Below are 56,753 nucleotides of genomic sequence, written 5' to 3'. Positions count from 1 at the left end.
CATGTTGACGACGGCCAGGCCCTTGTCGAACTCGTTGTAGCCGGCCTCGAAGATGCCGCTGACGGTGAACCGCTTGAGCTGCGGTACGGCGCCCAGTGGCGTGCTGCGGAAATCGCTGGTGGTCATCACCACGCTGTCGCCGATGCCGACGCCGAGCCACAGCGCCAGCTCCTTGCCCAGCACGATGTTGAAGCTTCCGCGCTGGAGCGAGTCGAGCTTGCCCTGCACCATCTTGTCGGCAAGCACCGACACGTTGCGCTCCTGATCGGGCAACACCGCCCGAATCATCGCGGGCTGGTTGCGCGCACCCGACAGCAGCGCCTCCTTCTCGATGTAGGGAGCGGCACCGGCCACGCGTGCGTCGGCCACGGCCGTCTTGACTGCCTGCTGCCAGTCGGTCAGCGGTTCGCCATAGGCACTGACCGTGGCGTGTGCGGCCATCTGCAGCATGCGGTCGCGGATCTCGCGCTGGAAGCCGCTCATCACCGCCAGGGTGGTGATCAGCGCCGTGACGCCCAACGCGATGCCGGCGATGGACGCCAGGGAAATGAAGGAGATGAAGCCGTTGCGGCGCTTGGCCCGGAGGTAGCGCAGGCCGATGGCCACTGGGATGGGTTTGAACATATCGGGCTATGGTGCCATCGAAGGCGGCGGAAGCGCAGCGGCTTTGACCGGAGCGGCCAGCCTGAGTTCACGGCGCGACCGGGCCGGGAGGGTGTCGGGCCACCAGGCAAGGCGGCACGGGCGGCCGGCGCTGTCCACAAATCGCATGAAAGCCAGGGGCCCGCGCCACTCGACGCTGAGGCCGGTGATCGCCTGACCGCCCAGCGTGGCCGCGCCGTCGGCGCCGATCAGCAACCATTGCCTTGGCCGCAGGCACTCGCGGCGGGCGAGCCGCAACCCCTCCCCGACCGCCAGCAAGGCCAGCGGCAGCGACAGCGGCAAGGGCATCTCGGACCCGATCAGGGCCAAAGCGGCCAGTACGCCCAACAATGCGAGCGCCGCGGCAAGCAGCCGCGACGGGCGCCACTCAAGGAGGCAAGGAGCGGATGCGCGCGACGAGCGCGGCGAGGTCGGCATCGGTCGGCGCGTCGTTGCCCATGAACCAGTGCCAGAGCTTATCGTCCTCGGTTTCCAGCAGCCGTAGGAAAACGACGCGCTCGTCCTCGTCGGCCTGGCGCCAAGCGCGATCGAGGTAGCGCTCGAACAGCTGATCGAGTTCGCGCATGCCGCGCCGGCAGCGCCAGCGCAGGCGGCGTAGTTCGCGTTCGTCGGCTTCGTTCATTGCTTTGGCTTCCTGCTGCCCTCACCCCAACCCCTCTCCCGCACGCGGGAGAGGGGCTAAGGACGAACGGACAGACCATCGGATCATGCCCTTCTCCCGCATGCGGGAGAAGGTGCCGGCAGGCGGATGAGGGCCGCCCGATTGCAGAAAAAAGGGCGCACCCGCGTGCGCCCTTCCATCTTCACCCACCCCGCGCGTCGTCAGACGCGACGGGCCAGCATCAGCTTCTTGATCTCGCCGATCGCCTGCGCCGGGTTCAAGCCCTTCGGGCAGGTGCGCGCGCAGTTCATGATGGTGTGGCAGCGGTACAGCTTGAACGGGTCTTCCAGATCGTCCAGGCGCGCACCGGTGTCCTCGTCACGCGAGTCGATGATCCAGCGGTAGGCCTGCAGCAGGATCGCCGGGCCCAGATAACGGTCGCCGTTCCACCAGTAGCTCGGGCAACTGGTCGAGCAGCACGCGCACAGGATGCACTCGTACAGGCCGTCGAGCTTCTTGCGGTCCTGCGGCGACTGCAGGCGCTCGCGGTCGGACGGTGCCGGACTCTGCGTGCGCAGCCACGGCTTGATCGAAGCGTACTGGGCGTAGAAGTGGGTCATGTCCGGGACCAGATCCTTCACCACCGGCATGTGCGGCAGCGGATAGATCGGCACCTCGGCCTTGCCGCAATCGCCGATCGCCTTGGTGCACGCCAGCGTGTTGGTGCCGTCGATGTTCATCGCGCACGAACCGCAGATGCCTTCGCGGCAGGACCGGCGGAAGGTCAGCGTCGGGTCGATCTCGTTCTTGATCTTGATCAGCGCGTCCAGAACCATCGGGCCGCACGTCGCCATGTCCACCTCATAGGTGTCCACGCGCGGGTTCATGCCGTCGTCGGGGTTCCAGCGGTAGACCTTGAAGGTGCGCGGCTGCCTGGCGCCCGGTGACGCCCAGTGGCGGCCCTTCTGGATCTGCGAGTTCTTGGGTAGTGAGAATTCAGCCACGTTGCTCGCTCCGGATCAGTAGACGCGCTTCTTCGGCGGAACCACGGTCACGTCGTCGCTCAACGTGTACATGTGCACCGGGCGATAGTCGATGGCGGTTTCGCCGCTCTCAGTGACCGAGCACAGGGTGTGCTTCTGCCAGTGGGCGTCGTCGCGGTCCGGGAAGTCCTCGCGGGCGTGGGCGCCGCGCGATTCCTTGCGGTTCTCGGCCGAGACAATTGTCACCAGCGCCTGGTCGAGCAGGTTCGACAGCTCGTAGGTCTCGATCAGGTCCGAGTTCCAGATCAGCGAACGGTCGGCCACCTTGACGTCGCTGAAGGACGCGTGGATGTCGCGCATCTTGCGCACGCCTTCCGACAGTGTCTCGCCGGTGCGGAACACCGCGGCGTCGGCCTGCATCGTGCGCTGCATCTTGTCGCGGATGACCGCCGTCGGCGAGCCGCCGTTGGCGTTGCGCAGCTTGTCGAGCCTGCTCAAGGCCGAGTCGCAGGCATCGCCGGCGAGGCGGGCCTGCTTGCCGTCGGCCTTGACCGTCTCGGCGGCGCGGTTGGCGACGGCGCGACCGAACACGACCAGGTCGAGCAGCGAGTTCGAGCCCAGGCGGTTGGCGCCGTGCACCGACACGCAGGCCGCTTCGCCGATCGCGTACAGGCCCGGGACGACTTCGTCAGGGTTGCCGTTGCGCAGCTGCACCACTTCGCCGTGGTAGTTGGTCGGAATGCCGCCCATGTTGTAGTGCACGGTCGGAATCACCGGGATCGGCTGCTTCTCGACGTCGACGTTGGCGAAGATGCGCGCCGACTCGGCGATGCCCGGCAGCTTCTCGTGGATCACTTCCGGGCCGAGGTGAGTCAGGTCGAGCAGGATGTGGTCCTTGTGCTCGCCGACGCCGCGGCCTTCGCGGATTTCCATCGTCATCGCACGGCTGACCATGTCGCGCGGGGCGAGGTCCTTCACGCTCGGCGCGTAGCGCTCCATGAAGCGCTCGCCGTTACTGTTGCGCAGGATGCCGCCTTCGCCGCGGACGCCCTCGGTGATCAGGCAGCCGGCGCCGTAGATGCCGGTCGGGTGGAACTGCACGAACTCCATGTCCTGCAGCGCCAGGCCCGCGCGCAGCGCCATGCCACCACCGTCGCCGGTGCAGGTATGGGCCGAGGTCGCCGAGAAGTAGGCGCGGCCGTAGCCGCCGGTGGCCAGCACCGTGCCCTGCGCCTTGAACAGGTGCAGCGTGCCTTCGGCCATGTCCAGCGCAAGCACGCCGCGGCAGGCGCCGTCGGCGTCCATGATCAGGTCCAGCGCGAAGTACTCGATGAAGAACTGCGCGTCATGCGCCAGCGACTGCTGGTACAGCGTGTGCAGGATGGCGTGGCCGGTGCGGTCGGCGGCGGCGCAGGTGCGCTGCGCCGGCGGGCCTTCGCCGTAACGGGTGGTCATGCCGCCGAACGGGCGCTGGTAGATCTTGCCGTCGTCGGTACGCGAGAACGGAACGCCGTAATGCTCCAGCTCGATGATCGCCGGGATGGCTTCCTTGCACATGTACTCGATCGCGTCCTGGTCGCCCAGCCAGTCCGAGCCCTTGACGGTATCGAAGAAGTGGTAACGCCAGTCGTCCTCGCCCATGTTGGCCAGCGCCGCGGCGACACCGCCCTGCGCGGCCACGGTGTGCGAACGGGTCGGGAAGACCTTGGTGATGCAGGCGGTCTTCAGGCCCTTCTGGGCCAGGCCGAAGGTCGCGCGCAGACCGGCGCCACCGGCGCCGACGACGACCATGTCGAAGGTGTGTTCGTGGATCTTGTAAGCGGCGGCCATGTATCAGGCTCCCAGCGCGATGCGGATGACGGCGAGCACGCTGGCCAATGCCGCGAGAACGCAAACGAAAACGACCGCGAGCTGCGATGCCATCGCCAGGCCCGGGGTATGGACGTAATCCTCGATGATCACCTGCATGCCGAGCTTGGCGTGCCAGAACGAGGCGATCAGGAACGCCGACAGCAGCACCGCGTTACACGGGTGGCCGACGGTGGCGCGGACGCTGGCGTAATCGCCGCCGATCAGCGACAGGATCAGGCCGATCACGTAGATCGACAGGAACACCAGGGCAATCGCGGTGACGCGCTGGACGACGAAATGATGGGTACCGTCCTTGGCCGAGCCCAGGCCGCGCGCGGTCTTGAGCGGATTGCGCAGGCGGTTGTTGTCGGTGCTCATGCGCCACCCCGCTGGGCCATCATCGCAAGCAGCCAGATGATCACCGTCAGCACCAGGCTGCCGAAGACCGAGATCCAGCTGCTGCGCACGAACGCTTCGATGCGGTAGCCGAAGCCGGCGTCCTGCACCAGGTGGCGGATGCCGTTGAGCAGGTGGTAGGCCAGCGACCAGCTCCAGCCGAACAGGACCAGGAAGCCCAGCGGCGACCGCGCGCAGGCGGTGAAGGTGCTCCAGGATTCGGGACCGGCAGCCAGTGCCACCAGCGCCCACACAACGAGCAGGCTGCCCAGGGTCAGGACGATGCCTGTGCCACGGTGCAGGATCGAGGTCACCATCTGCACCTGCCAGCTGTAAATCTGCATGTGCGGTGACAGGGGGCGTTCGCGGACGCGTTGATCGTTAGCCATGGGCTATGGCGTTCTCTCGGCTGGGCGGCAGGAGCCGCGTGGCGGGGAAGCGTGGTGACGCGTCAGAAATCGATGCAGCGGCCGTTCTTTTCCCAGTCGCCGTAGCGGGTCGGTTCGGGGCCTTCGCGCCCGCCGTGCTCCTTTGGCCTGTTGGGATCCGTCAATGGCGCGGGCTGCGGAGTCGAATCTGCCTCGGGCGCTTCAACGGGTGGGGTTTGGCCTATCATCACGGCGCTGAATGTTAATTCCCGCCCCCCATGCATGACAACCCGCAGGCCGCAGACGGCCTCGCCTTCGCCCTGCCCGACCATCGCCTGATCGCGCTCAGCGGGCGTGATGCGGCCGCTTTCGCGCAGGCGCAGTTCATGAACGACGTCGCCCTGCTGGAGGCGCGACGTTGGCAGTGGAATGGCTGGTTGACGCCAAAAGGGCGCGTGGTTGCGCTGTTTGCCTTGCTGAAACTGTCCGATGAGACGCTTTGGCTGCTGCTGCCCGATGCCGATCCCACCGAGCTCGCCGCCGCACTGCAGCGCTTCGTGTTTCGCAGCAAGGTGAAGATCGAAGTTCGCCAGGATCTGCACGTCAGCGGCTCCTTTGCGGCTATCGCCGGTGCCGCACAAGGCTCCGCCCTTGGCGGTGACGACGGGGTCGAGACGGTCGAAATGGACCTGGGCGGCGAGGCCGGGCCGCGCAGCCTGCGCATTTCGGTCGGCGCCAGCGCCGCAGCCGATCCGCAGGCGCTTGCGCGCTGGCAGGCGTTCGACCTCGAACACGGCCTGCCACGCCTGCCCGCCTCCCAGGCCGGTCACTGGACACCGCAGCAGCTGTCTTTGGAACGCCTGCAGGCCTTCAGCGTGAAGAAGGGGTGTTATCCGGGCCAGGAGATCGTTGCGCGTACGCATTTCCTCGGCCAGGCCAAGCGGGGGCTGGCGTTGCTTGCTGGCGATGCCCCGCTGCTTATCGGAGCGGATGTGATGGCCGGCCCCGTGACGCTGGGGAAGCTCGTTGCGGGTGCCGACAGCGACGGCCGGCACGTCGCGCTGGCGGTGCTGCCGCTGGAACGTGAGGCGCGGGAAATGAGCGCAGGGGATGCCGTCCTGCGCGAAGTACCGCTGCGCGGTGGGCTCGGGCGCTAACGGCGCTACCCGAAGTTCGCCTGCTCCGTCGTCCCGGCGAACGCAGGGACCCAGACCCACAGCATCTCAGCCCACTCACCGTCATCCCGGCGAAAGCCGGGATCCAGGCCCTCAGCGCGTCAGCCCACTCACCGTCGTCCCGGCGAATGCCGGGATCCAGGCCCTCGGCGCGTCAGCCCACTCACCGTCGTCCCGGCGAATGCCGGGACCCAGGCCCGCAGCACATCAGCCCCGTCAACGTCATCCCGGCGAAAGCCGGGATCCACGTTGACGTTGCACGTGCGCTGTGACGCAAAGGCAACAGCAAGATGGATCCCGGCTTTCGCCGGGATGACGGTGACTGGGTTTGACCGGATGGTCGAATTGAAAGGGTGACGGCCTGGATCCCGGCGTCCGCCGGGATGACGGTAACAGTGACGGTGACGATGCTCGTACTGGCGACGGAAAAGGCGCTTGCGAACCTACACCTCGCGCCGCTGCTCCCGCCAATGCTCATGCCACGCCTGGAACATCAGCACGTTCCACAGGTGCGTGTGCCACTTGCGCTCGCCGTCGAGGAACTTGCGCCAGATCCCATGCACCACTGCGGCATCGAAATAGCCTTCTTCGCGCAGGCGCTGCTCGTCCAGCAGCGCCGAGGCCCATTCGCGCAGGTCGCCGCGCAGCCAGTCGCTGACCGGCGCGCCAAACCCGCGCTTGCCGCGGTCGACCATCTCATCGGGCAAATATCGTCGCAGCACCTGCTTGAGCAGGTATTTGTTGCCCTTGGCGTGGCGCTTGAACGCCAGCGGCAGCGACCAGGCGAACTCCGCCACGTGCCAGTCCAGCAGCGGCGCCCTCGCCTCCAGGCTCACCGCCATGCTGGTGCGGTCGACCTTGCACAGCAGGTCTTCGGGCAGGTAGACGCTGAAATCGGCCAGCATCATCGCGTCGGCGGCAGTGCCGGCGCCGTGCAGCGGATCGGGCTGGTCGTACAGCGTCGCCGGCAGCTTCGCGCCCGGCACCGCGCAGGCCGGATCGCGCCAGCGGGCGATGCGCTGGCGGTAGACGTCACCGATGCCGCACGCGCCCATTTCGGCCGCAAGTGCGGCAAAACCACCGGTGCGCGAGGATTCGCCATGACCGGTCGCCCTGCGCGCCATCGCCTTGCGCAGCGGCGACGGCACGCGCCGCTGCCAGCGCCAGTTGCGCAGTGCGCGCTCGTAGCGTTTGTAGCCAAAGAACAGCTCGTCGCCTCCGTCACCCGACAGGGCCACGGTCACGGCACTGCGCGCCAGGCGAGCGACCAGTGCGGTCGGCACCTGCGAGGCGTCGGCGAACGGTTCGTCGAACATCGCCGGAAGAGTCGGCACCACCGCCAGCGCATCGCTGCCGCTGACGTACAACTCGGTATGCGCGGTGTGCAGGTGCTCGGCGACCTCGCGCGCGAGGTGCGCCTCGTCGTGGTGCGAGCGCTCGAAGCCGATGGTGAACGTGCGCACCGGATGCCGGCTCTGCGCCTGCATCAGCGCGGTGACGATCGAGGAATCGGTGCCGCCCGACAGGAACACACCGACGGGAACGTCGGCCACCATGCGCAGGCCGACGGCCTCGCGCAGCAGTTCGTCGAGGCGGTTTTCCGCTTCGCGCTCGTCGCCCTTGAACGGCGCCCGCAGCGCCGCTTCCATGCGTTCGCGCGGATCCCAGTAACGGCGCTGGTCGCGCTGCGGATCGTGCGCGTCGGCACCGCCCGCCACCGCCGCCGCGTCGATGCGCAGCAGCGTGCCCGGCAGCAGCTTGAAGGTGCCTTCATGGATCGCGTGCGGCGCCGGGATGTAGTCCAGGCGCAACAGCAGCGCCAGCGCATCGCGGCTGACGCCGTTGTCAAAATCCGGGTGGCGCCACAGCGCCTTGAGCTCAGAGCCGAACACGAACGTATCGCCGGCCCAGCCGTAGTAAAGCGGCTTCTTGCCGACGCGGTCGCGAGCCAGCCACAGGCAGCGCTCCTGACGATCCCACAAGGCGATCGCGAACATGCCGTTGCAGCGGGAGATCGCGTCTTCCACGCCCCACTCCACCACTGCGGCCAGCAGCACTTCGGTATCGGAATGGCCTCGGAAGGAATGACCGCGCGCGACCAGCACCTCGCGCAGCTCGGCGAAGTTGTAGACCTCGCCGTTGTAGGCAATGACGAAGCGGTGGTCGCTCGACGCCATCGGCTGGTGGCCCAGGGGCGACAGGTCGAGGATGCTCAGGCGACGGTGCGCCAGCGCGATGCCGGTCTCCGCTTCCGTCCAGACGCCGCGATCATCGGGGCCGCGATGGACCAGCGCATCGCCCATCGCGCCGGCGAGCGTTGTCAGCCGCTCATCACTGGCGTCGGGGGTGGCGCGCAACAGTCCGGCGAGGCCACACATTCAGGCGAGCCGATCCGCTGCCGCGACGATGTCGTCCTCGCCCGGGATCACCAGGAATGCGGCGCCTGCTAGTGGGGTGTAGGTGTCGACGCCGACGACGCGCTGGAAGGGTCGTGCCCCGTAGCCACCCTCCGCGATCGCCGTCAGCACGCCCTCGCCCACGCCGGCACTGTGGCGGCCTTCGTCGACGATCAGCAGGCGCTTGGCGCCGCGTGCCTGCTCGCGAATGAACTCCTCGTTGAGCGGCACCAGCCAGCGCAGGTCGACCACGCGCGTCTTCCAGCCATGCTTGGCTTCGATGGTGCGCGCCGCACGCAGGCTCATCGGCACGCCGTTGCCGTAGCTGAAGATCACAAGGTCGTCATTGCCTTCGCCGTAAATGCGGCCTTCGCCGAGCGTCATCGCCTCGTCGGGCTTTGGATAGCTCGTCAGCCAGGCGCCGTCGCCGGCTTCGTACAGGTCCTTGGTCATGTACAGCGCGATCGGCTCGAGGAACACGCTGACGCGTCCGTCGACCTTCGCCAGCGCCGTCAACGTGCGCAGCATCGTCGCCGCGTCGTCACCGCGCGACGGGCAACCCACCACCAGGCCCGGGATGTCGCGCAGCGCCGTGATCGAGTTGTCGTTGTGGAAGTGGCCGCCGAAGCCGCGCTGGTAGCCCAGGCCGGCAATGCGCACGACCATCGGGTTGGCGTACTGGTTGTTGCTGAAGAACTGCAGGCTCGCCGCCTCGCCGCGGATCTGGTCGCAGGCGTTGTGGAAGTACGCCAGGTACTGGATCTCCGGGATCGGCAGCATGCCGACGTTGGCGAAGCCCTGGGCCATGCCCAGGATCATCGTCTCGTCGAGCAGCGTGTTGAACACGCGGCGCGGGCCGAAGGCCTTCTGCAGGCCCTTGGTGACCGTATAGACGCCGCCCTTCTGCGCCACGTCCTCGCCGAACAGCAGCGTCTCGGGGTACTTGGCGAAGATGTCGTGCAGGGCGTTGTTGATCTGGATCGCCAGGTGCCGCGGCGGCTGGTTCTCCGGCAGCCTGGCCTCGCTGCCGAACACTTCCAGGCGGCGCGGGCCGTAATCGGCGCGCTTGGCTTCGACGGCGACCTTGGCCGGCGTATACGGCGCCAGCGGCGCGATCACTTCGGCCAGATTGTCGAGCTTGGGCCGACGGTCGGCCTCGTCGGCAGCGGCGAAGCACTTCTTGCGCGTCTGCTCGTACAGGTCGAGCACTTCGTCCTTCGACATCAGGCCGGACTCCAGCGCGATGGCGGCGGAGCGCAGCAGCGGATCGGTGGCCTCGACCGCACACAGCTCCTCGATCGAACGCCATTCGATCTCGAAGTCGGTGCCGGCGTGGCCCATGATGCGGGTCGTCTTCAGGTGCAGGAAGGTCGGACGGCGCGTGCTGCGGCAATGCTCGACGGCGCGCTGCACGTCGCCATAACCGGCGGCCAGGTCGAGGCCGTCGGCAGTGAAGTAGTCCAGCCCGTCCATGTTGCGGAAGCGGTTGCCGATCCAGCCACCCGGGGTCTTCACCGAGATGCCGATGCCGTTGTCCTCGCAGACGAACAGCACCGGCGCCGGCAGCTTCTGGTAGGCGGTCCAGGCGGCTGCGTTGAACGCGGTCTGCGCGGTGGCGTGATTGGCCGACGCGTCGCCGAAGGAGCAGATCGTGATGCTGTCGTCCGGAATCGGCAGCGCGTGACCCAGGCGCTTGCCGGCTTCGATCGCGACCGCCGTGCCCAGCGCCTTGGGCAAGTGCGAGGCGATGGTCGAGGTCTGCGGCAACACCCACAACGGCTTGCTGCCCCATACCTTGTGGCGGCCACCGCTGGCCGGATCGTCCTTGCTGGCGGCGAACGACAGCGCCGAATCCATCACCGGGTCCATGCCGGGCAGCTTGCGGAAGCGCTCGGCCATGAAGCCACCGGAGCGGTAATGCAGGAACGCCGGATCGGTATGGCGCGTCAGGCGCGCCACCATCGCATTGCCTTCGTGGCCGCTGGAACCGATCGTGTAGAAGACCTTGTTCTGCACGCGCAGCACGCGTGCCATCAGGTCGAGATGGCGACTGACCAGCTGCGACTCGAACAACTCGCGGAATCCGCGCGCGTCGAGCGCGCTGCCGTCGAGGATCGCCTCGCCCGCGGCCGGGCGGGCTTCGGCGTGGCCATTCCAGGCTTTGACGAACTCGCTGAAGTTGACGTCGCAGATCTCGGCCCGGTTCAGGCCTTTCATGCGTGCGGGGATCGGGTTGGGCTGTGCGGACATTTTTGCTGGTTCTCGGATGTCGTCCCGCGCTGGGCGCAGGACCTGGTATGGCTTTGCTAGGAGTTGGCGCTGCGAAGTCAGTCCGGCAGCGCCAGGCGCGAGGCGACCTCGACCGGCGGCGACGGCATGGCGACGAAGCCCGGCGTCTTCATCACGCGCGCCAGCCATTCGCGAATCTGCGGATAGCGCGAGACGTCGAAGCCGCCTTCGTCGGCGACGACGGTGTAGGCGAACAGGGCGATGTCGGCGATGCCGTAGGCGTCACCGCTGAACCACTCGTGCTGGGCGGCCAAGTGCTGCTCCATTACGGCCAATGCCTGATGACCGCGCTCGCGCAACTGCGCCAGCGTGGCGCGACGCGGCGAGTCGAGCGTAGTCCAGCCGCGGATGAAGCGGGCGACGGCGATATACGGTTCATGGCTGTACTGCTCGAAGAACATCCAGCTCAGCACCTGAGCACGCTGCCAGGCATCGCCCGCCCAGAACGGCGTGCCCTCGGCCAGCCAGCACAGGATCGCGTTGGACTCGGTGAGGATGCGGCCGTCCTCGAGCTCGACCATCGGCACCTTGCCGTTGGGATTCTTGCCCAGGTATTCCGGCGTGCGGGTCTCGCCGCAGGTGCTGTCGATCTCGACCCACTTGTACTCGCGACCGAGCTGGGCCAGCAGCAGCTTCAGCTTGTGGCAATTGCCGGAACAGGAATAGCCATAGACGGTGATCATGTGCGCTCCTCGCGTGTGCGCCGGGCGAGCCACTGCTCGCGCGACTGTCCCCAGATTTCGATCTCGTTGCTGTCGAATGGCACCGGCAGGCGGCCCATGCGCAGGTAGCGCGAGCCGAGCTTGGCAGCAACGGCCTTGGAATTGGCGTTTTGCGGATCGATGGTGTGGATCACCTCGCTCCAGCCCAGGTGATCGATGGCCCAGTCGATCGAGACCGTTGCCGCCTCGGGGCCGAAGCCCCTGCCCCAATGCTTGCGGGCGATGCTCCAGCCGACCTCGGTGCCGGGCCAGCCTTCCGGCTGCCACGGCCCGACGCGCCCTACCCACTCGCCGCTGGCCTTCTCGATCACCGAGAACATGGCAAAACCCTTGAGGTGCCAGACGCCGATCATCGCCGCGAAGCTGCGCCACGCCATCGGCCGCGCTTCGGCGCCGCCGATGTAGCGCGTGGCCTCCTCGTCGGCGCGGAATGCCGCCCACGCCTCGAAATCGCCCGCCTGCGGCGGACGCAGGAGCAGGCGCGGGGTTTCGAGTTGGATGTCGAAGACAGACACGTGGACCTCTCCGACAGCATCTGAGCCGTCATCCCCGCGAAGGCGGGGACCCAGTGACTTCGCGCTGCCTGTCAAAGACGCTGGGTTCCCGCCATCGCGGGAATGACGGGTGACCGGCTCAGAACGCGCTGATGCCCGTCAGCTCGCGTCCGATCACCAGCTGGTGCACGGTTTCGGTGCCTTCATAGGTGATCACCGACTCCAGGTTGAGCGCATGGCGGATCGCCGCATGCTCGGTGGTGATGCCGGCGCCGCCGAGCAGGTCGCGGCACTCGCGCGCGATGTCGATGGCCATGCGGCAGTTGTTCCACTTCGCCAACGACACCTGTGCCGGCTGCATGGTACCGGCGTCCTTGAGGCGACCGAGCTGCACCACCAGCAACTGCGCCAGGGTGATGCGTCGCGCCATCTCGGCCATCTTGATCTGCGCGCTCTGCGTTGCCGCCACCGGGCGGTCGAACAGGATGCGTTCCTTGGTGTAGTTCAGCACTTCGTCGAGGCAGGCAATGGCCGCGCCGATCGGGCCCCAGGTGATGCCGTAACGGGCCTGCGTCAGGCAGCCCAGCGGGCCCTTCAGGCCCTTCACGTTGGGCAGGCGGTTGCTGTCGGGCACGCGCACGTTGTCGAAGAACAGCGAGCTGGTCACCGACGCGCGCAGGCTCATCTTGTGCTTGATTTCCTGCGCGGCGAAACCGGGCATGCCCTTCTCGACGATGAAGCCCTGGATGCCCTCGTCGGTCTGCGCCCAGACGATCGCGATGTCGGCGACGTTGCCGTTGGTGATCCACATCTTCGAGCCGTTGAGGACCCAGTCGCCGCCATCGCGCTTGGCGTGGGTCTTCATGTTGGCCGGATCGGAACCACCGTGCGGCTCGGTCAGGCCGAAGCAGCCGATGACCTTGCCCGCGGCCATGTCCGGCAGCCAGCGCAGGCGCTGCTCTTCCGAACCGTAGGCGTAGATGGGATACATGCACAGCGAAGACTGCACGCTGACGAAGCTGCGGATGCCGCTGTCGCCGCGCTCGAGCTCCTGGCAGATCAAGCCGTAGCTGACCGCATTGAGGCCGGCGCAACCGTACTTCTCCGGCAGCGACGATCCGAGCAGGCCCAGTTCGGCGATTTCACCCACCAGCTCCTTGGGAAAACGGGCCTGGTCGAACGCATCGCCGATGATCGGGATCACGCGCTCGTTGGTGAAACGCGCCACCGTGTCCTGTACGGCGCGCTCCTCTTCAGTGAGCAGGGAGCGGACGTCGTAAAGATCGTACGGGTGCAGGGCCATGGCGCGCTCGACTGTGGAAAGACGGCCATTGTAATGGCCGACGCTGGCGCGGGTAGCCCTGTATACCCCGCTTTTCGAGGCATTCGCGCAGGTGAACACGCCACCTCATGCGCTTCGGTTGCCCCCCCCCTACGAATTGACGAAGAGCATGGCCAACTTCGCCGAAGCGACGGTCTGGGGCGTGGCATCCCACACTCTCCGTCACCGCGCCACCCACCGTCTCCGCCCCGCTCACCGTCTCCACTCCGCTCACCGTCATCCCGGCGAACGCCGGGATCCAGGCCCGCAGCCTTCCCGCCCTGCCACCGTCATCCCTGCGAATGCAGGGACCCATTTGCCCTTGCCGCTACCTCGAAGTCGCTGGGTTCCCGCCTTCGCGGGAATGACGAGGTAAGGGCGGGAATGACGAGGTAAGGGCGGAAATGACGGGATAAGGGCGAATGACGGGGTAAGGGCATGTGAGGCGACGGCATGACGGACACAAAAAAGGGGCCGGATCGCTCCGGCCCCTCGGGTATTGCGCAGTGATCGCGAACGATCAGCCCTGGGTCGAACCCGTCGAAGCCGAAGCGGTCTGGGTCACGACCTGGCCGTCGATCACCGGCAGGCGGTTGTTGACCGGACGCTCGTCCATGCGGATGGTCTGCTCGGCGCCGTCGTAACGGTAGGTCACGTCGTAACCGACCACCTTGTCCTCTTCACCCAGCAGGATCTTGTTGCCCGGCTTGCTGTCAGTGCGCATCGAACCGGTGGTGCCGTCCGGATTGCGGTAGGTCACGTTGTAACCGACCACGCGCGAGGACTGCGACGTCGAGGAAGTGGTGTGGCACTGGCGCTCGGTGCGGCTGGTGACCTTGCCGCCGACATGGCGCTTGTCAACCGTGTTGCCGATGAAGCCACCGGCGACCGCGCCTGCGGCCGTCGCGGCCTTGCGGCCGTTGCCGCTGCCGATCTGGTTGCCGACCAGGCCGCCGATCACGGCGCCAGCGACGGTGCCGCCAACGTTGCCGTCACGCTCCGGAGCGCGCTCCTGCACGACCACGTCCTCGCAGACCTCACGCGGGGTCGAGGTGGTGCTGGTCTCGCGCACGGCATCGGTGCCGATCACGGTGGCGTACAGCTTTTCCTTCTCGTTGATCGGCTTGACGTTGAGGACGTCGGCGTACTCGACCTTGCCCGACTGGATCGAACCGTCGGCCGCCATGTCGCCGTCCTGGCCAACCGGCTGGCCGCTGGCATCAACCTGGGCCTGTGCGTTGTCGTTGCCACGGAAGCTGTTGAAGGCCGCAACTGCTACGCCGCCGACCAGCAGCGAAGCCAGGGCGACTGCGAGGATGTTCTTGTTCATTTGAGGCCTCTGCTGCGGGTTTTGGCCCGCGGGTTGGTGGATGGCGCCATTCGAACACTGCGATCCTGAACGGCTGCCGATTTTTTAACATCAAGCTGTCGCAACTGTGAACCTGGTTGGGCCGCGTGTTAGCGTCATTGCGACCGCCGTCATACTCCGAATGCCATGGCCAACCCACTGACTGTCCCCCTGCTGAGCTTCCTGGGCAAGCTGAGCTTCCCGCGCCTGTTCGTGCTGACCGCCGCCCTGTTCCTGGTCGACCTGGTCGTGCCCGACTTCGTGCCCCTGGCCGACGAGCTCCTGCTGGGCCTGGGCACCCTGCTGCTGGCCAGCTGGAAGAAGCGCAAGGACCCGAGCCTGCCGCCCGCGCCCCGCGCCCCCCGCTGAACCCGGACCGCCCGCCCCCCCGTGCACCCGCTGGTCGACAGCCACTGCCACCTGGACGCGGCCGAGTTCGACGACGACCGTGACCAGGTGATCGTGCGCGCCCGCGCGGCCGGCGTCACCCGCCAGGTCGTGCCGGCGGTGGACGCCGCCGGCTGGCCGAAGCTGCGCGACGCATGTCCGCCGGGCAGCGGCCTGCATCCGGCCTATGGCCTGCATCCGATGTATCTGTCGCAGCACCGCGACGAGCACCTGCCGCTGCTGCGCGCGTGGATCGACCGCGAGCGTCCGCTCGCGGTCGGCGAATGCGGCCTGGACTACTTCGTGGAAGGTCTCGACGCGGAAAGGCAGATGTACTTTTTCGAAGGCCAGCTGCGGCTGGCGCGCGAGTTCGACCTGCCGGTCATCGTGCACGCTCGCCGCGCCGTCGATGCGGTGATTGCCGCCATTCGCCGCGTCGGCGGACTGCGCGGCGTCGTCCACAGCTACTCGGGCAGCGAAGAGCAGGCGCGGCAACTGTGGAACGCCGGTTTCATGCTCGGGCTCGGCGGCCCGGTGACCTACGATCGCGCCAATCGCCTGCGCAGGCTCGCGGCGACGATGCCGATCGAGCACCTGCTGTTGGAAACCGATGCGCCCGACCAGCCCGATGCAGGCATCCGCGGGCAGCGCAACGAGCCGGCGCGCCTGGCCGAAGTGGCGCGCGTCATCGCCATGCTGCGTGGCATCGAGCCGGAGGAACTTGCGCGGGCGACGACGGCGAACGCGCAGCGTCTGTTCGCCCTGCCGTTGTAGGAGCGAGCTTGCTCGCGATCCGCCCGTCAGCAGCTGATGCGCCCGATCGCGAGCAAGCTCGCTCCTACCGCTTGAGCAGCAACTCCAGCGCGCGACCAACCGCCGCGAATGCGAACGTGCCGGTGATGTGCGTGGCCGCGCCCAGTCCGGCGCCGCAGTCCAGCTTCAGCGCCGCGTCACCGCTCACCTGCGGACGCACGCCGCAGACACTGCCGTCCGGCTGCGGGTACTTGACGTTCTCCAGCGAGTAGATCGCCGAGATGCCGAAGTAGCGATCGGTGTTCTTCGGGAAGTTGAACTCGCTGCGCAGCTTCCTGCGCACCAGCGCCAGCATCGCATCGTGCTCGGTGCGGGACAGGTCGCGCACGCGCACCAGCGTTGCGTCGGTGCGTCCGCCGGCCGAACCCACCACGATCAGCGGCAACTTGCGGCGCCGGCACCATGCGGCCATCTCTACCTTGGTGCGGAAGCTGTCGCAGGCGTCGACCACCAGGTCGAATCCGCGGTCGAGCATCTCCGTCAGGTTGGACGGCGTGACGAAACTGGCCACCGCCTCGACCGTGATCTGCGGGTTGATCGCCCGGCAGCGTTCGGCCATCGACTCGACCTTGGCGCGGCCGTACTGGCCGGCCAGGGCTGGCAGCTGGCGGTTGGTGTTGGACACGCACAGGTCGTCGGCGTCGATCAGGGTCAAGTGGCCGATGCCGGTACGTGCCAGCGCTTCGACCACCCACGAGCCGACGCCACCCATGCCGACGACGGCAACGCGGCAGGTGGACAGGCGGGAAACGGTTCCGACGCCGTAAAGGCGGTCGACCCCGGCAAAGCGTTCGAGCCAGGCCGGGGCCAGGGGGGTGGTGGTCATTGCGACATTGTAAGGGTCCGCCGGCCGCAGACGGGCACGGCGTGCGTGATATGGTTCGGCGCAAACTGCAAGGAGAGCCCCGGCAATGAGCACCCCACCGCCCAGCAGCGTCAAGCCAGGCAACAACGCGACGAAGTTCCTGTTCCTGTTCCTGATCGGCCTGGTCATCGGCGTGATCGCGACGGTGATGGCGCTGCGCGCGATCGATGCACGCAGGAACAAGTTCCCCGGCGGCGTGATGCAGGTGCAGCAGTGGCACCTGGGCCAGCTCAAGCAAAAGGTCGAGCAGAACCGCTGCGCCGCGACCGACGTCCTGCCTCATATCAAGGCCCTGCGCACCACCACAGACGATCTGGAAGCCGCCTTTCCCGACCTCGCCGACGACAAACGCTTTGCCGAGCACGCCAGCCGAATCCGCGGCAAGCTCGACGCTGCCCTCGCCAGCCCGCCGCTCAACTGCGCCGGTGTCGGCACCGTCAACACCGGGATCGGCGAAGCCTGCAAGGCCTGCCATCAGGATTTCCGCGGCTGAGCCCTGGCGCCGGCTGGCGGGAGCGGCGTCGTCACGCCGTCACCAGCAAACTGGCTACTTCCCCAACAGACAGCCACGAACCGGCGCGTGTTGATCGCCGGTTCACCTCGCGACCGCTAGCGTCGATGCGTGGCGCGCCGCCGTAGTGCGGCCAGCGCCATTCCATCCACACAGGAGTCGCGCATGAGTTCCCAGAATCTCCGCCTGCTTGGTGTTGCCGCCGCTGCCATGGTCGCACTGGCCGGCTGTGCCACGTCTCCGTCCCCCGGCTACAGCAGCGCGCCGGCACCGTCCTACGGTGGCAGCAGCGCAACCTGCTACGACTGCGGCACCGTGACCCGGATCGAGCAGGTCGCAACCGGCAGCACCGCGCCCAGCGCCACCGGCGCCATCCTTGGCGGCATCGTCGGCGCCGTCGCCGGCCATGAGATCTCCTCTCATACCGGCGGCAGCAAGGGCAACCAGAATGTTGCCGCCGCTGCCGGCGCAGTCGGCGGCGCCGTCGCCGGCAACGCAATCCAGAAGAACACCGGCAGCCCGGCTTATAACGTTTATGTGCGTCTGAACGATGGTCGCACCACCGTGGTCACGCAGAAGGACCTAGACGGCATTCGCGAAGGCTCGTATGTCCGCGTGAATAACGGTCGCGCCTGGGCGCAGTAACTAATCCAGGAAACAAATGGGAGCGGTAACAACGATGACCGGGAATGTTTGGTAACTTCGCCAATGCACCGGCGCCGGCGCATCCCGCGCCCGCCGCAGAAAGAAAAAACCCGGCCAAGGCCGGGTTTTTTCCTTTACCGGGCGCCGCAGGCGGCGCGCCAGTGACTTCCGTCGTCGGCCGCGATCAGAGCGGCTGGACGGCGTCGGCCTGCAGGCCCTTCTGGCCCTGGACGACGGTGAAGGAGACCTTCTGGCCTTCCTTCAGGCTCTTGAAGCCCTGCGACTGGATGGCGCGGAAGTGCACGAACACGTCCTCACCATTTTCGCGGCTGATGAAGCCAAAGCCCTTGGCATCGTTGAACCACTTGACGGTACCGGTTTCACGGTTCGACATATTTACTTACTCCTTGGAACGTTTGGTTGATAACGCGGCGGTAGGCTGCGTGCTGGTTGCAAGGAGGAAGCGAGGTGCAACGATGTAGCGGATCGATGGATCAACCGCATCGGGGCCACGATTCACGGTGACCCTGGCAAACACAGCGCCCGCAAAGTACCCCGCGCCGGGTGAAAATGCAATCTGGGCAAAGTCATGGTCCGACAGGGGGTAATTGGTATGGAATTGCAGGGAATTTACTATGTAATCGCGGGCATTCTGATGCTGGTCGGGATAGCCGGAACGGTATTGCCTGCCCTGCCCGGCCTGCCCCTGGTATTCGCCGGCATGCTGCTGGCGGCGTGGGCCGGGGATTTCCGCGAGGTTGGCTGGGTGCCGCTGGTGATATTGGGCCTGCTGACCGTGCTGTCGCTGGGCATCGATCTGCTGGCCACATCGATCGGCGCCAAGCGCGTCGGCGCCAGCAGACTGGCCGTCGTCGGGGCGGTACTGGGCACCTTCGCCGGGCTGTTCTTCGGACCGGTCGGACTGTTCGCCGGGCCGTTCGTCGGCGCCCTCGGTGGCGAGCTGATCCATGGCCGCGAAGTGCGCAAGGCCGCCAAGGTCGGCTTCGGTACCTGGCTCGGCATCGTCTTCGGCGTGGTGCTCAAGCTGGGCCTGGCGTTCGCCATGCTCGGCCTGTTCGCCTTCGCCTGGTTCTTCTGAGGTTCCGCCGCCGGCACCGTCCGCCCCCGCTCCGGACAAGTCCCGTTAACTGCCGTGGCCTTGCCTCGGGCCACACTTCCCATCAGTGACATCACCGCATCGAGCCCCCCGCATGCCGCCAGTTCGCAATCCACACCCTTACCGGCACCCTTCATGGCTGTTGATCGCCGCCGCGATGCCATTGCTTGCACAGGCGCAAGCACCCGCCGATCCGGCCACACCCGAGGCCTGCGTCTCCATCAACGTCGATGCCGAACGCCTGGCCTGCTACGACGCCGTGCACGGCCGCCGCGCGCGCGACACACGTGGCGCCGACATCGCCGCCAAGGAAGCCAAGGCGATCCAGAAGAACCTCGAAATTGCCGAGGAGGTCGTGCCCGACGCGGCAGCGACCGTGCCCGAACAACCCCGGGCCGGCAACGACCTGTACCCGATGGAAGACCCGCTGCACAGCGCCATCGCCAATGCCGGCAAGGGTTCGCTGCTCGACAGCCGCTGGGAGCTGGCACGCGACTCCAAGCTGGGCGTCTTCAACTTCCGCGCCTACAAACCGGTCTACCTGCTGCCCGCGTTCTGGAGCACCGACGCCAACCAGACGCCGCATTCGCCCAATCCCAACAACACCGTGCCGGGCCCGATTCCGGTCGACGCGCTTGAGGCCAAGTTCCAGCTCAGTTTCAAGACCAAGGCCTGGGAGAACATCTTCGGCGACAACGGCGACCTGTGGATGGCCTATACCCAGTCCTCGCACTGGCAGGTCTACAGCGCCGAAACGTCGCGACCGTTCCGTGAGACCAATTACGAACCGGAGGTCATGCTGACCTTCCGCAACAATTACCAGATCGGCGGCTGGAACGGCCGCCTCGCCGGGATCGGCATCAACCACCAGTCCAATGGCCGCGCCGATCCGCTGTCGCGCAGCTGGAACCGCGTGGTCGGCATGATCGGCCTGGATCGCGAGAACTGGGCGTTGACCATCCGCCCGTGGTGGCGCGTGCCGGAGAGCGAAAGCGACGACAACAATTCCGACATCGAGGATTTCGTCGGCCGCGGCGACGCCACGCTGGTGTATGTGCGCAATGGCCACCAGTTCTCGGTGATGGGACGGCATTCGCTGCGCGGCGGCGACCGCTCGCACGGCGCGGTGCAGCTCGACTGGGGTTTTCCGATCAGCAACAGTCTGCGCGGACACGTCCAGGTGTTCGACGGTTATGGCGAAAGCCTGATCGACTACAACCACCGCGCGACCTATATCGGCCTGGGTATCTCGCTGCTGGAGTGGTACTGACCTGACGACCCGGTCGCAGTCCGTGCGACCGGCACTTGCGATCATGGCGTCCGACTTCCGCAGGAGTTTCAATGGCAGGAGACGTCACGATGAAAATGCGCCGCATCCTTTCGCTCGATGGTGGCGGCATCCGTGGCCTGGTCAGCTGCGTCTGGCTGGCCGGCGTCGAAGATGCCCTCGCCCAGGCCGGGAAATCCGGCGGACTGCTTGGCAACTTCGACCTGATTGCCGGCAGTTCGACCGGCGCGCTGATCGCATGTGGCCTGGCCATCGGCCTTCCGCCACAGCAGATGGCCGAGCTGTACCGGCAACAGCGGCACCTGATCTTTCCCGGCATGGCACAGCGGTTGTGGTCGCGGGCCGGGCGCGCGTTTACCCAGGGCGTATCGGCCCCCCGCTATGACGCCAAGGGCCTGGAGAAGGTGCTGAAGAAGGTCTTCGGCACGACCACGCTGGGCCAGGCGAAGAAGCCGTTGCTGGTGACCAGCTACGACACGATTTCGCGCACGCCGATCGTGTTCAAGAGCTTCAAGCCCGAACACGCGGACCTGCCGATGTGGTCTGTGTGCCGGGCTTCGAGCGCGGCGCCGACCTATTTCCCGGCCCATCCCATGGTGGTCGAAGGACGCAGGCGGTCGATGATCGACGGCGGCGTGGTTGCCAACAATCCGACCGCCTGCGCGATCGCCGAAGCCCTGCGCAAGGATGCCCGTGTCGACGGCGCCCAGGACCTGGTGGTGCTGTCGGTCGGCAGCGGCGAGCGCAACCGCCCGATCGACCTCAAGTCGGCGCAGGAATGGGGTGCGCTGGAATGGGCCATCCCGATCATCGACGTGCTGTTCGACGGCAACACCGACGCGGTCGACTACATCGCCCGACACCTGGTCGGCGATGGTTACTTCCGCCTGCAGGCGGAGCTGGTGACGGGACTGGATGACCTCGATGACGTCAGTGCGACCAATGTCGCGGCGCTGGAGGCGATGGCGCAGGCGTATCTGTTGCAGGCCGATACGCGCAGGAAGCTGGTGGCGCTGGTGGGGCGGTTGTAGCAGGTCTCCTACAACCCATTCCTCCACTCACGTCATCCCGGCGCACGCCGGGATCCAGGCCCGCACCGCATCCACCCACTCACGTCATCCCGGCGAAAGCCGGGATCCATTTTGCGGTTGCTCGTCATTCGCGTGCAGTGGGAGTCCGGCTACGTCGGATCTCGAGCAAAGAGCAAGAGCAAATGGGTCCCGGCTTTCGCCGGGACGACGGTGAGGGGACTGATGCGCTGTGGGCCTGGGTCCCGGCTTTCGCCGGGACGACGGTGAGGGGACTGATGCGCTGCGGGCCTGGGTCCCGGCTTTCGCCGGGACGACGGTGAGGCTTACTCCACCACCACCGGGATCTTGCCGATCTTCGCCTGCCATTCGCGCGGGCCGGTCTTGTGCACCGATTCGCCGGTGGAATCGACCGCCACCGTCACCGGCATGTCCTCCACCTGGAACTCGTAGATCGCTTCCATGCCCAGGTCAGCGAAGCCGACCACGCGCGCGGCCTTGATCGCCTTCGACACCAGGTAGGCAGCGCCGCCGACGGCCATCAGGTAGGCCGAGCCGTGCTTGCGGATCGCCTCGATCGCGGCCGGGCCGCGCTCGGCCTTGCCGACCATGCCGAGCAGGCCGGTCTGGCTGAGCACCTGCTCGGTGAACTTGTCCATGCGCGTGGCCGTGGTCGGGCCGGCCGGGCCCACCACTTCGTCGCGCACCGGATCGACCGGGCCGACGTAGTAGATGAAGCGCCCCTTGAGGTCGACCGGCAGCGGTTCGCCCTTGTTGAGCATGTCGACCATGCGCTTGTGCGCGGCATCGCGACCGGTCAGCAGCTTGCCGTTGAGCAGCAGCACCTCGCCCGGCTTCCAGCTGGCCACGTCTTCGCGGGTGAGCGTGTCGAGATTGACGCGGCGGCCCTTGGACGCGTCGTAGGTCAGCTGCGGCCAGTCGGCCAGCGACGGCGGGTCGAGCATCACCGGGCCGCTGCCGTCGAGGGTGAAATGGGCGTGGCGCGTGGCCGCGCAATTCGGGATCAGCGCCACCGGCAGGTTGGCCGCGTGGGTCGGGTAATCCTTGACCTTGATGTCGAGCACCGTGGTCAGGCCGCCCAGGCCCTGCGCGCCGATGCCGAGCGCGTTGACCTTCTCGAACAGCTCCAGGCGCAGCTCTTCAGCGCGATTGGACGCACCGCGCTGCTGCAGCTCGGTGATGTCGATCGGCTCCATCAGCGCTTCCTTGGCCAGCAGCATCGCCTTCTCTGCGGTGCCGCCGATGCCGATGCCGAGCATGCCCGGCGGGCACCAGCCCGCGCCCATCGTCGGCACGGTCTTGAGCACCCAGTCGACGATCGAGTCGGACGGGTTGAGCATCGCGAACTTCGACTTGGCTTCCGAACCGCCGCCCTTGGCCGCGACGATCACCTCGACCGTATTGCCCGGCACGACCTTGACGTTGACCACGCCGGGCGTGTTGTCCTTGGTGTTGGTGCGCTTGCCGGCAGGGTCCGCCAGCACCGAGGCGCGCAGCTTGTTGTCAGGGTGGTTGTAGGCGCGGCGCACGCCTTCGTGGACCATGTCCTCCACGCCCATCGTGGCGTCGTCCCAGCGCACGTTCATGCCGATCTCGAGGAACACGGTGACGATGCCGGTGTCCTGGCAGATCGGGCGGTGACCCTCGGCGCACATGCGCGAGTTGATCAGGATCTGGGCGATGGCATCGCGCGCGGCCGGCGACTGCTCGCGCTCGTAGGCGGCGGCGAGGTTCTTGATGTAGTCGACCGGGTGGTAGTAGCTGATGTACTGCAGGGCATCGGCGACCGACTGGATCAGGTCTTCCTGGCAGATAGAGACCGGCGTGGCCGGGTCGAGCTGGGACTTCTGGCTTGCGGCGTTGCTCACGGCGGGCTTCGAGGCTGGCGATGGGGGCAAATATTTTAGCCCTGAACTGACTGCGGGTCCGGTGCCAACGGGGCAATCCGGGCCTTCACATTTCACGCACAGTCCACGATGGAACGTTACAGAAACTAAACACCTACGCGGCCGGCCCCTGCCTGCCGCCAGCCTGAGGGGGTTCCCATGTCGTCTTCGCAACGCCGTAGCGGGGCTGTCGGCCGCCTGCTGATGCCCGCTGTCCTCCTCTCGGCCGTTTCGTTTCCTGCCCTGGCGGTCGAGCCCCTGGATACCTTCAGCATCCGCGTCGCCGGCTACATCAGCAAATTCGACACCCAGGTCCGCGCCGACGGTGAGACCCTGCGGGGCACCAACGTGGATCTCGAGCGCGACCTCGGCCTGGACGGCGACAGCACCATCGGCCTGATCGCCGCGTCGTGGCGACCGTTCGAGAATCACGAGTTCGGCGTCGCCTACTACCAGGACAGCTTCAACACGACGCGCACGCTCAGCCGCGACATCAGTTTCGACGGCGCGGTCTATCCGGCCAGCGCCACCGTGCGCAGCGAGTACAACCTCGATGCCTACGAACTCAACTACAACTGGTGGGTCGCCAACAACGACACCTGGGCGCTTGGACCGCGCCTGGGACTGGTCTGGTACAAGCTCGAACTGGACTTGCGCCTGGAGCTGGATGCAGACGGCAACCAGGGCAGTGCGGATTTCGATCGCCAGGTCTCCGCCGACGTGCCTGCCCCGTCGATCGGCGCAAGTTGGCGCTGGACCCCGGCCGAGGACTGGCGCATCTATGCCGAAGCCGGCTACTTCACCGCGAAGATCAACGATATCGATGCCGACGTCACCTTCGCCCGCGGTGGTGTGGAGTGGTTCCCGTGGGAGAGCTTCGGCTTCATGCTCGACTACACCTTCAACAACATCGATGCCGATGCCGAAGCCAGCCGCTTCGACGGCCGGCTCGAGTTCGAGGACAGCGGCATCCGCCTGGGTGGCGTCTACCGCTTCTGAGTGCATTGGCGCAGGAGCCGGCGCTCCCGGCTCCTGAGCGGATACTGCGCCAGGGCACCGCGTGAAGATCGCCACGTTCAACGTCAACGGCGTCAACACCCGTCTGGATTGCCTGCTGTCGTGGTTGCGCGAGGCGGTGCCGGACGTGGCCTGCCTGCAGGAGCTCAAGGCCGCGCCCGAACAGCTCCCGCGCAAGGCCATCGCCGACGCCGGCTACAGCGCGATCTGGCATGGCCAGAAAGCGTGGAACGGCGTGGCCATCCTGGCCCGCGACAGCGACCCGGTCGAGATCCGGCGCGGATTGCCCGACGACCCGGACGACAGCCAAAGTAGATACCTCGAAGCCGCGGTGGAAGGCATCGTGGTCGCCTGCCTGTACCTGCCCAACGGCAATCCCCAGCCGGGGCCGAAGTTCGACTACAAGCTGGCCTGGTTCGACCGCCTGATCGAGCGCGCGAAGCAACTGCACGACAGCGGACAACCGGTCGTCCTCGCCGGCGACTTCAATGTCGTGCCGACCGACGAAGACATCTACAACCCGAAGTCGTGGCGCAAGGATGCGTTGCTGCAGCCGCAGTCGCGCGAGAGATACCAGAGGCTGCTGGCGCAGGGCTGGACCGACTCGCTTCGCGACGTGTTCGGCGATGAGCGCGTGTACACGTTCTGGGATTACTTCCGCCAGCACTGGCAGCGCGATGCCGGCTTGCGCATCGACCACCTGCTGCTCAATGGCGTGCTGGCGCCGAGGTTGCGCGAAGCCGGGGTCGATCGCTGGGTGCGCGGACTGGGGCGGGCCAGCGACCATGCGCCGACGTGGATCGTGCTCGACCCGCTCTGATGCAGTGATGGGGCGATGACGCCGGCTGTCGCCGAACTGCCCTATCCTGCCAACCCATGCCCGCCCCGCCGACCGCATCCGCCAAGCCGAGCCTGCGCGAACGATTCGACGCGCTGGGCAACCTGCCGCCGTTCCTGCGACAGATCTGGGCCACCAGTCCCTGGTTGACACTGACCACGCTGGGCCTGCGCGTGGTGCGCGCGTTCCTGCCCATTGCCACGCTCTACGTCGGCAAGCTGATCATCGACGAGGCCGTGCGGCTGGTGGCGGCCGGCAACGGATTCGACTCGATCGGCGAGGCATGGCGCAGTGGGCAACTCGATACGCTGTCATCGCTGCTGCTGGTCGAGTTCGCCCTGGCGATCGGTTCGGATCTGCTCGGCCGGCTGATCAGCTACGGCGATTCGCTGCTGTCGGAGCTGTTTACCAACGTCACCAGCGTGCGGCTGATGGAACATGCCGCCACGCTCGACCTGGAAGACTTCGAAGATCCCGACCTGCAGGACAAGCTGGACCGCGCGCGCCGCCAGACGATGGGGCGGATGAACCTGATGAGCCAGTTGTTCGGCCAGGTCCAGGATGCGATCACCGTGATCAGCTTCGGTGCCGGGCTCCTGATCTACGCACCCTGGCTGATCGTGCTGCTGGCCGTGGCGCTGGTGCCGTCGTTCGTCGGCGAGGCGCACTTCAACGCGCTGGGCTACTCGCTCAATTTCGCCTGGACCCCGGAGCGCCGCCAACTCGAGTACGTACGGCAGATGGGCGCGAGCGTGGAAACGGCGAAGGAGGTGAAGATCTTCAACCTCCACCGTTACCTGATCGCCAAGTACCGCGAACTCGCCGACGGATTCTTCCGCGCCAACCGCGCCCTCGCCCGCCGCCGCGCCGCCTGGGGCGCGCTGCTGGCGGCGCTGGGCACGATGGGCTACTACGTCGCCTACGCCTATATCGCCTGGCGCACCGTGCGCGGCGATTTCAGCATCGGCGACCTGACCTTCCTGGCCGGCAGCTTCCGCCGTCTGCGGCAATTGCTCGAGGGCCTGCTGGTCGGCTTCTCGCAGGTGGCCGGCCAGGCGCTGTACCTGGACGACCTGTTCTCATTCTTCGAGATCCAACCGGAAATCGTCTCGCCCGCGAACGCCTTGCCGGTGCCGCGCCCGATCGCGCGCGGCTTCGTCTTCGAGAACGTCGGCTTCCGCTATCCCGATACCGAGAAGTGGGCGCTGCGCGGGCTCGACTTCGAACTGCGTGCCGGCGAGGTGCTGGCGCTGGTCGGCGAGAACGGTGCCGGCAAGACCACCCTGGTCAAGCTGCTGGCGCGCCTGTACGACCCCGACGAAGGCCGCATCACGCTCGATGGCCGCGACCTGCGCGAGTACGACCTGGACGACCTGCGCGGCAACGTCGGCGTGATCTTCCAGGACTTCGTGCGCTACCACCTCACTGCCGGCGAGAACATCGGCGTCGGCCAGATCGATGCGATGGACGACGGCGCGCGCATCCGCGAGGCCGCGCGGCGTGCGGCGGCCGACGAGGTGATCGAGGGCCTGCCCAATGGCTACGACCAGCTGATCGGACGGCGCTTCAAGACCGGTGTCGACCTGTCCGGCGGGCAGTGGCAGAAGATCGCCATCGCCCGTGCCTACATGCGCGATGCGCAGGTGATGATCCTCGACGAACCGACGGCGGCGCTGGATGCGCGCAGCGAGTTCGAGGTGTTCAAGCGCTTCAAGGAACTCTCGCACGGCAAGACCGCCGTGCTGATATCGCACCGCTTCAGCTCCGTGCGCATGGCCGATCGCATCCTGGTGCTGGCGCAGGGCCGGCTCGAGGCCAGCGGCACCCACCAGGAACTGCTCGACCAGGGCGGCCGCTACGCCGAACTTTTTGAATTGCAGGCCGCCGGGTATCGTTGACGGCCATGCCTCCACCCCTCCGCACCGGGAGTCCGTCCATGCGCCACTACCTGCACTGCACTGCCCTCGCCTTTGCGTTGTCGCTCTCGCTTGCTGCTTGCCAGGCCGAACAAGGTGCCAGCCAAGGCGCCAACCAGGGCGCCACCGAAGCCGCCGCCAGCGCCACGCCGGCGCCCAAGGCGATGCCGACGCAGACCGTCGCCAGCGCAAACGGGCCGGTGCAGGTCACCGAGATTGCGTCCGGGTTGTCGCACCCGTGGAGCGTGGCGCTGCTGCCCGATGGCAGCTTCCTGGTCACCGAACGCCCCGGCCGGATGCGCCGCGTCTCCGCCGACGGCGCGGTGTCCGCTCCGCTGGGCGGCGTGCCGGAAGTCTGGGCGCAGGGCCAGGGCGGCCTGCTCGACGTGGTGCTGGCGCCGGACTTCGCCAGCAGCAAGCGCATCTACTTCAGCTATTCCGAAGCCGGCGAGAACGGCACCGCCGGCACCGCGGTGGCGACGGCCACGCTCGGCGACAGCTCGCTCAGCGACGTGCGCCGCATATACCAGCAGCAACCCAAGCTCGAAGGGCCGAACCACTTCGGTTCGCGCATCGTCTTCGACGGCAAGGGCCACGCCTTCATCAGCCAGGGCGAACGCAACGACCGCCCGACCGCGCAGAAGCTCGACATGCTGCAGGGCAAGCTGGTTCGACTGAACCTCGACGGCAGCGTGCCCAGCGACAACCCGTACGTCGGCCGCAAGGACGCGCGTCCGGAGATCTGGAGCTACGGTCACCGCAACATGCAGTCGCTGGCACTCGACCCGCGCACCGGCAAGGTGTGGGAAGCCGAGCACGGCCCGCGCGGCGGCGACGAGATCAACCTCCCCGAACCCGGCAAGAACTACGGCTGGCCGATCATCACCCACGGCATCAACTACTCGGGCCTGAAGATCCCCGAAGCCGTGGGCACGTCCGCGCCGGGCATGGAACAGCCGTACCACGTCTGGGAGAAGTCGCCGGGCCTGTCGGGCATGGCCTTCTACACCGGCCATGCCGGATCGAAGTGGGACAACAGCCTGTTCCTGGGCGCCCTCGCCGACAGCAGCCTGATCCGCCTGAGTCTCGACGGCGACAAGATCACCGGCGAAGAGCGCCTGCTGAAGGAACTGTCCTCGCGCATCCGCGATGTCCGCGTCGGCAGCGGCGGCAAGGTCTACGTGCTCACCGACGAGGACAACGGCAAGCTGCTGCGTCTGGATCCGCCCGCGGGCTGACGCACATTCGATCCCTGGTGGCGTAGGAGCGAGCTTGCTCGCGACCGGCTTCGGGTAGGTCGATCGCGAGCAAGCTCGCTCCTACAGTGGCGGGGCACAAGAGAATCAGTCTCGGCCGGGCATGATCGGCTACGCTACAATGGCTGCCGGTCTACTCCCCCAAGCACCGGCATGTCTTCCGCGTTTGGCACCGAGACGGTGCTGGATGTCCGTCACTGGACGGACGACTACTTCAGCTTCACCACCACCCGCGACGACGGTTTCCGCTTCGAGAACGGCCAGTTCGTGATGATCGGACTGGAAGTGCCGCAAGCGGATGGCTCAGTGCGGCCGCTGCTGCGCGCCTATTCGATCGCCAGCGCGAACTGGGAAGAGCAGCTGGAATTCTTCAGCATCAAGGTGCCGAACGGGCCGCTGACCTCGCGCCTGAAATCGATCCAGCCAGGCGACAAGGTCCTGATCGGCCGCAAGCCGACCGGCACCCTGCTGATCCACGACCTGCACCCGGGCCGCAACCTCTACCTGCTGGGAACCGGCACCGGCCTGGCGCCGTGGCTGGCGGTGATCAAGGACCCGGAAACCTACGAGCGCTTCGACCGGGTGATCCTGACCCATGGCGTCCGCAGCGCGTGCGACCTCGCCTACCGCGACTACTTCGTCAACGAGTTGCCGCGCCATGAATTCCTGGGCGAGCAGATCGCCGCCAAGCTCAAGTACTACCCGGCGGTGACCCGCGAGGAGTTCGCGTTCGATGGCAACGATCACCGCGGTCGCCTGACCGATCTGTTCGACAGCGGCCGGATGATGGATCACCTGGGCCTGGAGGCGCTGGATCCCGAACGCGATCGCGCGATGATCTGCGGCAGCCCGCAGATGCTGGCCGATTTCCGCGGCATCCTCGACGGACGCGGTTTCGCCGCGGCACCGCGCATCGGCGTGCCGGGTCAGTACGTGTTCGAACGGGCCTTCGTCGAGAAGTAATCGCAGCCGGGAAGCAGGCGCCTGCACTCAGGCAGGCACGGTAGCCGGACGGCGCAGCCAGCGCTCGGCTTCGAGTTCGCTGGTGAAAACCGCCGCATCGACGCCGGCATCGCGCGCGTACAGCGCGCAGTACTCCACGTCCTGCACGCCGCGCGCCTTCACGTGCGCGATGCGGTAGCGCCACAGTCGTGCATATTCCATGGCGAGCACCAGCTCCAGCCATTCCTGTTCCTGCATGGCTTCGCCGGTCAGCTCGTCGACGAGCAGCACGCCGTTGCCCTGCGCAACCTCCAGCCGGGGCATGATCTCGCGCCAGTAGGCCAGCGTGTTGTCGAGATTCTCCTCGCCGCTCACATACACGCGCAAACCGAAATCGTGATCCTCGATTTCGACCTGCAGTTGGGTCTGCATGACCTGTCTAAGCATGGCATCACCCCAATGCGGCTTCGATGTCCTTGGCGATCGACTCGGGCTTGTCGGTCGGTGCGTAACGCTTGATGACCCGGCCGTCCCGTCCGACCAGGAACTTGGTGAAATTCCACTTGATCCCGTCCAGCCCGAGGATGCCACCCTTTTCGTCCTTGAGCCACTTCCATAAGGGGTGGGCACCGGCGCCGTTGACCTCGATCTTGGCGAACATCGGGAAGGTGACGTCGTAGTTGAGCGAGCAGAAATTGCGGATCTCCGCTTCGTCCCCGGGTTCCTGGTGGCCGAACTGGTCGCAGGGGAAGCCGAGCACGGCCAGCCCCCTGGCGCCGAAATCCCGGGAGAGCTTTTCCAAGCCGGTGTACTGCGGGGTGAACCCGCACTGCGAGGCGACGTTGACGATCAGCAGGACCTTGCCGCGGAACTCGTCCAGCCCGCGCGGCTGGCCATCGATGTCGGTGGCGCTGAAGTCGTAGGCGGTAGTCATGGGGGAAGACTCCGGGGCAGTGGGCCTGAGCATAGCGCCGGGGACGGACATCTGGAATCTGAAAACGTTGGCATTCGCAGGCGTACGGGGCCTGGTAGCGCTAGCCGCCGATCCACGCGGGCGGAAACGACAACGCCGGGACATGCCCGGCGTTGTCGGTGTCACACCATTGCAGAAAATCGCCGCTGCAAGCCGGTCAGAAGCCGGCCTTGAACTCCACGCCGACCGTGCGCGGCTCGTTGATGAAGCCGGTGAGGTTGTTGAAGTCGATGCCGCCGACGACCTGCACTTCGTCGGTGATGTTGCGGCCGAACAGGGCGACGTCGTACTTGCCGTACTCCCAGGTGTAGCCCAGGCGCAGACCGCCCTCGACCAGCGACTTGCCGGTGAACTCGACCGAGTCGTACAGGAAGAAGTTGACCTCGCTGCGGTAGACCCAGTCGGTATAGGCATAGAACTCGCCGCCGTTGTCCATCGGGATGCCCCAGCGGACGGTCAGGTTGTGGTTCCACTTCGGCGCCTGCGGCAGGACGTTGCCGTCGATGAAAAAGCGCCCAGTCGGAAGACCGGTAATTGGGTCAAGCTCCGGTCGATCCGTAACTTCGCAGGCCACGCACCCTGACACTCTCAAGTCGGGGTCCTTGATCTCGGTGTCGTTGTAGCTGCTGCCCAGGGTCAGCAGCAGGTCGTCGGTCAGGTAGGCCTGGAAGTCCATCTCGAAGCCCTGGCCGGTCGACTTGTCGGCATTGAGCAGGATGTTGGCGTTACCGGTCTCGCCGCCGACGGCGGTGAGCTGCTGGTCCTTGACCTCGTAGTAGAAGACGCCGGCGTTGATGCGTGCGCGCTTGTCCCACAGGTCGGCCTTGACGCCCATCTCGTAGGAGGTAACGGTTTCCGGACCGGCGACCGACATGCCGTTGAACGCGCCAGCGGCCTGGATGCTGCTGCCGCGGTAGCCGGTGGCGACGCGGCCGTAAAGGTTCACGTCGTCGTTGATCTCGTAGGTGGCCGACAGGTCCCAGTTGAACTTCTTGTCTTCCGTGGACTGCAGCAGGTTGCCGTCGGGCTCCATCGCCGCCAGCTGCTCGATCGTGCACTTCTGGGCGAGGACGCACGGCGCGAAGCCGGTCTGCCAGTACTCCTTGACGGCCAGGTCCTTCTCGTCCCAGGTATAGCGAATGCCGGCCCGCAGCTGGAAGGCGTCATTGACATCCCAGGTCGTCGCCGCGAACACGGCCCACGAGTCGTTGGTCTGGTTGACGCGCTCGTAGCCGTCCTGGATGCCGCCGGCCAGCGAGTCGTAGCTGAAGCTTTCGACGTCATAGTCTTCGCTGAAGTAGAACAGGCCGGCCTGCCAGTTCCACGCGCTGTCGAAGTCCGACTCGATGCGGAACTCCTGCGTCCACTGCGAATGCTCGGGGATGCCGTCGGCCGTCTCGGATGCAAACGGAATCACGCCCGGGCCGGACACCGGCAGGAACACCGCGCCGAAACCGCCGTCGATGTCGCCGCGGCTGAAGGTCTCGACCGACTCGTAGCCGGTGATCGAGTGCAGGATGTAGTCGCCGATGTCCCAGGTCAGGCGCGCGCTGGCGCCCTGGCTGTCGAGCTCGGAGTGGTTCAGGCCGTCCAGCGACACCTTGTCTTCGTCGAAGCCGTCGACCAGGTCGTTGGTGCCGGGCTTGATGATGTTGGCGCGGAACAGACGCGCGGTGCCGTTGAGGTGACGCGCATGCGCGTTGAGCAGCGCCTCGAACGACTCGCCCTCGTACAGGAACTGCACGCGGCCGGCCGACTCGTCGTAGCCTTCGAAGCCGTCGTTCGGGCCCGGGTAGGTGTTGGTCACCCAGTCGTCGCGGCGCTGGAACAGCGCCGAAGCGCGTGCCGACCAGTTCTCGCTCAGGCCGCCGCCGACGGCGCCCTCGAAGTTGAACATGTTGTCGCTGCCGACGCCGACCTTGCCGTAGCCACCGAAGTCCTGCGACGGGCGCACCGACTCGAACTTGACCACGCCGGCCGGGGTATTGCGGCCGAACAGCGAGCCCTGCGGGCCGCGCAGCACTTCGACGCGGTCCAGGTCGAACACCGGGAAGCCCTTGAGGATCGGGTTTTCCTGGACGACTTCGTCATAGACCAGCGACACCGGCTGCGACGCGTTGAGGCGGAAGTCGGTGTTGCCGTAGCCGCGGATGTAGAAGCGCGGGAAGGCACGACCGAACGAAGATTCGATGTTGAGGCTGGGCACGCGACCGGACAGGAAGCGCACGTCGTTGCCGCCCGAACCGAGTACGTCGAGCTGCTCGGCGTTGAGCGTGGTGACCGATACCGGCACGTCCTGCAGGTTTTCGACCTTGCGTTGCGCGGTGACCTCGATGGTCTCCAGCGTGGTGGACTTACCGTTGGCGGCCTGGGCGGCCGGTGCGGTCTCGACCGGGGTCTGCGCATCCTGCGCGAAAGCGACCTGCGCCGGCAGCATCAGGGCGATGGCAACGGTCAGGGCGTGACGGGGAAGCTTGCGTGCAAGCGGCATGGAAGGCATTGAGCGGTCTCGATGGGTGGCGTCAAGGATGGGACACCAAGGATTCGAAGGCCGACGCACCGACATGTCCCTCTCCGACATGCGCAATGCGGCGATACGTGACTTCAGGCCGTCCCCTGACGACCTCGACGCGGACCCGTCCCGCGCCACGGCGGCTGACATGACGGGCGGAATGTTACCAGACTGTTAAAGGGCCGTACCTGTGCGTACGCCCTACCCCTCTCCCTGGCCGCTGGCGCGGCCTGTCCCTCTCCCACAAGGGGAGAGGGCAACGCGGACCCCAGCAGACTCCTCCCTCTCCCCTTGTGGGAGAGGGACGGCGCCGAATGGCGCCAGGGAGAGGGGTCAGCGCGCCGCGCGGACCTTCACCGCCGGCACGAACGGCTTGATCCCCAGCGCCTCATGGATCTCGCTGGGGTAATACGCCGTGGAACCCTTGATCACCAGCGCGACATTGCGAATATCGGCGATGTTGGCCGTCGGATCGCCGTCGATCAGCACGATATCGGAACGCTTGTCCGGCGCCACCGAGCCCCGCTCGGCCAGCGTGCGGGAGTACTTGGCGCCGTTCCAGGTCGCCACCTGCAGGGCCTGGGACGGGGTCAGCCCAGCCTGCACGTACAGCTCCAGCTCCCGCTGCAGGGTGAAACCGACCATCTCGTCGGTGCCGGCCACCATCGGCACGCCGGCCTTGTAGGCACGTCCGACGAATTCGACCATCTTGGCGTAGGAGCGGTTGTAGCGCTGCGCAGTGGCGTCGTCGGGGATGTTCATCTCGGCGGCGCGGCGGCCGCGCTGGATGTCCGGCGGCAGGTGATCGGCGACCTCGGCCACGATCGGCGACATCTCGCCGTCGCGCTGGTGCAGGAACTCGAACGTGGCCAGGGTCGGGTCGATCACGACCTGCTTGCGGGCCAGCGTGGCGATGAAGTCCTGCACCGGCTTGCTGTCCAGGTCCAGGCCGTCGGTCTTGTCGGCCACCAGGTAGAACCGCGCCAGCGTGCGCGTGTCGGTCTTCTCGTCGACGAAGAAGTTCAGCATCAGCTGGTTGATGTGCTGGATCTCGTCGAAGCCGTCGTCGACCACGTCCTGCGCACGCAGGAATGCCGGCACGTGGCCACTGACACGCATGCCCTTGGAATGGGCGTAGGCCACGGTGTCCTTGAGCACGTCCTTCGGGAACGAGTTGTAGATCTTGATCTGCGGATAGCCGTGTTCGGCGTACCAGTCGACCGCCTTCTTCGCGCTGTCGAGATCCTTGATGACAAAGCCGTTGCGCGCCGAGAAGTTGCTTTCGCCTTCGATGAAACCGGCCGGGACGACGTCGGGCGACATCAGCGTGCCGTTCTTTATCTCGCCCAGCATCTGCTGCAGCGTGTCGTTGTCGTTGCCCATGTCGCGCACGGTGGTCACGCCGGTGGCGAGGTTGAGCCCGCCGTCCCAGCGACCGACATGGCCGTGCATGTCGAACAGGCCGGGCAGCAGCACCTTGCCGCCGGCGTCGATGAGGTTGTCGGCCTTGACCTTGGGCGTGCCCTTCCCGGCCGGTGCGACCGAGACGATGCGGCCGTCCTTCACCAGCACGTCGCTGGACGGTCCCAGCTTCGCGTTCTCGCTGTCGAAGACGCGTGCGTTGGTGATCAGCGTGGCGCCGCTGAGCGGATGACCCAGGCGCTTGGCCAGGTCGACCAGGACCTGGCTTTCGGCCTGCTTCTGGCGGGCTTCCAGGGCGTTGGCATCGCCCTGGCAACCGTCCTCGATCAGCTGCAGATAACCGGGGTAGATGTAGGCGAACAGGCGCGGATTGGCGCCGGTGGTGGCCCAGGCGAACGTTGGCGTGAGGTCGACGCCGGTGATCGCGAACAGCTCGACGTCGCGCGGCGACTTGCCGCACTCGACCCGGGCCTGCACGACCTTGCGCGAGGTCATCGTGCCGCTCGGGATCATCGGCAGCTTGCCGTCGCTGCGCCTGGACAGCGCATTGAGCGCCACCGAGAACCCCTCCGGCGTACCGCCCAGCGTCGAGTACAGGGCGGTGCCCGCGACCGTCTGGCGACCGTCGTCGGAGGTGGTCTTCCACTGCGCCTGGTCGCCGTTGCGGCTGAAGCTTTCATCGACCTTGGCGCCGAAGGTCGACGTGCCCTGCGCGCGGTAGGTCTGGTAGGTGCCGTCCGCGGCCAGGGTGAACTCTTCCTTCAGCTCCGGCCCGCGGCCGTTGTCCTTGAAGATGAACTCGACGGTGGTGGTGCCGTCGTCACCCCGGGTGACCACCTGCTGGCCGGCCTGCTTGCCGCCATCGACCAGGGCGACGTAACGCACAGTCTCGGCGGCGAGCGCGCTGGCGTTGAGTCCGAGCAGGCCGATGCCGAGGACCAGGCAGTGGGTGAATGCGGCGCGCGGATTGGCGGTCATGTGGGTTCCCTGTGCTGGCGGGTGGCTCGGGGCGGCCTGCGGCCCATGGCGCGATCGGCCCAGCCCCCTTGCCCGAAGTGTAGCCAGCCTGTGCCGGCACGGGCCGTTTGTCAGCCCATGCCTTTCGTCAGGGGTCCCGACGCCCCCCATCGGGTAGGCTGCGGGCTCCCTTTGACGAGGTTTCTGTCCAATGAAGCACCCTCTCGCGCTGGCCCTGGCCGTGGCATTGAGCGCAACCGCCCCCACCTATGCCAAGACCCCCAAGGCAGACACGTCCGTGAGTGCGCAAGCCCAGCAACCCAACAGCGTGAACCCGTTCTTCAGCGACAGCCCGCTGCCGCTCCACTATCCGCAGTTCGACAAGATCAAGGACGCCGACTTCGCGCCCGCCTTCGATGCCGGCATGGCCGAGCAGTTGAAGGAGATCGATGCGATCGCCAACAGCGCAGAGAAGCCGACCTTCGACAACACCATCATCGCGATGGAAAAGTCCGGTCGCACCCTCGGCCGCGCCACCACGGTGTTCTACAACCTGGTCGGCACCGACACCAACCCGACGCGCGAGAAGCTGCAGGCGACCTACGCGCCGAAGTTCTCCGCGCACCGTGACGCGATCAACCTCAACGCCAAGCTCTTTGCGCGCGTGAAGGCGCTGTACGAGACCCGCGACAGCCTCGGCCTCGACGCCCAGGGCGTGCGCCTGGTCGAGCGCTACTACACCGACTTCGTCCGCTCCGGCGCCAACCTGTCGGAAGCCGACAAGACCCGCACCAAGGCCATCAACTCCGAGCTGGCCGCGCTGGGCACCAAGTTCAGCCAGAACGTGCTGGCCGAAGTGAACGATTCGGCGATCGTGGTCGACAGCAAGGAAGAGCTCGACGGCCTGACCGACGAGCAGATCGCCTCCGCCGCTGAAGCGGCCAAGGCGCGCAAGCTCGACGGCAAGTACGTCATCGCGCTGCTCAACACCACCGGCCAGCCGCCGGAAGCCTCGCTGACCAACCGCGCGCTGCGCGAGCGCCTGCACAAGGCCTCGATCGCCCGCGGCAGCCGCGGCAACGCGTACGACAACACCGCCATCGTGTCCCAGGTCACCAGGCTGCGTGCCGAACGCGCCAAGATCATGGGTTACCCGAACTACGCGGCCTATGTGCTCGATGACGAGACCGCCAAGTCGCCCGAGGCGGTCAACAGCATGCTCGGCCAGCTCGCCCCGGCCGCGGTCGCCAATGCCGAGCGCGAGGGCGCCGACCTGCAGGCGATGATCGACAAGGAGCAGGCCGCCAAGGGCCAACCGACCTTCAAGCTCGAGCCGTGGGACTGGTCCTTCTATACCGAGAAGGTGCGCCAGGAGAAGTACGCGTTCGACGAGTCGCAGCTCAAGCCGTACTTCGAGATGAAGAACGTGCTGGAGAACGGCGTGTTCTATGCGGCCGGCCAGCTGTACGGCCTGAAGTTCAAGCAGCGCACCGACCTGCCCAAGTACCACGCCGACACCTGGGTGTACGACGTGTTCAACGAGGACGGTTCGCAGCTGGCGATCTTCATCTTCGATCCGTACGCACGCGATTCCAAGCGCGGCGGTGCGTGGATGAACTCGTACGTCGACCAGTCCGGCCTGACCGGCTTCAAGCCGGTGGTGGCCAACCACCTCAACATTCCCAAGCCGTCGGAAGGCAAGCCGACGCTGATGACCTGGGACGAGGTGACCACGGCGTTCCACGAGTTCGGCCATGCGCTGCACGGCATGTTCTCGAACGTCGAGTATCCCTACTTCTCCGGCACCAGCGTGCCGCGCGACTTCGTCGAGTATCCGTCGCAGGTCAACGAGATGTGGGCTGACTGGCCGTCGATCCTGGCCAACTACGCCAAGCACTACCAGACCGGCGCGGCGATGCCGAAGGAGCTGCTCGACAAGGTGCTGGCCAGCTCGAAGTTCAACCAGGGCTTCGCGACGACCGAGTACCTGGGTTCGGCGATGCTCGACCAGAACTGGCACCAGGCGACGGCTTCGCAGCTGCCGGCGGCCAACGGTGTGATGGGCTTTGAGGCCACGGCGCTGAAGAAGGACGGTGTCAACTTCTACGCGGTGCCGCCGCGTTACCGTACGCCGTACTTCAGCCACATCATGGGTGGCTATGCGGCCGGTTACTACGCTTACATCTGGTCGGAAGTTCTGGACGCGAATTCGGTGGAGTGGTTCAAGGAGAACGGTGGCCTGACCCGCAAGAACGGCGACCATTTCCGCCAGTCGCTGCTGTCGCAGGGCGGCAGCGTCGATGCACTGCAGTTGTTCCGCAACTTCGCCGGCCACGATCCGAAGATCGAGCCGCTGCTGGAGAAGCGTGGCCTGACCGCGACCTCGGGTTCCGAGGCGACCGGCAAGGCTGCCAAGAAGTAAGTCGCGCTGCGCGATGCTTCGACGAAACCGCCCGGGGTGACCTGGGCGGTTTTTTTCTATCAACGTCATCCCGGCGAACGCCGGGATCCATCTTGACGTTGCCTTTGCTTCGGAACGGCGTCGTCCGCCGGGCTGGTTCTTGGGGTGAGCCTTCCGAAGGGCGTCGTCCGCCGGGCCCTCACCCCAACCCCTCTCCCGCAAGCGGGAGAGGGGCTAAAGAAAACCATCATCCCCGCGAAGGCGGGGACCCAGCGACTTTCGCTCGACCTGGTTCATAGCTCGTCAGGCAGCTAGGCTACGGCTCCACACGGCTGAGCTCGAGAAACATCTCGCGCGCCAGCACGCCCTGGTCGGGCTGGTCGATGAAGAAGCCCTGTACGCCCAGGCCATACAACTGCATCGCTTCGGCTACTACCGACTGTGCGACGCCACCAGGCGTCTGTGCCAGGAACGCTTCCTCGGCGCGCAGCGTGTACGGGTGGACCTGCAATCCCGCCTTCAGGGCCCAGCCCAGCATCGGATGAACCAGGCCGGTGCCCTGCCCGGCCAGTTCGGCCTTGCCGTCGCCGTTGGCGTCGATCGGCGGCGCGAGCGGCTGGCGCGGCAGCAGGTTGCCTTTCCATGGGCCGACGCCGCTGGCGTAGTTGGCCTTCATCCACTGCAGCACCGGCTCGGTGGCCAGTGCGCCGTAGCGCGTTGCCACGGACAGGCCTCCTTCGACCTGGCCGATCAGCCCGCCATAGAGGGCCTGCATGTCGCTGCCGTGGCTCGCGTTGTAGACCACGTCGTAGGGGCGCGCATCGTTGAAGTCGTCGTACAGCTGCACCAGCGGCAGGTCGATGCCGGCGGACGGCATCAGCGTCTTCTTCAGCTCGATCAGGTTCGCGATCTCGAAGCTCTGCACGTAGATGCGCTTCGGATCGGTGAAGCCTTCCGCCACGAGCGTCTCGACCAGCTTCGCACCCAGCGAGATGGCGATGGGACGGCCGTCGAGTCGCCTGCCCTCGCGTGCGAAGTAAGTCGGGTGCTTGGTCTCGGGATAGATGCCGACCTTGCGGCCGTTGCGGCTCTCACGCTTCACCAGCGCGATCACTTCGGCCAGGGTCGGGATCGTGTACATGCCGTCGAAGCGGGTGTTGGCCGGGCGGATCGCCGGGATGCGCTCCTTCGCCCGCAACGTCTTCAGCTCGGCAAGGGTGAAGTCCTCGGTAAACCAGCCGGTCATCGTGATGCCGTCGATGACCTTGGTGGCGCGGCGACCGGCGAACTCGGGGTGGTTGGCGACGTCGGTGGTGCCGGAGATCTCGTTCTCGTGGCGCGCGACCAGGACGCCGTCGCGGGTCGCGACCAGGTCCGGCTCGATGAAGTCGGCACCCTGGCGGATCGCCAGGCGATAGGACTCCAGCGTGTGTTCCGGCCGGTAACCGCTGGCGCCGCGATGACCGATCACGATCAGCCCCTGGTGGTCAGGTCGGTGGTTGCGGTCGGAGGTGCTCACGCTGCGAGCATCGGGTGCGGCAGCGTCCTTGGCAACCGCGGTGGCGCAGGCGGTGGCGAGCAGCAGCAAGCCGGCGAGAGCGAGGAAATGCGTGAATGCGGGGCGCAGTGCAGGCATGGGACGGTCCTTGTGCGATTCGGAGAACCGGCTCCCCCATGCAACCGGTGGCGCGATGGTGACCGCCACAGGTTGCGAAGCCTTGACCGTAGTGGGACAGGTGCCCCTGTGTAGGAGCGAGCTTGCTCGCGACCTGGCCATTGCGGGCCTGACACGCGGGTCGCGAGCAAGCTCGCTCCTACACCTGCACGGGTGCCAATGGCTGGGCCAGGGTCGAGTCGGGCTCACGGAGCAATGCCTTGCGCACGGCGCGGGCGTCGCCCGGTTCCAGCTCCACCAGCATCTCGACCTCACCCGACACCAGCGTCGCCAGGGCGATGCCGTCGCGGAATGCAATGCGCGATCCTGCCAGGCGCGGCACCTTGGTTCCGGTGAGCACGGTGCCGAGCAGGTTCAGCGGGTCGACCGCCGACACGCATACCAGCGCGCCGTCGTGAGGCCGTTGCCGCACTTGGCGCATCAGTCCGATTGCCTCGGGCAGCGCGAACTGCTCGCCCGACAGCCCGGCGATGAAGCGGCCGCCGCGGATCTCGCCGCGCGCCTCCAGCCGGTGGTAGACACGCACCAGCTCGCGCCACGGTGGCAGCCAGGTCGCTTCACGCTCGAGCATGCGCCAGCACACCACGCCGTGGCGTCGCAGCAGCACGCGGGCGATGTGCTCGACATCGTCCGGATCGCGCTTGTCGCTGCCCGGCGGTCGCCTGATCAGTGCCCAGCGGCCGGCATCCTCGATGCCGAACAACGCCGCGCGCCGGCGACGTCCGCTCTGCGCGCCGGGCCGCTTGGACGCCGGCACCAGCAACGCGCGCAGGCCGGCATAGCTGTCGCAATGCACGCGTCCGCGCGCGACCAGTTCGGCCAGTGCGTCTTCCAGTTCGGTGCGCAGCAGGTGTGCGCCGGAGACCAGTTCGTCGAAGAACGAGGCACCGTGCTCGGCCAGGTAATCGAGGACACGCTGGGCGCGCGTCGACAGTGCTTCGTCGGCGATGGCCGGTGGTGCCAGCCGTGTCCAGGTCGCGGCATCGCGACGCGGCAGCACGACGATGGGAGTGGTCCGGACCGGCGTGCTGCCGCGCGCGGCATTGGCTTCGTTGCTGCCGGCGCGAAGGCGTGTCCACAGCGTCCGACCCGACGTGCACAAGTCGTCGAGCCACGAGATCGAGTAGTCGCTGACGCGTGCCGGCAGCAGTTCCGATTCCCAGGACGAGGCCGGCGCCTCGAAGCCTTCCAGCTGAGACAGCACCCCGACCAGCGCCTCCGGGCCCTGGACGCGGACGGACGGACCGACGCGCTGCCAGTCGAAGGCGAAGCGGACGAAGTCGCGCGGTGCCAGCGGTTCGATCTCGCGACGCAGGCGCCGCAACGTGTAGCGGTGGATGCGCGCGAGCAGGTGCCGTTCGCACCACTCGTCGGCGTCGATGCCGGGCGTGAAGCGCCCCTGCATCACGTAGCCTTCGCTCTGCAGGCGCAACAGGGTCTGCTCGACGTCGGCGCGCGGCAGCGAAAGTTCGTCGGCGAGCACCTGCGCGGGCGTCGGTCCGAGTCCGGTCAGGCGCGAACGCAGGAGTTCTACCATCGCCTCTTCGCGCGTCCACGGCTGCAGGGCGAATTCGGAAGGTGCCTCGATGGCAGGGTTCAATCGCGCCTGCGGATAGATGATCTGGAGTTGCGGCAGGCGTTCGGCGGCGCACCACAGGTCGGTGCTGTCGCTCACCATGACCGCTACGCCTGCCCTCACCCCAACCCCTCTCCCGCTAGCGGGAGAGGGGCTTTGCAGCGAGGTTGCGCGATGGTCTTTCGCCAGTCGTGCGAGCCAGTCGGCCCAGCCGTTTTCGCGCACTTCGCGCGCGGTCACCACGCCCAGGCCCATCAACGCCTCGTGCATCTCGTCGACGCTGCGCACCTGCGGCCAGGCCTCCTCGCGCACTGCATCTATAGCGGACGCGTCGAGACGACCGAGATCATCGGCGCTCTGCGCATCGGCATAACGGCGGGTCTGCACCGCCTGGGTACGGCGCTCCTCCAGCGGTGCGTCGTCGAGGAAGGAATACGGGCGAGCGTTGAGCACTTCAGCCGCGAACGGCGACGGCGCACTGAGGTCGCGGGCGACGATCCTGACCTCGCCCGCCTCCATCGCCCGCAGCAGGCGCAGCCAGCCTTCGACATCCATCGCTTCGTGCAGGCAGTCGTGCAGGGTCTGCGCGACCAGCGGGTGGTCGGGCACTTCGCGCTCGCCGACGAGGTTCTCGGCGCAGGCGACCTGGTCTGGGAACACGGTCGCCAGCAGGTCTTCGGACTTCATCCGCTGCAACTGCGGCGGCACCTTCTTGCCGCCGACGAAGCGCGGCAGCGCCAGCGCGGTCGTGGCGGCCCAGCGCCAGCGCACGCCGAACATCGGCGCGTCGAGCAGGGCCTGGATCAGCACGTGCTCGGCCGAGGAGGAATGCAGGTAGCGCGAGACCTCTTCCAGCGGGAAGCTGTGGCTGGTCGACAGCGACAGCACGATCGCGTCCTCGGTCGCGGCGGCCTGCAGCTCGAAGTTGAACTGCCGGCAGAAGCGTTTGCGCAGGGCCAGGCCCCAGGCGCGGTTGATGCGGCTGCCGTAGGGGGTGTGGATGACGAGCTGGGTGCCTCCGCTTTCGTCGAAGAAGCGTTCCAGCACCAGCGTGTGCTGGCTGGGCATCGCGCCGAGCGCGGCATGGGTGCTGGCGAGGTACTCACTGACCTGTTGCGCAGCGGCAGTGGGCAGGCCGAGTTCGTCGCGCAGCCAGGCTTCGCTGGCGGCCTGGGTCGGCAATTGAGCGGCATGCGAACCATCCGGGGCACTGCCCTCACCCCAACCCCTCTCCCGCTCCCGGGAGAGGGGCTCAAGGCGCGAAGCGACCTCCTCGCGCAGGCGCGACACCGCGAACGACAACTCGTCGCTGCGACCGGGGGCTTCGCCGAGCCAGAACGGGATGCTCGGCGGCGCGCCCTGGGCATCCTCGACGCGAACCTTGCCGGGCTCCACGCGCAGGATGCGGTAGCTGGCGTTGCCGAGCTGGAAGATGTCGCCGGCCATGCTCTCGATGGCGAAATCTTCGTTGACGCTGCCGATGAACAACGACTCCGGTTCCACCACCACCGCATAGTCTGCGGTGTCGGGGATGGTGCCGCCGGACATCAGCGCCGTCATGCGCCCGCCCTTGCGGCCACGCAGCTTGCGGTTGACGGCATCGCGGTGGAGATAGCCGGCACGGATGCCGCGGCGGGTGGTGAAGCCCTCGGCGAGCATACGTACCACCGCGTCGAAATCCTCGCGCCCGAGCTGCGCATACGGTGTGGCGCGACGCACCCATTCGTACAGCGCGTCCTCGTCCCATTCCCGGCAGGACACTTCGGCGACGATCTGCTGGGCGAGGACGTCGAGCGGCGCGTCGGGCATGACCAGCGCGTCGAGTTCGCCACGACGCACCGAGTCCAGCAGCGCCGCGCATTCGACCAGTTCATCGCGCGTCTGCGGGAACAGCCGGCCCTTGGGCACGCCACCGACGTGGTGCCCGGAACGGCCGACGCGCTGCAGGAATGCGGCAATGGATCGCGGCGAACCGAGCTGGCAGACCAGGTCGACGTCGCCGATGTCGATGCCCAGTTCCAGCGATGCGGTCGCCACGAGCACGCGCAGCTCGCCGCGCTTGAGCTTCTGCTCGGCATCCAGGCGCAGTTCCTTGGCCAGGCTGCCGTGGTGCGCGGCGACGGCATCCTTGCCCAGGCGCTCCCCCAGGTGGCGCGCCGCACGCTCGGCCATGCGCCTGGTGTTGACGAACACCAGCGTGGTGCGGTGCTGCTCGACCAGGTCGGCCAGGCGCACGTAGACCTGGTCCCACTGATCGTTGGACATCACCGCGCTGAGCGGTGTCGGCGGGAGCTCCAGGGCGAGGTCGCGATCGCGCGTGTAGCCGATGTCGACGATGGTGCAGTCGACATCTCCCTCCCCTGCGACTGCAGGGGAGGGTTGGGGAGGGGTGAAGTCCACGCAGGAGGCCCCTTCATCGAGCGCTTCCGGTGCCGACTTCACCGACTCCCGGCCTCCCCCCGCAGTCGCAGGGGGAGGAGCACTGCCGCCTGCACCAACCAGGAACCGCGCCACCTCCTCGATCGGCTTCTGTGTTGCCGACAAGCCGATGCGAGTGAGGTTGCGGCCGGCCAATGCTTCCAAGCGCTCCAGCGACAGCGCCAGGTGGCTGCCGCGCTTGCTTGCGGCCACCGCGTGGATTTCATCGACGATCACGCTGCGCACCGTCGACAGCATTGCGCGGCCGGATTCGGACCCCAGCAGCACGTACAGCGACTCGGGCGTGGTGACCAGGATGTGCGGCGGCTTGCGCCGGGTCAGCGCGCGCTCGGCCTGCGGGGTGTCGCCAGTACGCACCGCGGTGCGGATCTCGACGTCGGGCAGACCCATGGCCTGCAGCTCGGCGCGGATGCCGGCGAGCGGCGCCTCCAGGTTGATGCGGATGTCGTTCGACAGCGCCTTCAGCGGCGAGATGTAGACGACCGCGGTTTCGTCCGGCAACGCGGCGGCCGGTTCATTGCCGAACAGCCCGGCGCCGTCGGCCCCGCTTCCATCGGCATTGGCCAGGCCCTGCCGGACCAGCCCGTCGATCGCGGTCATGAATGCGGTCAGGGTCTTGCCTGAACCGGTAGGCGCGGCGACCAGGGTGTTGCGCCCGCTGCGGATCGCCGGCCACGCCTGCACCTGCGCCGGGGTCGGTGCAGGAAACGCCTTGGCGAACCAGGCGGCAACGGCGGGGTGAAATGCATCCAGGGGCATGAGGGGATCGTGTCGCAGAGCCGTCTCAGTCCATGAGACGACGTTCAGGTTGACCGGCCAGAAAACGCCGTGAATGAGAAGATGGGGGCATGTCCGCTGCTCCCAATAACGTATCCCCTGCCCCGCATGAGGACGCCGACCGGCTGCGCCAGTGGCTGCACCCGCATCAGCGTGTGTTCGTGCTCACCGGCGCCGGTTGCAGCACCGATTCGGGCATTCCCGACTACCGCGACGGCGACGGCCAGTGGAAGCGCACGCCGCCGGTCACCTACCAGGCGTTCACGACCGATCCGCAGGTCAACGCCCGCTACTGGGCCCGCAGCTTCATCGGCTGGCCGCGCATCGCGCAGGCCCGGCCCAATGCCGCCCATCTCGCGCTCGCAGGCTGGGAGCAGCAAGGGCGCCTGACGACCCTGCTCACCCAGAATGTCGACGGCCTGCACCAGCGCGCCGGCAGCCGCGAAGTGATCGATCTGCATGGACGGCTCGACGACGTGGTCTGCCTGGCATGCGGCGATCGCCAGCCGCGCGCGGCGATGCAGGAGCGACTGGCCGGACTGAACCCCGACTGGCTCGGTCTCGACGCGGCGACCGCACCCGATGGCGATGCCGATCTGGACGGCCACGACTTCAGTGCGTTCCGCGTGCCACCGTGTGCGCGCTGCGCGGGGATGCTCAAGCCGGACGTGGTGTTCTTCGGCGAGAACGTGCCACGCCCGCGCTACCTGCTGGCGCAACAAGCGCTGCAGGCATCCGATGCGGTGCTGGTGGTGGGCTCGTCGCTGATGGTCTATTCGGGCTTCCGCTTCGTGCGCAGCGCGCATGAGGCCGGGATGCCGATTGCGATCGTCAATCGCGGACGCACGCGTGCCGATGAGTTGGCCGGGCTCAAGCTGGAAGCCGATGCCGGCGCGGTACTGTCAGCGGCGATGAGCTGACTGTTACCTCGTAGGGCGTAGGAGCGAGCTTGCTCGCGATCGGCTCCGGTGGCGCTGTTCGCGAGCAAGCTCGCTCCTACACACGCATGCGCCTGCTGCGACGGGCGTTGCAACGCCCGTCGCATCGGGGCGGGTCAGGCTTCCTTGCCCGCGGCCAGCAGGCTGCTCTTGCGACCGTAGGCCAGATAGGCAACGACACCTATCACGTTCCACACCAGGAACCACAACTGCGTGCGATGCGGCAGGCTCCAGAACAGGTACAGGCAGCCGAAGATCGCGATCGGGCCGACCACCCACGCCAGTGGCGCGCGGAACAGGCGCTTGCGTTCCGGGTCGCGCTTGCGCAGCACCAGCAGGCACACCGCCACCGCGATGAAGGCCGCCAGCGTGCCGGCATTGGCCAGCGCGGCGATCTCATCCAGACGTGCCACGCCTGCCAGCGCCGCCACCAGCGTCGCGGTGAACAACGTGGTGGCGATCGGCGTGCCGGTGCGCGCGTTGACCTTCGACAGGCCACGCGGCAGCAGACCGTCGCGCGACATGACGAAGAAGATGCGGCTCTGGCCGTACAGGAAGGCCAGCAGCACTGTCGGCAACGCGATCACCGCCGCCGCGGCGATGACAGTGGCCGCCTTGCCCTGCCCCAGTTCGCGCAGGATCAGCGCCAGCGGCTCGGGGCTGTTGCCGAACACGGTGTAGCTCAGCGCGCCGACGGCGGCCAGGGCCACGACCATGTAGATCAGCGTGCAGCCGACCATCGATCCGACGATGCCGATCGACAGGTCGCGGCCGGGGTTCTTGGTTTCCTCGGCGGCCGTGGAGATCGCATCGAACCCGTAGAAGGCGAAGAAGATGATCGCCGCCGCAGCCATCACGCCGCGCTCCACCCCGTCCGCACCCATCGACTTGGCGAAGCCGTACGGCATGAACGGCTGGGTATGGGCGACATCGAAATGCGGCAGGGCGATGGCGACGAAGATGCCCAGCGCGATGATCTTGAGCACCACCAGGACCGCGTTGAGGGTGGCGCTCTCGCGCGTGCCCGCCATCAACAGGCCGGCCACGACGAAGACGATGATCACCGCAGGCAGGTTGACCAGGCCGCCCGCGTGCGGGCCGGCGGTCAGCCACAACGGCAGGTCCACCCCGAGCCCCTTGAGGAAGCCGACGGCGTAGCCGGACCAGCCGACCGCCACCGTGCTCACCACCAGCGAGTACTCCAGGATCAGGCTCCAGCCGACCACCCAGGCGATCGCCTCACCCAGCACGATGTAGCTGTAGGTATAGGCGCTGCCGGCGGCCGGCATCATCGTCGCCATTTCGGCGTAGGCCAGGGCCGCGCAGGCGCAGACGACGCCTGCAACGAGGAACGACAGCAGCACCGCGGGCCCGGCGAGATTGGCGCCGACGCCGATCAGGGTGTAGATGCCGGTGCCGACGATGGCGCCGATGCCCAGCGCGATCAGGTGGGGCCAGCTCAGGGTCGGCACCAGGCGGCGCCCTTCCTCGTGGACCGTGACCCGGTCGATGTCCTTGCGCCGGAACCAAGTCTGCATAGAACCCTCGTGTCGAGCTGGCGAAATGGACGCACATAGTGGGGCAAAGCCGGCGGCGATGCGATGTGCACTGCAGCTTGCATGGGGCGGGGGGTTGTTGTTGAGCCCTCTCATGCTTGCGGGAGGGCAAAACGCATGCGTGGTCAGTGGGGAGCTTGTGCGGGGAGAGCAACGTCCATGGGTTCCCGCCTTCGCGGGAATGACGGGCATAGGAGCAACGTCACTGGGTTCCCGCCTTCGCGGGAATGACGGGGCATAGGAGCAACGTCACTGGGTTCCCGCCTTCGCGGGAATGACGGTCTTCTAATGACTGTGAAAAGCCCCTCTCCCGCTTGCGGGAGAGGGGTTGGGGTGAGGGCCACCGAAGACCATGCAACAAAACACCAGAGCGTCGTCCGCCGGGCCGGGGATTGCGCAGCAGTGGGCCATGGATGGCCCACGCCCCGCCTTCGGACAGGATGTCCGACGAAGGGCGGAGCAATCACCGGCCCGGCGGACGACGCCCCTCCGCAGACGGAAACCTGCCAGTCAACGCGGCGCGATGTATCCGCCAGCCGCTCCCCTGGGCGACAACACCAGTTGCCACAGCTGCGAGTGACGGCTGCGGAAGCTGGCCATCGAGGCCGACAGGTAGAACCGCCACATGCGCTGGAAGCGCTCGTCGTAGCGGGCCGGCAATTGCGCCCAGGCGCGCTCGACGTTGTCGAGCCACGCCTGCAGGGTCAGCTCGTAGTCGGCGCCGAAGTTGTGCCAGTCCTCCATCACGAACAGGCCTTCGCAGTTCGTCGAGATCTGCGCGGCCGAAGGCAGCATCGAGTTGGGGAAGATGTAGCGCGCGATCCACGGATCGGTGACATGCACCGAGACGTTGGTGCCGATCGTGTGCAGCAGGAACAGACCGTCTTCGGCCAGCGAGCGCCGCGCCACCTCGAAGTAGGTGCGGTAGTTCTTGACCCCGACGTGCTCGAACATGCCGATCGACACGATCGCGTCGAAGCGTTCGTCGCCCTCGCCTGCTCCTGCTTCCCCTGCTCCGACTTGCCTGTAGTCCTGCAGCCGGATCTCGATCGGCAGCCCCGCGCACAGCTCGCGCGCGTAGGCAGCCTGCTCGCGCGAGACGGTCACGCCGACGCCGCTGATGCCGTAACGCTCGGCGGCGTACTTCAGTGCCTCGCCCCAGCCGCAGCCGATGTCGAGCACGCGCATCCCGGGCTTGAGGCCGAGCTTGCGGCAGACCAGGTCGAGCTTGGCCTCCTGCGCCAAATCCAGGTCGGGCAGGCGCGCACCGTCGCGGTCGCGCCAGTAGGCGCAGCTGTAGACCAGGCGACGGCCGAGCATGGCGCGATACAGGTCGTTGCCCAGGTCGTAGTGCTGCTCGCCGACGACGAAGCTGCGGCGCCGGCTTTGCAGGTTGGTCAGGTAGGCGCGCAGCCCATCGGTCCAGGCACTCACGCCGCGCACCCGGCGATCGAGGTCGGCGCTGATCAGCTTGAACAGGAAACGGTCCAGCGACGGCGTCCGCCACCAGCCATCCATGTAGGACTCACCCAGCCCGAGCGAACCCTCGACCAGGACACGGGCGAAAAAGCGCTCGTCCTCGATCTGGACGTCCCAGGGACGATTGCCGCCGACCCGGACATCGGCCAGCGACAGCAACTGCTCTACCCGACTGCGCAATGCGGACATGGCGACCTCGGTGTGCGTCTGGCCCCCCTCGGGCCTGGCCCCGCGCATCTGGCGGGCAAGCTGATCCTAGCGCGATGCCGCGCAAGGCGGCATCAACCCCCGGAAAACAGCGTCCTGTATTCGGGGGCCACGAACGGCAACAGCACGTCGGCGGGCACTTCCACCGTCTGGGTGCCGTCGGAATACGGGCCGACCTGGTACGGCGCGAACACGAAGCGCAGGCCGCCCAGCTTGCGGTCGGGCGCGACCATCGGCTCGAACAGGGCGAAGTCGGTGGGCGCCGGCTCGGTGCCGTCGTCGATCATGCGCGAGGCGTTCTTGACCACTTCGGCACGTTCCTCGGCCGGCAAGTCGTCGGCGTCGACGCGCTGCGACAGCGCCGAATGCAGTTGCTCGCGGACGTAACCGGAAATCGCCGCCCAGCCCTTGTCGTCGCGCACCAGCTCGCGCGCGGTGAGCAGGCGCTGCTGCTGCGGCAACCAGACGAAGCGGGCGATCAGCGGCGCACCGTGGGCGCCGCCGGTGTAGCTGCTGCCGTCGGCCGCGACCGCGACCACGCTGGGGGTGTTCATCAGCTCGGTGAAACTGAGCGAGAGGTCGTAGGGTGCGCTGGTCGCTCCGCCCGGCTGCCCGCGCGACTTGGCCGCCTCGATCAGGTCGGCACGTGCGGCGTCGGCGTACTTCTTCAGTTCGGCCGCCAGCGCCGGATGTTGTCCGGTCGGGACCTGGTAGCTGATGCCGATGATGTAGTCCGGCGTCGACTCGGACACATCCTTGAGTTCGACCGCGACGGGAGCGTCGGCAGTGGTGGCCGGGGTGGCCGGCGCACCCGGAGCGGGTGCGGTACTGGTCGCCGGCGCCGCCGGCTCGCCCTCGCGCTTGCAGCCGGCCAGCACGGCCAGGCCAAGCAACGACAGCATGAGCACTCGCTTCATGGGCAATCCCTTGTCGATGAGCATCAGGTTAGCGGCGGCGGCGTGATGCCCGTATGCACGCAGGGGGCGCTTCGTATCGCGCAGCGCCACGGCTGCGGTTGGCTACCACTGCGTCCGCTGCGGCAACAGCCCCTGCAGCTCGGCGTCGGTCAGGTTGCGCCACTGGCCGGGCTTGAGATGCCCGAGTTTGACGTTGCCGATGCGCACACGCAGCAGCTGTTTCACGCGCATGCCGAAGTGCGCCGCCATCAGGCGGATCTGCCGGTTGAGGCCCTGCACCAGGACGATGCGGAAACCGAACTTGCCCAGCTTGCCGGTCCTGCACGGCAGCGTCATCTGGCCGTGGACCGGCACGCCACGCGCCATGGCGCGCACGAACTCGTCGGTCACGGCATGGTTCACCACCACCAGGTATTCCTTCTCCAGCTTGTTCTCGGCGCGCAGGATCTCGTTGACGATGTCGCCGTTGCTGGTCAGCAGGATCAGCCCCTCGGAGTCCTTGTCGAGGCGGCCGATCGGGAAGATGCGCTGCTGGTGGCCGACGAAGTCGACGATGTTGTCCTTGACCCCGGCCTCGGTGGTGCTGGTGATGCCGACCGGCTTGTTGAGGGCGATGTAGACGTGCTGGCGCTTGCCCTTGACGGCCTGGCGGACCTTCAGCGGCTGCCCGTCGACCAGGACCTGGTCGCCTTCGCCGACCTCGGCGCCGATGCGCGCACGCACGCCGTTGACGGTGACCCGACCTTCGGCAATGAAGTTGTCGGCTTCGCGGCGCGAGCAGAAGCCGGTGTCGCTGATGTGCTTGTTCAGGCGCATGCGGGCAGGCGCCAGGGGCGCGGCAGTCGGGGGATGGGCGCGCATGCTGTCATACATGAGCGCGGGGGGACAGCGCCGCGGCCCGGCCAATCACCTTGGCCCACCTGGGCGCCGCGGCCGGCCAGGCCTGGGTCAGAAGCCGGGTCAGGCCAGCAGCTGGTTGTACTCGGGGTGGCGCTCCACCCAGGCAGCGGCATAGGAGCACTGCGGGTGGACGTGCCAGCCCTGCGCCTTGGCGAACTCGAACGCCTCGCGGACCAGCTCGCCGGCAATGCCGCGGCCGCCGATCGCCTCGGGCACGCCGGTATGGGTGATCACCATCTTGCTGCCCTCGCGGTAGTACTCCAGGCGGGCATCGACGCCATCGACGGTGGTCATGAACGCGCCGATCACCGGGTCATGCTGGATCTCGTGCTGGATGCTCTGGTGCTGGGTCATGGGGCCCTCTTGGTCTGGGGTCGGGCGCACGGTGCGTGCGCCCTTGATTCATTGGCAACGGTAGCTCAACGGCTGTCGCGCTTGCCCTGGTTGTGGCGGTCCTGGGTGCCGATGCTGCCCTGGATCGCCTCCATGCGGCTTTCGGCGGCATGCAGTTCCCCGGCCTTGGCGGCCGCGCTGTCGGACTGGAAGCCGGGCTTGGGGACGTGCCCGTGGGCCGGATCGAACTGCTGCCACGGCTGCGGCTGCTGGTCGCGCTCGTGCTTGGCCGCCAGCAGTTCCTGGGTATTGGCCAGTGCCTGCTCGGGGGTGATGTGCGGCTTGCTGGGGACTCGCACCGAGCGCTTGCGCGGGACCGGAGTCCTGGTCGGGGTCTTGGCCGGAGCCTTGCGTGCGGTCCGGACGACGACCTTCCTGGCAGTTGCTTTCCTGGCTGGTGCCTTCTTCGCGGCCGCCTTTCGCACGATGGTCTTGCTGGCAGCCGTCTTGCGAACCGCCTTCCTGGCGACCTTGCGGACCGAGGCGGTCTTGCGTGCCGGCGTCTTGCGGGCGGTCGTCTTCTTCACGACCTTCTTCGCGGACTTCCTGACAGCGGTCTTCTTCGCGACCTTCTTCGCGACCTTCCTGGTTGCAGTCTTCTTTGCCACGGCCCTTTTTGCTGCCGTCTTGCGCGCCGGGGTCTTGCGCGTCGCGGTCTTGGCGGTGGTCTTCTTCCGGGCCGTCCTGGCGACGACTTTCCTGGCGGACTTCTTTGCAGCCTTTTTGGCTGCGGCCTTTTTGGTTACGGCCGCCGCCGGTTTTTTCGTGGTGGCCTTGCGGGCAGTGGTCTTGCCTGCCTTCCTGATCGCCATGCCTGGCACTCCTGGGCATCGTCTGGGAAGGTTTTGGATATCACGCCCGGCATTCATGCCGGGTGAGCGGAATGCGCGCTCAAGCGCCGCTTTACGTCATCCGCTCAGTCCCGGCCGCGACCAGTAATGACCGATTGCGTCACATTTTCACGCCCGATTGCAAGCCAGACCAAGGTGAGACGGCTGGCACGGAATCTGCGTGATACAGGACAGGAAAGCCAGTACGGAGAACACCCATGACCGTGCATCACCTGACCCTCGGCCACGTCAGCGACGACGCCCTGATGGCTCGCATGTATGACCTGGCCCGCAGCGGCAAGGAAGGCTCGATCGAGTCGTCGCAGATCGACGCCGAGATCTACGCCCGCCTGCTCGAGACCTACGGCGCCGATGGCGAGACGACGTCGGACCGCCACGCGGCCTGACCCAAGTGACCAAGGCGACCGGGACGACCCGGTCGGCACCAGCTCGGGTAGCTGGGGGGCGCCCTGAGCGCGGCGGGCCTGCGTCTTGCAGGTCTGCCGCAGTCCCTCCTGCTGCCGCGATGTCCGTCCTTCTCAGCCGAAGGACGGATTCATCAGCCGCTCCAGGAAGATCGTCCCCACGCGCGGCTCCATCAGCAGCATGAACAACACGCCATAGATCGCGCCCGACAGGTGCGCGCTGTGGTTGATGTTGTCGCCTCCGCGCCGGTCCATCCAGAACGAATAGCCGACGTAGGCGACCGCGTACAGGATCGCCGGCATCGGCAGCACGAACACGATGATCAGCGACCACGGCTTGAGCAGGACGTAGGCGAACAGCACCGCCGACACCGCACCGGAGGCACCGAGACTGCGGTAGCTGGGGTCGTGGCGATGGCGCAGGTAGGTCGGCAGGATCGCGATCACTATCGCCGACAGGTAGAACAGCACGAACCCGAACGGCCCGATCAGTTGCCCGATCACGCCCTCGATCACGCGACCGAAGAAGTACAGCGTGATCATGTTGAACAGCAGGTGCGACCAGTCGGCATGGATGAATCCATGCGTCACCAGCCGGTCGTACTGGTGGTTGCGGTCGATCGCCGGCGGCCACAGGATCAGGCGGTTGAGCAGCTGCGGCCGCTCGAAGGCCAGCCACGAGACGCCCACGGTCACGGCGATCAGGATGAAAGTCAGCATCCGTTGAAGCTCCTGGCGTCGATGTCGGCAGTGGTCGGCATCATGCGCTGCGGTAGTTGTCCTGCATCGGATAGGTGCGCGCGTAAAGCGCGAACGCCGCTGCAGCAAGGAAGGCAAAGCCGGCGAAGAAGAACATCAGGAAGGCATTCTCGCTCAGGCCAGTGTTGGCGATATGCGAGATCACCGCGTCGTTGCGGACGCTGGCGTTGGTCAGCAGCACCCACAGGCTGCCGAAGGTGATGGCCAGGTACCAGAAGGCCATGATCACGCCCTTCATCGCGCGCGGCGCCTGGCTGTAGGCGAACTCCAGCGCGGTCGCCGACACCAGCACTTCGCCGAAGGTCAGCAGCGCGTACGGCAGCATCTGCCAGTCCAGCGTCACCGCATGGCCGCCATCGAGGTAGAGCTGGATCAGGCCGGCGCCGATCCAGGCCACGCCGGAAAACGCGATGCCCCAGCCCATGCGCTTGAGCGCGGTCGGCTCGTACCCGAGCTTGCGCAGCGCCGGGTACAGCACGATGTTGTTGAACGGGATCAGCAGCATCACCAGCAGCGGATTGATCGCCTGCATCTGCGCGGCGTCCTTGATCAGCCAACTCGGCCACCACCACACCTCGTGCGGCATCACCATCTCGTTGCCCTGCAGCACCCAGGTCGAGGCCTTCTGGTCGAACAGCGAGTGGAACGGCGTCGCCAGCGCGAACACGATCAGGATGCGCAGCACCGCACGCACGCCATCGACCGCGGCTTGCGGGTGCTTGCCGCGGGCGCGGTCGAGTTGCATGGAGGTGCCCACGCCACCGAAGGCGATGATCAGGCCCAGCGCCATGCAGGCGCAGATCACGAAGCCCAGCTTGGGAATCAGCAACAGCGCGCCGACCGCAAGCACGCCGCCGATGGCCGCCACGACCAGGCCAGGCCGGCCCTGCCCCGGCGACTGCGCCAGCAGCGCGGTCCGCGCCACGTGCAGGAACGAGTCCGGATCGGCCGCGGTCGGCGGCACGTTGACGTACTGCTTGCGCCCCAGCCAGAAGATGAAGGTGGCGATGAACATCAGGACGCCGGGAATGCCGAATGCCACGGCAGGGCCGTACTCGCGCAGGAAGATCGGCATCAGCAGCGAAGCGAAGAAGCTGCCGAAATTGATGATCCAGTAGAAGGCGTCGAAGACGATCTTCGCCAGGTGCTTGTTGCTCTGGTCGAACTGGTCGCCGCAGAACGACACCACCAGCGGCTTGATGCCGCCCGACCCCAATGCGATCAGGAACAGACCGGAGTAGAAGCCGCTGCGGTTGTCCTCGAAGATCGCCAGGCAGGCATGGCCGACGCAGTAGATCAGCGAGAACCACAGCACGGTCTGGTACTTGCCGAAGAAGCGGTCGGCCAGCCAGCCACCCAGCAGCGGGAAGAAATACACGCCGATGACGAAGCTGTGGAAGACGTCCTTGGCGATGCCGGCGCGTTCGGCTTCGGGTGCGTACAGCAGCAGCGTGCTGACCAGGAACGGCGTCAGGATGTTGCGCATCCCGTAGAAGCTGAACCGCTCGCAGCCCTCGTTGCCGATGATGTAGGGAATCTGCCGGGGCATCCGGCCCTGGGAATCCCCCTGGTGTTCGGCGGTGGCAGCGTTTGCGGTGGTCGTCATCTACGGCGGTCCTGCGGGTACGTTCAGGGGTTCAATGCGGGCGCGCCGCAGCCGGCAGGGCCGGCAACGGCGGAGGGGCAAGCCTACCCGATCGGCACCGGCCGTCGCTCAGGCCCAGTCGGTCAGGCCTTCGCGTTCGTACAGGGTCTTGAAGGACGGTCGTGCCTTCAGCGCATGCGCCAGTGCCGCCAGGTGCGGCCAGTCGTGACCGGGACGCGGCATGTTGCGGGTCCAGCGCATCAGCATGGCGAGGTAGAAGTCGGCCGCACTCAGGCGCTCGCCGAGCAGGTACGGGCCGTTTGCGGCCAGGTGTGCGTCCAGCCGATCCCACGCGGCCTCGACGCGGCGGCGGGTGCCTTCGCGGACCTCGTCGGCATGGGTATCGTCGATGTCGCCCGGGTACCACCACAACCGCATCGGCGATTGCACGGTGTTGGCCAGGTTCAACATCCACTGCAGGTAGGGCCCGCGCAACGGACTATCGATCGCCGGCGCCAAACCCGACTCGGCATGACGATCGGCCAGGTGCAGCACGAGCGCCGCCGCTTCGTAGAGCGGCTTGCCGTCGACGACGAGGGTCGGCACCAGGCCGTTCGGATTGAGCGCGAGGTAGTCGGCGGCCTTGTGCTGCTTCGCCTGCGTATCGACAAGACGCAGTTCGTGCGGCACTCCGATCTCGATCAGCAGCCAATGGACGACCAGGCTCGCCGCGCCGGGCGAGTAATAGAGGCTGTACATGCTTGGATCCCCGGAAGGCAATTGAATCAAGCCGGGAATGATCGCATGCGTGCGCATGCAATCCGTCATCCCGGCGAACGCCGGGATCCAGTGTCGAAGCATCAACGGCGGCGTGGCGCAGGGGGTAAAGGCCCAATGACCCTTGACCTGATGCGTTACGGGCCTGGGTCCCGGCGTTCGCCGGGACGACGGGGTTTTGCTGATGTGTTACGGGCCTGGGTCCCGGCGTTCGCCGGGACGACGGGGATCTGCTGCTGCCACACCGATGGCAGCAGCGTGACCCCGGCCAGCAAAGGGGTCGGTTCATCTCAGCTACCATGCCGCGACATTTTCGTGAGATGCCCGCGCAATGACCCGTTCGCCGCTCGCCGCCGCAACCCTCGCCGCACTGCTCACCGCTCTCCCCGCCACCGCCGCTCCCACCTCCTCCGCGCTGACCACCGTGTCCGAGCGCAGCGGCTTCGTGAAGACCGGCCGTTATGACGAGGTCATCGCACTGTGTGCCGAGTTCGCGCGGCGCTACCCCGACGCGGTGCGTTGCAGCGACTTCGGCACCACGCCCGAAGGTCGGCCGATGAAGGTGCTGGTCGTATCGAAGACCGGTGCGTTCACGCCGGAGGCGGCAAAGGCCAAGGGCTTGCCGGTCATGCTGATCCAGGGCGGCATCCATGCCGGCGAGATCGACGGCAAGGATGCCGGCTTCCTCGCGCTGCGCCAGGCACTCGATGGCGAAGCCGCCTCCGGCGCGCTCGACAAGCAGGTGCTGCTGTTCGTGCCGGTGTTCAACGTCGACGGCCACGAGCGTTTCGCCCGCTGGAACCGTCCCAACCAGCGCGGCCCGGAGGAAATGGGCTGGCGCACCACCGCGCAGAACTACAACCTCAACCGCGACTACGTGAAGGCCGACTCGGCCGAGATGCAGGCGATGCTGAAGCTGGTCGATGCCTGGGACCCGCTTGCCTACGTCGATCTGCACGTCACCGACGGCGCCAAGTTCGAACACGACGTCTCCATCCAGGTCGAACCGGTGAACAGTGGCGACGAGGCGCTGCGCGCCGCCGGCACCGCCCTGCGCGATGGCGTGATCGAACGACTGGCCGCGGAAGGTTCGATGCCGCTGCCGTTCTATCCTTCGTTCGTGAAGAGCGACGAACCCGACTCGGGCTTCGAGGACGGCGTGCCCACCCCGCGTTTCTCGCACGGCTACTTCCAGCTGCGCAATCGCCTGGGCATGCTGGTCGAGACGCACTCTTGGCGCGAGTATCCGCATCGCGTCAAGGTCACGCGCAACATCATCGTCGCCCTGCTCGACCTGGTCGCCAGCAATGGCGCGCAGTGGCAGCAGCAGACCGCTGCCGCCGACAAGCGTGCCGCCGCACTCGGCGGCCAGCCGGTCGCCCTCGACTACAAGGCCACCGACAAGAGCCGCACGATCGACTTCCGCGGTTATGCCTACACGCGCACGCCGTCGGAAGTGTCGGGTGCCTTGATGACCCGCTACGACGAGACCAGACCCGAGATCTGGAAGCTCCCGATCCGCGACCAGATCGTGCCCGACCACGTCGTCACCGCGCCGCGGGGCGGTTACCTCGTGCCGGCCGCGCATGCGGGCTGGGTTGCGGCCAAGCTCGACCAGCATGGCATCGGCTACCGCCGCCTTGCCGCCGCGCAGTCGCACGCCAAGGTCGAAGCCTTCCGCGCCGACAAGGCCAGCTTCGCCGCGCAGTCGGTCGAGGGGCATCAGCGTTTGACACTCAGCGGCCAGTGGAAGCCGGAGACCCAGGACATCGCCGCCGGTGCGTTGTTCGTGCCGATCGCCCAGCCCGAGGCGCGACTGGTCATGGCGCTGCTGGAGCCGCAGGCTCCCGACGCGCTGGTGGCGTGGGGTGAGTTCAACAACAACTTCGAACGCAAGGAATACATGGAGGATTATGTCGCCGAGGACGTGGCGCGCGAGATGCTCAAGGACCCTAAGGTCAAGGCCGAGTTCGACCAGCGCCTCAAGGACGACGCCGCCTTTGCCGCCGACCCGCAGGCGCGACTGGAATTCTTCGCCCGGCGCCACTCGTCCTGGGATTCGCGCTACCGCCTGTACCCGGTGCTGCGGACCGACGCCACGCCACGCTGACGCCTTCG

48 protein-coding genes and 2 pseudogenes (1 of these 50 cut by a window edge) are annotated in these 56,753 nt (G+C 66.9%); 18 read left to right on the top strand and 32 right to left on the bottom strand.

All coding sequences use genetic code 11. From position 1 onward, the window contains the following. The 8 genes from AC3A3X_RS10315 to AC3A3X_RS10280 all read right to left on the bottom strand — a co-directional run. On the bottom strand, window positions 1-624 hold the 5' portion of the coding sequence (locus AC3A3X_RS10315) for a lipoprotein-releasing ABC transporter permease subunit (protein WP_487582938.1). It extends 621 nt beyond the left edge of the window; only the first 624 of its 1,245 coding nucleotides appear in the window; it begins with the start codon at window positions 622-624; its stop codon lies off the left edge, out of view. Window positions 625-630: 6 nt separating this feature from the next. Beyond that, entirely contained in the window at window positions 631-993 is a 363-nt protein-coding gene (locus tag AC3A3X_RS10310; protein ID WP_487582937.1) for a hypothetical protein, read from the bottom strand. 37 nt (window positions 994-1,030) lie between these two features. Beyond that, complete coding sequence (locus tag AC3A3X_RS10305; RefSeq protein WP_487582936.1) at window positions 1,031-1,285, bottom strand: FAD assembly factor SdhE; 255 nt, start codon at window positions 1,283-1,285, stop codon at window positions 1,031-1,033. Window positions 1,286-1,485: 200 nt separating this feature from the next. Continuing rightward, on the bottom strand, window positions 1,486-2,268 hold the full coding sequence (locus AC3A3X_RS10300; RefSeq protein WP_487582935.1) for a succinate dehydrogenase iron-sulfur subunit: 783 nt from the start codon (window positions 2,266-2,268) through the stop codon (window positions 1,486-1,488). A 15-nt stretch (window positions 2,269-2,283) separates the two neighbouring features. Next, window positions 2,284-4,077 carry a succinate dehydrogenase flavoprotein subunit gene (gene sdhA / locus AC3A3X_RS10295; RefSeq protein WP_487582934.1) on the bottom strand — a complete coding sequence of 598 codons (1,794 nt, stop codon included), beginning with the start codon at window positions 4,075-4,077 and terminating at the stop codon, window positions 2,284-2,286. A 3-nt stretch (window positions 4,078-4,080) separates the two neighbouring features. Further along, on the bottom strand, window positions 4,081-4,476 hold the full coding sequence (gene sdhD, locus AC3A3X_RS10290) for a succinate dehydrogenase, hydrophobic membrane anchor protein (protein ID WP_487582933.1): 396 nt from the start codon (window positions 4,474-4,476) through the stop codon (window positions 4,081-4,083). After that, window positions 4,473-4,883, bottom strand: coding sequence for a succinate dehydrogenase, cytochrome b556 subunit (sdhC, locus tag AC3A3X_RS10285; protein ID WP_487582932.1), 411 nt, complete (start codon window positions 4,881-4,883; stop codon window positions 4,473-4,475). The genes sdhD and sdhC overlap by 4 nt, the downstream gene beginning before the upstream one ends. 62 nt (window positions 4,884-4,945) lie before the next feature. After that, window positions 4,946-5,110: a DUF1674 domain-containing protein gene (locus AC3A3X_RS10280; RefSeq protein ID WP_158731306.1), complete on the bottom strand. Its 165-nt coding sequence runs from the start codon at window positions 5,108-5,110 to the stop codon at window positions 4,946-4,948. Window positions 5,111-5,140: 30 nt separating this feature from the next. Here AC3A3X_RS10280 and ygfZ point away from each other — a divergent pair, with 30 nt between their 5' ends. Beyond that, window positions 5,141-6,019, top strand: coding sequence for a CAF17-like 4Fe-4S cluster assembly/insertion protein YgfZ (ygfZ, locus tag AC3A3X_RS10275; protein WP_487582931.1), 879 nt, complete (start codon window positions 5,141-5,143; stop codon window positions 6,017-6,019). A gap of 461 nt (window positions 6,020-6,480) precedes the next feature. On the opposite strand, the gene asnB is transcribed toward ygfZ, so the two are convergent. From asnB to AC3A3X_RS10245, 6 genes are all read right to left on the bottom strand, one after another. After that, window positions 6,481-8,415 carry an asparagine synthase (glutamine-hydrolyzing) gene (asnB, locus tag AC3A3X_RS10270; protein ID WP_487582930.1) on the bottom strand — a complete coding sequence of 645 codons (1,935 nt, stop codon included), beginning with the start codon at window positions 8,413-8,415 and terminating at the stop codon, window positions 6,481-6,483. Next, on the bottom strand, window positions 8,416-10,683 hold the full coding sequence (locus tag AC3A3X_RS10265; RefSeq protein WP_487582929.1) for a thiamine pyrophosphate-dependent enzyme: 2,268 nt from the start codon (window positions 10,681-10,683) through the stop codon (window positions 8,416-8,418). A gap of 77 nt (window positions 10,684-10,760) precedes the next feature. Then, a complete protein-coding gene (locus AC3A3X_RS10260) occupies window positions 10,761-11,405 on the bottom strand; it encodes a glutathione S-transferase family protein (protein ID WP_487582928.1) in 645 nt (214 codons plus the stop codon). Continuing rightward, window positions 11,402-11,959 (bottom strand): GNAT family N-acetyltransferase, encoded by a 558-nt coding sequence (locus AC3A3X_RS10255; RefSeq protein WP_487582927.1) that lies wholly within the window; start codon window positions 11,957-11,959, stop codon window positions 11,402-11,404. Before AC3A3X_RS10255 ends, AC3A3X_RS10260 begins: the two co-directional genes overlap by 4 nt. 118 nt (window positions 11,960-12,077) lie before the next feature. After that, a complete protein-coding gene (locus AC3A3X_RS10250) occupies window positions 12,078-13,241 on the bottom strand; it encodes an acyl-CoA dehydrogenase family protein (RefSeq protein WP_487582926.1) in 1,164 nt (387 codons plus the stop codon). Between the two features lie 538 nt (window positions 13,242-13,779). Beyond that, window positions 13,780-14,589, bottom strand: a complete 810-nt coding sequence (locus AC3A3X_RS10245; protein WP_487582925.1) for a glycine zipper 2TM domain-containing protein — start codon at window positions 14,587-14,589, stop codon at window positions 13,780-13,782. A 165-nt stretch (window positions 14,590-14,754) separates the two neighbouring features. Between AC3A3X_RS10245 and AC3A3X_RS10240 the strand changes: the two genes are divergently transcribed. Then, window positions 14,755-14,976 carry a DUF6116 family protein gene (locus AC3A3X_RS10240; protein ID WP_487582924.1) on the top strand — a complete coding sequence of 74 codons (222 nt, stop codon included), beginning with the start codon at window positions 14,755-14,757 and terminating at the stop codon, window positions 14,974-14,976. A gap of 21 nt (window positions 14,977-14,997) precedes the next feature. Continuing rightward, entirely contained in the window at window positions 14,998-15,768 is a 771-nt protein-coding gene (locus AC3A3X_RS10235; RefSeq protein WP_487582923.1) for a TatD family hydrolase, read from the top strand. 64 nt (window positions 15,769-15,832) lie between these two features. Here AC3A3X_RS10235 and AC3A3X_RS10230 read toward each other — a convergent pair whose 3' ends face one another. Beyond that, entirely contained in the window at window positions 15,833-16,633 is an 801-nt protein-coding gene (locus AC3A3X_RS10230; RefSeq protein ID WP_487582922.1) for a tRNA threonylcarbamoyladenosine dehydratase, read from the bottom strand. Between the two features lie 85 nt (window positions 16,634-16,718). On the opposite strand from AC3A3X_RS10230, the gene AC3A3X_RS10225 reads away from it, so the two are divergent. Further along, entirely contained in the window at window positions 16,719-17,165 is a 447-nt protein-coding gene (locus tag AC3A3X_RS10225) for a hypothetical protein (protein WP_487582921.1), read from the top strand. A 183-nt stretch (window positions 17,166-17,348) separates the two neighbouring features. Further along, window positions 17,349-17,828 (top strand): glycine zipper 2TM domain-containing protein, encoded by a 480-nt coding sequence (locus tag AC3A3X_RS10220; RefSeq protein WP_487582920.1) that lies wholly within the window; start codon window positions 17,349-17,351, stop codon window positions 17,826-17,828. Between the two features lie 184 nt (window positions 17,829-18,012). On the opposite strand, the gene AC3A3X_RS10215 is transcribed toward AC3A3X_RS10220, so the two are convergent. Further along, window positions 18,013-18,222: a cold-shock protein gene (locus AC3A3X_RS10215; protein ID WP_158731317.1), complete on the bottom strand. Its 210-nt coding sequence runs from the start codon at window positions 18,220-18,222 to the stop codon at window positions 18,013-18,015. 219 nt (window positions 18,223-18,441) lie between these two features. Here AC3A3X_RS10215 and AC3A3X_RS10210 point away from each other — a divergent pair, with 219 nt between their 5' ends. The 3 genes from AC3A3X_RS10210 (at window position 18,442) to AC3A3X_RS10200 (ending at window position 21,264) form a co-directional block, all read left to right on the top strand. Beyond that, window positions 18,442-18,927, top strand: coding sequence for a DUF456 domain-containing protein (locus tag AC3A3X_RS10210; protein ID WP_487582919.1), 486 nt, complete (start codon window positions 18,442-18,444; stop codon window positions 18,925-18,927). A gap of 112 nt (window positions 18,928-19,039) precedes the next feature. Further along, entirely contained in the window at window positions 19,040-20,215 is a 1,176-nt protein-coding gene (locus AC3A3X_RS10205) for a phospholipase A (protein ID WP_487582918.1), read from the top strand. A gap of 89 nt (window positions 20,216-20,304) precedes the next feature. Further along, complete coding sequence (locus AC3A3X_RS10200) at window positions 20,305-21,264, top strand: patatin-like phospholipase family protein (protein ID WP_487582917.1); 960 nt, start codon at window positions 20,305-20,307, stop codon at window positions 21,262-21,264. Between the two features lie 323 nt (window positions 21,265-21,587). Here AC3A3X_RS10200 and AC3A3X_RS10195 read toward each other — a convergent pair whose 3' ends face one another. Then, window positions 21,588-23,150 carry a fumarate hydratase gene (locus AC3A3X_RS10195; protein ID WP_487582916.1) on the bottom strand — a complete coding sequence of 521 codons (1,563 nt, stop codon included), beginning with the start codon at window positions 23,148-23,150 and terminating at the stop codon, window positions 21,588-21,590. 222 nt (window positions 23,151-23,372) lie between these two features. Between AC3A3X_RS10195 and AC3A3X_RS10190 the strand changes: the two genes are divergently transcribed. From AC3A3X_RS10190 to AC3A3X_RS10170, 5 genes and pseudogenes are all read left to right on the top strand, one after another. Next, complete coding sequence (locus AC3A3X_RS10190; RefSeq protein ID WP_487582915.1) at window positions 23,373-24,167, top strand: hypothetical protein; 795 nt, start codon at window positions 23,373-23,375, stop codon at window positions 24,165-24,167. Window positions 24,168-24,228: 61 nt separating this feature from the next. Next, window positions 24,229-24,987: pseudogene (gene xth, locus AC3A3X_RS10185) on the top strand (exodeoxyribonuclease III); the annotation flags it as partial. 74 nt (window positions 24,988-25,061) lie between these two features. Then, window positions 25,062-26,921, top strand: a complete 1,860-nt coding sequence (locus AC3A3X_RS10180; RefSeq protein ID WP_487582914.1) for an ABC transporter ATP-binding protein — start codon at window positions 25,062-25,064, stop codon at window positions 26,919-26,921. 38 nt (window positions 26,922-26,959) lie between these two features. Continuing rightward, the gene (locus tag AC3A3X_RS10175; protein ID WP_487582913.1) at window positions 26,960-28,177 is read left to right on the top strand and encodes a PQQ-dependent sugar dehydrogenase; all 1,218 of its coding nucleotides are present in this window, start codon (window positions 26,960-26,962) and stop codon (window positions 28,175-28,177) included. A gap of 171 nt (window positions 28,178-28,348) precedes the next feature. Beyond that, the gene (locus AC3A3X_RS10170) at window positions 28,349-29,158 is read left to right on the top strand and encodes a ferredoxin--NADP reductase (protein WP_487582912.1); all 810 of its coding nucleotides are present in this window, start codon (window positions 28,349-28,351) and stop codon (window positions 29,156-29,158) included. A 27-nt stretch (window positions 29,159-29,185) separates the two neighbouring features. On the opposite strand, the gene AC3A3X_RS10165 is transcribed toward AC3A3X_RS10170, so the two are convergent. From AC3A3X_RS10165 to AC3A3X_RS10150, 4 genes are all read right to left on the bottom strand, one after another. After that, window positions 29,186-29,584, bottom strand: coding sequence for a hypothetical protein (locus AC3A3X_RS10165; RefSeq protein ID WP_487582911.1), 399 nt, complete (start codon window positions 29,582-29,584; stop codon window positions 29,186-29,188). A gap of 4 nt (window positions 29,585-29,588) precedes the next feature. Continuing rightward, a complete protein-coding gene (locus AC3A3X_RS10160) occupies window positions 29,589-30,071 on the bottom strand; it encodes a glutathione peroxidase (RefSeq protein ID WP_487582910.1) in 483 nt (160 codons plus the stop codon). Window positions 30,072-30,267: 196 nt separating this feature from the next. Then, window positions 30,268-32,601, bottom strand: a complete 2,334-nt coding sequence (locus AC3A3X_RS10155; RefSeq protein ID WP_487582909.1) for a TonB-dependent receptor — start codon at window positions 32,599-32,601, stop codon at window positions 30,268-30,270. 354 nt (window positions 32,602-32,955) lie between these two features. Next, window positions 32,956-35,022 (bottom strand): amidohydrolase family protein, encoded by a 2,067-nt coding sequence (locus tag AC3A3X_RS10150; RefSeq protein ID WP_487582908.1) that lies wholly within the window; start codon window positions 35,020-35,022, stop codon window positions 32,956-32,958. A gap of 190 nt (window positions 35,023-35,212) precedes the next feature. Here AC3A3X_RS10150 and AC3A3X_RS10145 point away from each other — a divergent pair, with 190 nt between their 5' ends. After that, a complete protein-coding gene (locus AC3A3X_RS10145) occupies window positions 35,213-37,423 on the top strand; it encodes a M3 family metallopeptidase (protein WP_487582907.1) in 2,211 nt (736 codons plus the stop codon). 295 nt (window positions 37,424-37,718) lie between these two features. Here AC3A3X_RS10145 and AC3A3X_RS10140 read toward each other — a convergent pair whose 3' ends face one another. Beyond that, the gene (locus AC3A3X_RS10140) at window positions 37,719-39,038 is read right to left on the bottom strand and encodes a glycerophosphodiester phosphodiesterase family protein (protein WP_487582906.1); all 1,320 of its coding nucleotides are present in this window, start codon (window positions 39,036-39,038) and stop codon (window positions 37,719-37,721) included. A 196-nt stretch (window positions 39,039-39,234) separates the two neighbouring features. Next, window positions 39,235-43,851: pseudogene (locus tag AC3A3X_RS10135) on the bottom strand (DEAD/DEAH box helicase); the annotation flags it as partial. Between the two features lie 89 nt (window positions 43,852-43,940). On the opposite strand from AC3A3X_RS10135, the gene AC3A3X_RS10130 reads away from it, so the two are divergent. Next, on the top strand, window positions 43,941-44,789 hold the full coding sequence (locus AC3A3X_RS10130) for an NAD-dependent protein deacetylase (RefSeq protein WP_487582905.1): 849 nt from the start codon (window positions 43,941-43,943) through the stop codon (window positions 44,787-44,789). Between the two features lie 134 nt (window positions 44,790-44,923). Here AC3A3X_RS10130 and AC3A3X_RS10125 read toward each other — a convergent pair whose 3' ends face one another. The 6 genes from AC3A3X_RS10125 to AC3A3X_RS10100 form a co-directional block, all read right to left on the bottom strand. Further along, window positions 44,924-46,345: an amino acid permease gene (locus AC3A3X_RS10125; protein WP_487582904.1), complete on the bottom strand. Its 1,422-nt coding sequence runs from the start codon at window positions 46,343-46,345 to the stop codon at window positions 44,924-44,926. A 528-nt stretch (window positions 46,346-46,873) separates the two neighbouring features. Beyond that, window positions 46,874-48,031 carry a cyclopropane fatty acyl phospholipid synthase gene (gene cfa, locus AC3A3X_RS10120; RefSeq protein WP_487582903.1) on the bottom strand — a complete coding sequence of 386 codons (1,158 nt, stop codon included), beginning with the start codon at window positions 48,029-48,031 and terminating at the stop codon, window positions 46,874-46,876. A 92-nt stretch (window positions 48,032-48,123) separates the two neighbouring features. Beyond that, window positions 48,124-48,966 carry a DUF3298 and DUF4163 domain-containing protein gene (locus AC3A3X_RS10115; protein WP_487582902.1) on the bottom strand — a complete coding sequence of 281 codons (843 nt, stop codon included), beginning with the start codon at window positions 48,964-48,966 and terminating at the stop codon, window positions 48,124-48,126. Between the two features lie 102 nt (window positions 48,967-49,068). Continuing rightward, window positions 49,069-49,827, bottom strand: coding sequence for a pseudouridine synthase (locus AC3A3X_RS10110; RefSeq protein WP_487582901.1), 759 nt, complete (start codon window positions 49,825-49,827; stop codon window positions 49,069-49,071). A gap of 99 nt (window positions 49,828-49,926) precedes the next feature. Next, window positions 49,927-50,220: a GNAT family N-acetyltransferase gene (locus AC3A3X_RS10105; RefSeq protein ID WP_487582900.1), complete on the bottom strand. Its 294-nt coding sequence runs from the start codon at window positions 50,218-50,220 to the stop codon at window positions 49,927-49,929. A 65-nt stretch (window positions 50,221-50,285) separates the two neighbouring features. Beyond that, window positions 50,286-50,558, bottom strand: coding sequence for a hypothetical protein (locus tag AC3A3X_RS10100; RefSeq protein ID WP_487582899.1), 273 nt, complete (start codon window positions 50,556-50,558; stop codon window positions 50,286-50,288). 37 nt (window positions 50,559-50,595) lie between these two features. Here AC3A3X_RS10100 and AC3A3X_RS10095 point away from each other — a divergent pair, with 37 nt between their 5' ends. Together AC3A3X_RS10095 and AC3A3X_RS10090 are read left to right on the top strand one after the other, a co-directional pair. Then, window positions 50,596-51,198: a hypothetical protein gene (locus AC3A3X_RS10095; protein ID WP_487582898.1), complete on the top strand. Its 603-nt coding sequence runs from the start codon at window positions 50,596-50,598 to the stop codon at window positions 51,196-51,198. 109 nt (window positions 51,199-51,307) lie between these two features. Further along, window positions 51,308-51,496 carry a hypothetical protein gene (locus AC3A3X_RS10090; protein WP_487582897.1) on the top strand — a complete coding sequence of 63 codons (189 nt, stop codon included), beginning with the start codon at window positions 51,308-51,310 and terminating at the stop codon, window positions 51,494-51,496. A 132-nt stretch (window positions 51,497-51,628) separates the two neighbouring features. Here the strand turns inward: AC3A3X_RS10090 and AC3A3X_RS10085 are convergent, their stop codons facing one another. The 3 genes from AC3A3X_RS10085 to AC3A3X_RS10075 form a co-directional block, all read right to left on the bottom strand. Further along, window positions 51,629-52,234: a rhomboid family intramembrane serine protease gene (locus AC3A3X_RS10085; RefSeq protein WP_487582896.1), complete on the bottom strand. Its 606-nt coding sequence runs from the start codon at window positions 52,232-52,234 to the stop codon at window positions 51,629-51,631. Between the two features lie 40 nt (window positions 52,235-52,274). Continuing rightward, complete coding sequence (locus AC3A3X_RS10080; protein ID WP_487582895.1) at window positions 52,275-53,879, bottom strand: POT-type proton-dependent oligopeptide transporter; 1,605 nt, start codon at window positions 53,877-53,879, stop codon at window positions 52,275-52,277. A 108-nt stretch (window positions 53,880-53,987) separates the two neighbouring features. Continuing rightward, window positions 53,988-54,617 carry a glutathione S-transferase family protein gene (locus tag AC3A3X_RS10075; RefSeq protein ID WP_487582894.1) on the bottom strand — a complete coding sequence of 210 codons (630 nt, stop codon included), beginning with the start codon at window positions 54,615-54,617 and terminating at the stop codon, window positions 53,988-53,990. 349 nt (window positions 54,618-54,966) lie between these two features. On the opposite strand from AC3A3X_RS10075, the gene AC3A3X_RS10070 reads away from it, so the two are divergent. Continuing rightward, on the top strand, window positions 54,967-56,745 hold the full coding sequence (locus tag AC3A3X_RS10070) for a M14 family metallopeptidase (protein WP_487582893.1): 1,779 nt from the start codon (window positions 54,967-54,969) through the stop codon (window positions 56,743-56,745). The last annotated feature ends 8 nt before the right edge of the window (window positions 56,746-56,753 follow it).

This window comes from Lysobacter sp. Soil_N_23 (genome assembly GCF_057656135.1).
Note: the sequence above shows the minus strand (reverse complement) of the source record. Positions and strands in the feature narration are given on the sequence as shown.

What these genes read in the sequence shown, in the direction of transcription:
- AC3A3X_RS10305 (WP_487582936.1), bottom strand. Translation starts at nt 1,285, where the DNA reads ATGAACGAAGCCGACGAACGCGAACTACGCCGCCTGCGCTGGCGCTGC.
- sdhA (WP_487582934.1), bottom strand. Translation starts at nt 4,077, where the DNA reads ATGGCCGCCGCTTACAAGATCCACGAACACACCTTCGACATGGTCGTC.
- sdhD (WP_487582933.1), bottom strand. Translation starts at nt 4,476, where the DNA reads ATGAGCACCGACAACAACCGCCTGCGCAATCCGCTCAAGACCGCGCGC.
- sdhC (WP_487582932.1), bottom strand. Translation starts at nt 4,883, where the DNA reads ATGGCTAACGATCAACGCGTCCGCGAACGCCCCCTGTCACCGCACATG.
- AC3A3X_RS10280 (WP_158731306.1), bottom strand. Translation starts at nt 5,110, where the DNA reads ATGATAGGCCAAACCCCACCCGTTGAAGCGCCCGAGGCAGATTCGACT.
- ygfZ (WP_487582931.1), top strand. Translation starts at nt 5,141, where the DNA reads ATGCATGACAACCCGCAGGCCGCAGACGGCCTCGCCTTCGCCCTGCCC.
- asnB (WP_487582930.1), bottom strand. Translation starts at nt 8,415, where the DNA reads ATGTGTGGCCTCGCCGGACTGTTGCGCGCCACCCCCGACGCCAGTGAT.
- AC3A3X_RS10265 (WP_487582929.1), bottom strand. Translation starts at nt 10,683, where the DNA reads ATGTCCGCACAGCCCAACCCGATCCCCGCACGCATGAAAGGCCTGAAC.
- AC3A3X_RS10260 (WP_487582928.1), bottom strand. Translation starts at nt 11,405, where the DNA reads ATGATCACCGTCTATGGCTATTCCTGTTCCGGCAATTGCCACAAGCTG.
- AC3A3X_RS10250 (WP_487582926.1), bottom strand. Translation starts at nt 13,241, where the DNA reads ATGGCCCTGCACCCGTACGATCTTTACGACGTCCGCTCCCTGCTCACT.
- AC3A3X_RS10245 (WP_487582925.1), bottom strand. Translation starts at nt 14,589, where the DNA reads ATGAACAAGAACATCCTCGCAGTCGCCCTGGCTTCGCTGCTGGTCGGC.
- AC3A3X_RS10240 (WP_487582924.1), top strand. Translation starts at nt 14,755, where the DNA reads ATGGCCAACCCACTGACTGTCCCCCTGCTGAGCTTCCTGGGCAAGCTG.
- AC3A3X_RS10230 (WP_487582922.1), bottom strand. Translation starts at nt 16,633, where the DNA reads ATGACCACCACCCCCCTGGCCCCGGCCTGGCTCGAACGCTTTGCCGGG.
- AC3A3X_RS10225 (WP_487582921.1), top strand. Translation starts at nt 16,719, where the DNA reads ATGAGCACCCCACCGCCCAGCAGCGTCAAGCCAGGCAACAACGCGACG.
- AC3A3X_RS10220 (WP_487582920.1), top strand. Translation starts at nt 17,349, where the DNA reads ATGAGTTCCCAGAATCTCCGCCTGCTTGGTGTTGCCGCCGCTGCCATG.
- AC3A3X_RS10215 (WP_158731317.1), bottom strand. Translation starts at nt 18,222, where the DNA reads ATGTCGAACCGTGAAACCGGTACCGTCAAGTGGTTCAACGATGCCAAG.
- AC3A3X_RS10210 (WP_487582919.1), top strand. Translation starts at nt 18,442, where the DNA reads ATGGAATTGCAGGGAATTTACTATGTAATCGCGGGCATTCTGATGCTG.
- AC3A3X_RS10205 (WP_487582918.1), top strand. Translation starts at nt 19,040, where the DNA reads ATGCCGCCAGTTCGCAATCCACACCCTTACCGGCACCCTTCATGGCTG.
- AC3A3X_RS10200 (WP_487582917.1), top strand. Translation starts at nt 20,305, where the DNA reads ATGAAAATGCGCCGCATCCTTTCGCTCGATGGTGGCGGCATCCGTGGC.
- AC3A3X_RS10190 (WP_487582915.1), top strand. Translation starts at nt 23,373, where the DNA reads ATGCCCGCTGTCCTCCTCTCGGCCGTTTCGTTTCCTGCCCTGGCGGTC.
- AC3A3X_RS10180 (WP_487582914.1), top strand. Translation starts at nt 25,062, where the DNA reads ATGCCCGCCCCGCCGACCGCATCCGCCAAGCCGAGCCTGCGCGAACGA.
- AC3A3X_RS10175 (WP_487582913.1), top strand. Translation starts at nt 26,960, where the DNA reads ATGCGCCACTACCTGCACTGCACTGCCCTCGCCTTTGCGTTGTCGCTC.
- AC3A3X_RS10170 (WP_487582912.1), top strand. Translation starts at nt 28,349, where the DNA reads ATGTCTTCCGCGTTTGGCACCGAGACGGTGCTGGATGTCCGTCACTGG.
- AC3A3X_RS10165 (WP_487582911.1), bottom strand. Translation starts at nt 29,584, where the DNA reads ATGCTTAGACAGGTCATGCAGACCCAACTGCAGGTCGAAATCGAGGAT.
- AC3A3X_RS10160 (WP_487582910.1), bottom strand. Translation starts at nt 30,071, where the DNA reads ATGACTACCGCCTACGACTTCAGCGCCACCGACATCGATGGCCAGCCG.
- AC3A3X_RS10155 (WP_487582909.1), bottom strand. Translation starts at nt 32,601, where the DNA reads ATGCCGCTTGCACGCAAGCTTCCCCGTCACGCCCTGACCGTTGCCATC.
- AC3A3X_RS10150 (WP_487582908.1), bottom strand. Translation starts at nt 35,022, where the DNA reads ATGACCGCCAATCCGCGCGCCGCATTCACCCACTGCCTGGTCCTCGGC.
- AC3A3X_RS10145 (WP_487582907.1), top strand. Translation starts at nt 35,213, where the DNA reads ATGAAGCACCCTCTCGCGCTGGCCCTGGCCGTGGCATTGAGCGCAACC.
- AC3A3X_RS10140 (WP_487582906.1), bottom strand. Translation starts at nt 39,038, where the DNA reads ATGCCTGCACTGCGCCCCGCATTCACGCATTTCCTCGCTCTCGCCGGC.
- AC3A3X_RS10130 (WP_487582905.1), top strand. Translation starts at nt 43,941, where the DNA reads ATGTCCGCTGCTCCCAATAACGTATCCCCTGCCCCGCATGAGGACGCC.
- AC3A3X_RS10125 (WP_487582904.1), bottom strand. Translation starts at nt 46,345, where the DNA reads ATGCAGACTTGGTTCCGGCGCAAGGACATCGACCGGGTCACGGTCCAC.
- cfa (WP_487582903.1), bottom strand. Translation starts at nt 48,031, where the DNA reads ATGTCCGCATTGCGCAGTCGGGTAGAGCAGTTGCTGTCGCTGGCCGAT.
- AC3A3X_RS10115 (WP_487582902.1), bottom strand. Translation starts at nt 48,966, where the DNA reads ATGAAGCGAGTGCTCATGCTGTCGTTGCTTGGCCTGGCCGTGCTGGCC.
- AC3A3X_RS10110 (WP_487582901.1), bottom strand. Translation starts at nt 49,827, where the DNA reads ATGCGCGCCCATCCCCCGACTGCCGCGCCCCTGGCGCCTGCCCGCATG.
- AC3A3X_RS10105 (WP_487582900.1), bottom strand. Translation starts at nt 50,220, where the DNA reads ATGACCCAGCACCAGAGCATCCAGCACGAGATCCAGCATGACCCGGTG.
- AC3A3X_RS10090 (WP_487582897.1), top strand. Translation starts at nt 51,308, where the DNA reads ATGACCGTGCATCACCTGACCCTCGGCCACGTCAGCGACGACGCCCTG.
- AC3A3X_RS10085 (WP_487582896.1), bottom strand. Translation starts at nt 52,234, where the DNA reads ATGCTGACTTTCATCCTGATCGCCGTGACCGTGGGCGTCTCGTGGCTG.
- AC3A3X_RS10080 (WP_487582895.1), bottom strand. Translation starts at nt 53,879, where the DNA reads ATGACGACCACCGCAAACGCTGCCACCGCCGAACACCAGGGGGATTCC.
- AC3A3X_RS10075 (WP_487582894.1), bottom strand. Translation starts at nt 54,617, where the DNA reads ATGTACAGCCTCTATTACTCGCCCGGCGCGGCGAGCCTGGTCGTCCAT.
- AC3A3X_RS10070 (WP_487582893.1), top strand. Translation starts at nt 54,967, where the DNA reads ATGACCCGTTCGCCGCTCGCCGCCGCAACCCTCGCCGCACTGCTCACC.